59 protein-coding genes, 2 tRNA genes and 2 rRNA genes (1 of these 63 only partly in view) are annotated in these 57,671 nt (G+C 43.2%); 1 reads left to right on the top strand and 62 read right to left on the bottom strand.

Annotation, left to right across the window (positions count from 1 at the left end; genetic code table 11):
- From P3L57_RS00490 to metG, 49 genes are all read right to left on the bottom strand, one after another.
- Positions 1-860, bottom strand: a 23S ribosomal RNA gene (locus P3L57_RS00490); it reaches 2,068 nt to the left of the window's first position.
- Between the two features lie 169 nt (positions 861-1,029).
- A 16S ribosomal RNA gene (locus P3L57_RS00485) occupies positions 1,030-2,579 on the bottom strand.
- The 16S and 23S rRNA genes sit together here, the layout of an rRNA operon.
- 312 nt (positions 2,580-2,891) lie before the next feature.
- Positions 2,892-4,391, bottom strand: coding sequence for a lysine--tRNA ligase (gene lysS, locus P3L57_RS00480; protein ID WP_044153457.1), 1,500 nt, complete (start codon positions 4,389-4,391; stop codon positions 2,892-2,894).
- Positions 4,392-4,482: 91 nt separating this feature from the next.
- A complete protein-coding gene (gene dusB, locus P3L57_RS00475) occupies positions 4,483-5,484 on the bottom strand; it encodes a tRNA dihydrouridine synthase DusB (protein ID WP_024123646.1) in 1,002 nt (333 codons plus the stop codon).
- Between the two features lie 13 nt (positions 5,485-5,497).
- A complete protein-coding gene (locus P3L57_RS00470; protein WP_024123645.1) occupies positions 5,498-5,716 on the bottom strand; it encodes a helix-turn-helix domain-containing protein in 219 nt (72 codons plus the stop codon).
- The gene (folK, locus tag P3L57_RS00465; protein WP_059334687.1) at positions 5,668-6,171 is read right to left on the bottom strand and encodes a 2-amino-4-hydroxy-6-hydroxymethyldihydropteridine diphosphokinase; all 504 of its coding nucleotides are present in this window, start codon (positions 6,169-6,171) and stop codon (positions 5,668-5,670) included. Before folK ends, P3L57_RS00470 begins: the two co-directional genes overlap by 49 nt.
- Positions 6,168-6,530: a dihydroneopterin aldolase gene (gene folB, locus P3L57_RS00460; RefSeq protein ID WP_044153461.1), complete on the bottom strand. Its 363-nt coding sequence runs from the start codon at positions 6,528-6,530 to the stop codon at positions 6,168-6,170. Before folB ends, folK begins: the two co-directional genes overlap by 4 nt.
- Positions 6,523-7,380 carry a dihydropteroate synthase gene (gene folP, locus P3L57_RS00455; RefSeq protein ID WP_044153463.1) on the bottom strand — a complete coding sequence of 286 codons (858 nt, stop codon included), beginning with the start codon at positions 7,378-7,380 and terminating at the stop codon, positions 6,523-6,525. Before folP ends, folB begins: the two co-directional genes overlap by 8 nt.
- A gap of 14 nt (positions 7,381-7,394) precedes the next feature.
- Complete coding sequence (gene pabC / locus P3L57_RS00450; RefSeq protein ID WP_044153466.1) at positions 7,395-8,243, bottom strand: aminodeoxychorismate lyase; 849 nt, start codon at positions 8,241-8,243, stop codon at positions 7,395-7,397.
- Entirely contained in the window at positions 8,243-8,827 is a 585-nt protein-coding gene (pabA, locus tag P3L57_RS00445) for an aminodeoxychorismate/anthranilate synthase component II (RefSeq protein ID WP_069487709.1), read from the bottom strand. The genes pabC and pabA overlap by 1 nt, the downstream gene beginning before the upstream one ends.
- A gap of 13 nt (positions 8,828-8,840) precedes the next feature.
- Positions 8,841-10,250, bottom strand: a complete 1,410-nt coding sequence (locus P3L57_RS00440; protein WP_059334683.1) for an anthranilate synthase component I family protein — start codon at positions 10,248-10,250, stop codon at positions 8,841-8,843.
- Between the two features lie 163 nt (positions 10,251-10,413).
- Complete coding sequence (gene cysK / locus P3L57_RS00435; protein WP_010332721.1) at positions 10,414-11,340, bottom strand: cysteine synthase A; 927 nt, start codon at positions 11,338-11,340, stop codon at positions 10,414-10,416.
- A gap of 58 nt (positions 11,341-11,398) precedes the next feature.
- Positions 11,399-12,310, bottom strand: coding sequence for a peptidyl-prolyl cis-trans isomerase (locus tag P3L57_RS00430; RefSeq protein ID WP_069487708.1), 912 nt, complete (start codon positions 12,308-12,310; stop codon positions 11,399-11,401).
- A 48-nt stretch (positions 12,311-12,358) separates the two neighbouring features.
- On the bottom strand, positions 12,359-13,234 hold the full coding sequence (gene hslO, locus P3L57_RS00425) for a redox-regulated molecular chaperone HslO (protein WP_069487707.1): 876 nt from the start codon (positions 13,232-13,234) through the stop codon (positions 12,359-12,361).
- 11 nt (positions 13,235-13,245) lie between these two features.
- Positions 13,246-14,022 carry a type III pantothenate kinase gene (locus P3L57_RS00420; RefSeq protein ID WP_044153475.1) on the bottom strand — a complete coding sequence of 259 codons (777 nt, stop codon included), beginning with the start codon at positions 14,020-14,022 and terminating at the stop codon, positions 13,246-13,248.
- A 188-nt stretch (positions 14,023-14,210) separates the two neighbouring features.
- A complete protein-coding gene (ftsH, locus tag P3L57_RS00415) occupies positions 14,211-16,127 on the bottom strand; it encodes an ATP-dependent zinc metalloprotease FtsH (protein ID WP_044153477.1) in 1,917 nt (638 codons plus the stop codon).
- Positions 16,128-16,224: 97 nt separating this feature from the next.
- The gene (gene hpt / locus P3L57_RS00410) at positions 16,225-16,767 is read right to left on the bottom strand and encodes a hypoxanthine phosphoribosyltransferase (RefSeq protein WP_038954341.1); all 543 of its coding nucleotides are present in this window, start codon (positions 16,765-16,767) and stop codon (positions 16,225-16,227) included.
- A 2-nt stretch (positions 16,768-16,769) separates the two neighbouring features.
- On the bottom strand, positions 16,770-18,182 hold the full coding sequence (gene tilS, locus P3L57_RS00405) for a tRNA lysidine(34) synthetase TilS (RefSeq protein WP_069487706.1): 1,413 nt from the start codon (positions 18,180-18,182) through the stop codon (positions 16,770-16,772).
- 103 nt (positions 18,183-18,285) lie between these two features.
- Positions 18,286-19,308, bottom strand: a complete 1,023-nt coding sequence (locus tag P3L57_RS00400; RefSeq protein WP_069487705.1) for a protein kinase domain-containing protein — start codon at positions 19,306-19,308, stop codon at positions 18,286-18,288.
- Positions 19,274-20,011 (bottom strand): vWA domain-containing protein, encoded by a 738-nt coding sequence (locus P3L57_RS00395; RefSeq protein WP_024123631.1) that lies wholly within the window; start codon positions 20,009-20,011, stop codon positions 19,274-19,276. Before P3L57_RS00395 ends, P3L57_RS00400 begins: the two co-directional genes overlap by 35 nt.
- Before the next feature lie 84 nt (positions 20,012-20,095).
- Positions 20,096-22,579 (bottom strand): stage II sporulation protein E, encoded by a 2,484-nt coding sequence (spoIIE, locus tag P3L57_RS00390; RefSeq protein WP_069487704.1) that lies wholly within the window; start codon positions 22,577-22,579, stop codon positions 20,096-20,098.
- Positions 22,580-22,778: 199 nt separating this feature from the next.
- Positions 22,779-22,850, bottom strand: a tRNA-Glu gene (locus P3L57_RS00385).
- A 9-nt stretch (positions 22,851-22,859) separates the two neighbouring features.
- A tRNA-Met gene (locus tag P3L57_RS00380) sits at positions 22,860-22,936 on the bottom strand.
- Between the two features lie 169 nt (positions 22,937-23,105).
- Positions 23,106-23,492, bottom strand: a complete 387-nt coding sequence (locus P3L57_RS00375; protein ID WP_003218379.1) for a S1 domain-containing RNA-binding protein — start codon at positions 23,490-23,492, stop codon at positions 23,106-23,108.
- Between the two features lie 80 nt (positions 23,493-23,572).
- A complete protein-coding gene (divIC, locus tag P3L57_RS00370) occupies positions 23,573-23,950 on the bottom strand; it encodes a cell division protein DivIC (protein WP_010332711.1) in 378 nt (125 codons plus the stop codon).
- 17 nt (positions 23,951-23,967) lie between these two features.
- Positions 23,968-24,603, bottom strand: a complete 636-nt coding sequence (yabQ, locus tag P3L57_RS00365) for a spore cortex biosynthesis protein YabQ (RefSeq protein ID WP_024123629.1) — start codon at positions 24,601-24,603, stop codon at positions 23,968-23,970.
- Positions 24,600-24,902 (bottom strand): sporulation protein YabP, encoded by a 303-nt coding sequence (gene yabP / locus P3L57_RS00360; RefSeq protein ID WP_024123628.1) that lies wholly within the window; start codon positions 24,900-24,902, stop codon positions 24,600-24,602. Before yabP ends, yabQ begins: the two co-directional genes overlap by 4 nt.
- 78 nt (positions 24,903-24,980) lie before the next feature.
- A complete protein-coding gene (locus P3L57_RS00355) occupies positions 24,981-25,241 on the bottom strand; it encodes an RNA-binding S4 domain-containing protein (protein ID WP_024123627.1) in 261 nt (86 codons plus the stop codon).
- A gap of 1 nt (position 25,242) precedes the next feature.
- Complete coding sequence (gene yabN / locus P3L57_RS00350) at positions 25,243-26,712, bottom strand: bifunctional methyltransferase/pyrophosphohydrolase YabN (RefSeq protein WP_264798234.1); 1,470 nt, start codon at positions 26,710-26,712, stop codon at positions 25,243-25,245.
- Positions 26,702-28,300: a putative polysaccharide biosynthesis protein gene (locus tag P3L57_RS00345; protein ID WP_059334667.1), complete on the bottom strand. Its 1,599-nt coding sequence runs from the start codon at positions 28,298-28,300 to the stop codon at positions 26,702-26,704. Before P3L57_RS00345 ends, yabN begins: the two co-directional genes overlap by 11 nt.
- Before the next feature lie 181 nt (positions 28,301-28,481).
- On the bottom strand, positions 28,482-29,018 hold the full coding sequence (spoVT, locus tag P3L57_RS00340; RefSeq protein ID WP_024123624.1) for a stage V sporulation protein T: 537 nt from the start codon (positions 29,016-29,018) through the stop codon (positions 28,482-28,484).
- Positions 29,019-29,153: 135 nt separating this feature from the next.
- Positions 29,154-32,687, bottom strand: coding sequence for a transcription-repair coupling factor (mfd, locus tag P3L57_RS00335; protein ID WP_264798233.1), 3,534 nt, complete (start codon positions 32,685-32,687; stop codon positions 29,154-29,156).
- Positions 32,688-32,756: 69 nt separating this feature from the next.
- Positions 32,757-32,987 carry an anti-sigma-F factor Fin gene (fin, locus tag P3L57_RS00330; RefSeq protein ID WP_024123622.1) on the bottom strand — a complete coding sequence of 77 codons (231 nt, stop codon included), beginning with the start codon at positions 32,985-32,987 and terminating at the stop codon, positions 32,757-32,759.
- A 60-nt stretch (positions 32,988-33,047) separates the two neighbouring features.
- Complete coding sequence (gene pth, locus P3L57_RS00325) at positions 33,048-33,614, bottom strand: aminoacyl-tRNA hydrolase (RefSeq protein ID WP_044153493.1); 567 nt, start codon at positions 33,612-33,614, stop codon at positions 33,048-33,050.
- A gap of 105 nt (positions 33,615-33,719) precedes the next feature.
- The gene (locus P3L57_RS00320) at positions 33,720-34,337 is read right to left on the bottom strand and encodes a 50S ribosomal protein L25/general stress protein Ctc (protein WP_044153494.1); all 618 of its coding nucleotides are present in this window, start codon (positions 34,335-34,337) and stop codon (positions 33,720-33,722) included.
- Positions 34,338-34,421: 84 nt separating this feature from the next.
- Positions 34,422-35,375, bottom strand: a complete 954-nt coding sequence (locus P3L57_RS00315; RefSeq protein ID WP_003218353.1) for a ribose-phosphate diphosphokinase — start codon at positions 35,373-35,375, stop codon at positions 34,422-34,424.
- Between the two features lie 22 nt (positions 35,376-35,397).
- Positions 35,398-36,768 carry a bifunctional UDP-N-acetylglucosamine diphosphorylase/glucosamine-1-phosphate N-acetyltransferase GlmU gene (gene glmU, locus P3L57_RS00310; RefSeq protein ID WP_024123619.1) on the bottom strand — a complete coding sequence of 457 codons (1,371 nt, stop codon included), beginning with the start codon at positions 36,766-36,768 and terminating at the stop codon, positions 35,398-35,400.
- A 191-nt stretch (positions 36,769-36,959) separates the two neighbouring features.
- Positions 36,960-37,253, bottom strand: a complete 294-nt coding sequence (gene spoVG, locus P3L57_RS00305) for a septation regulator SpoVG (protein WP_003218346.1) — start codon at positions 37,251-37,253, stop codon at positions 36,960-36,962.
- A 194-nt stretch (positions 37,254-37,447) separates the two neighbouring features.
- On the bottom strand, positions 37,448-37,825 hold the full coding sequence (gene ridA / locus P3L57_RS00300; RefSeq protein WP_003226738.1) for a 2-iminobutanoate/2-iminopropanoate deaminase: 378 nt from the start codon (positions 37,823-37,825) through the stop codon (positions 37,448-37,450).
- Positions 37,822-38,679 carry a pur operon repressor gene (gene purR, locus P3L57_RS00295; protein ID WP_024123618.1) on the bottom strand — a complete coding sequence of 286 codons (858 nt, stop codon included), beginning with the start codon at positions 38,677-38,679 and terminating at the stop codon, positions 37,822-37,824. Before purR ends, ridA begins: the two co-directional genes overlap by 4 nt.
- Positions 38,680-38,734: 55 nt before the next feature.
- Positions 38,735-39,604 carry a 4-(cytidine 5'-diphospho)-2-C-methyl-D-erythritol kinase gene (gene ispE / locus P3L57_RS00290; RefSeq protein WP_024123617.1) on the bottom strand — a complete coding sequence of 290 codons (870 nt, stop codon included), beginning with the start codon at positions 39,602-39,604 and terminating at the stop codon, positions 38,735-38,737.
- 147 nt (positions 39,605-39,751) lie between these two features.
- Positions 39,752-39,937, bottom strand: a complete 186-nt coding sequence (locus P3L57_RS00285; protein ID WP_010332697.1) for a small, acid-soluble spore protein, alpha/beta type — start codon at positions 39,935-39,937, stop codon at positions 39,752-39,754.
- 161 nt (positions 39,938-40,098) lie between these two features.
- Positions 40,099-40,359: a biofilm formation stimulator Veg gene (gene veg / locus P3L57_RS00280; protein ID WP_024123616.1), complete on the bottom strand. Its 261-nt coding sequence runs from the start codon at positions 40,357-40,359 to the stop codon at positions 40,099-40,101.
- Positions 40,360-40,560: 201 nt separating this feature from the next.
- Positions 40,561-41,433: a sporulation-specific protease PrtG gene (gene prtG / locus P3L57_RS00275; protein WP_024123615.1), complete on the bottom strand. Its 873-nt coding sequence runs from the start codon at positions 41,431-41,433 to the stop codon at positions 40,561-40,563.
- A 161-nt stretch (positions 41,434-41,594) separates the two neighbouring features.
- Complete coding sequence (gene rsmA, locus P3L57_RS00270; RefSeq protein ID WP_024123614.1) at positions 41,595-42,473, bottom strand: 16S rRNA (adenine(1518)-N(6)/adenine(1519)-N(6))-dimethyltransferase RsmA; 879 nt, start codon at positions 42,471-42,473, stop codon at positions 41,595-41,597.
- On the bottom strand, positions 42,466-43,026 hold the full coding sequence (rnmV, locus tag P3L57_RS00265; protein ID WP_044153503.1) for a ribonuclease M5: 561 nt from the start codon (positions 43,024-43,026) through the stop codon (positions 42,466-42,468). The genes rsmA and rnmV overlap by 8 nt, the downstream gene beginning before the upstream one ends.
- A gap of 144 nt (positions 43,027-43,170) precedes the next feature.
- On the bottom strand, positions 43,171-44,394 hold the full coding sequence (locus P3L57_RS00260) for a G5 and 3D domain-containing protein (RefSeq protein ID WP_254665063.1): 1,224 nt from the start codon (positions 44,392-44,394) through the stop codon (positions 43,171-43,173).
- Positions 44,395-44,639: 245 nt separating this feature from the next.
- Entirely contained in the window at positions 44,640-45,407 is a 768-nt protein-coding gene (locus P3L57_RS00255) for a TatD family hydrolase (protein WP_069487699.1), read from the bottom strand.
- 78 nt (positions 45,408-45,485) lie between these two features.
- On the bottom strand, positions 45,486-47,480 hold the full coding sequence (gene metG / locus P3L57_RS00250) for a methionine--tRNA ligase (RefSeq protein WP_069487698.1): 1,995 nt from the start codon (positions 47,478-47,480) through the stop codon (positions 45,486-45,488).
- 496 nt (positions 47,481-47,976) lie between these two features.
- Here metG and abrB point away from each other — a divergent pair, with 496 nt between their 5' ends.
- The gene (gene abrB / locus P3L57_RS00245) at positions 47,977-48,267 is read left to right on the top strand and encodes a transition state genes transcriptional regulator AbrB (RefSeq protein ID WP_003226760.1); all 291 of its coding nucleotides are present in this window, start codon (positions 47,977-47,979) and stop codon (positions 48,265-48,267) included.
- 49 nt (positions 48,268-48,316) lie between these two features.
- On the opposite strand, the gene rsmI is transcribed toward abrB, so the two are convergent.
- From rsmI to P3L57_RS00180, 13 genes are all read right to left on the bottom strand, one after another.
- Positions 48,317-49,195 carry a 16S rRNA (cytidine(1402)-2'-O)-methyltransferase gene (gene rsmI / locus P3L57_RS00240; protein ID WP_059334656.1) on the bottom strand — a complete coding sequence of 293 codons (879 nt, stop codon included), beginning with the start codon at positions 49,193-49,195 and terminating at the stop codon, positions 48,317-48,319.
- A complete protein-coding gene (locus P3L57_RS00235; protein ID WP_010332689.1) occupies positions 49,170-49,469 on the bottom strand; it encodes a GIY-YIG nuclease family protein in 300 nt (99 codons plus the stop codon). Before P3L57_RS00235 ends, rsmI begins: the two co-directional genes overlap by 26 nt.
- On the bottom strand, positions 49,456-50,199 hold the full coding sequence (locus P3L57_RS00230; protein ID WP_069487697.1) for a tRNA1(Val) (adenine(37)-N6)-methyltransferase: 744 nt from the start codon (positions 50,197-50,199) through the stop codon (positions 49,456-49,458). Before P3L57_RS00230 ends, P3L57_RS00235 begins: the two co-directional genes overlap by 14 nt.
- 60 nt (positions 50,200-50,259) lie before the next feature.
- Entirely contained in the window at positions 50,260-50,619 is a 360-nt protein-coding gene (gene yabA, locus P3L57_RS00225) for a replication initiation-control protein YabA (RefSeq protein ID WP_010332687.1), read from the bottom strand.
- Between the two features lie 14 nt (positions 50,620-50,633).
- Complete coding sequence (gene ricT / locus P3L57_RS00220) at positions 50,634-51,461, bottom strand: competence/sporulation regulator complex protein RicT (RefSeq protein ID WP_010332686.1); 828 nt, start codon at positions 51,459-51,461, stop codon at positions 50,634-50,636.
- A gap of 2 nt (positions 51,462-51,463) precedes the next feature.
- Positions 51,464-52,453 carry a DNA polymerase III subunit delta' gene (gene holB, locus P3L57_RS00215; RefSeq protein ID WP_044153513.1) on the bottom strand — a complete coding sequence of 330 codons (990 nt, stop codon included), beginning with the start codon at positions 52,451-52,453 and terminating at the stop codon, positions 51,464-51,466.
- Between the two features lie 11 nt (positions 52,454-52,464).
- Entirely contained in the window at positions 52,465-52,905 is a 441-nt protein-coding gene (locus P3L57_RS00210) for a YaaR family protein (RefSeq protein ID WP_069487696.1), read from the bottom strand.
- A gap of 12 nt (positions 52,906-52,917) precedes the next feature.
- Positions 52,918-53,247, bottom strand: coding sequence for a cyclic di-AMP receptor DarA (gene darA, locus P3L57_RS00205; protein ID WP_003218295.1), 330 nt, complete (start codon positions 53,245-53,247; stop codon positions 52,918-52,920).
- Positions 53,248-53,321: 74 nt separating this feature from the next.
- Positions 53,322-53,960 carry a dTMP kinase gene (gene tmk, locus P3L57_RS00200; RefSeq protein ID WP_069487695.1) on the bottom strand — a complete coding sequence of 213 codons (639 nt, stop codon included), beginning with the start codon at positions 53,958-53,960 and terminating at the stop codon, positions 53,322-53,324.
- Positions 53,957-55,396: an aminotransferase class I/II-fold pyridoxal phosphate-dependent enzyme gene (locus P3L57_RS00195; protein WP_069487694.1), complete on the bottom strand. Its 1,440-nt coding sequence runs from the start codon at positions 55,394-55,396 to the stop codon at positions 53,957-53,959. The genes tmk and P3L57_RS00195 overlap by 4 nt, the downstream gene beginning before the upstream one ends.
- 83 nt (positions 55,397-55,479) lie before the next feature.
- Complete coding sequence (locus tag P3L57_RS00190; protein ID WP_069487693.1) at positions 55,480-56,637, bottom strand: toxic anion resistance protein; 1,158 nt, start codon at positions 56,635-56,637, stop codon at positions 55,480-55,482.
- A 17-nt stretch (positions 56,638-56,654) separates the two neighbouring features.
- Complete coding sequence (locus P3L57_RS00185; protein ID WP_069487692.1) at positions 56,655-57,269, bottom strand: 5-bromo-4-chloroindolyl phosphate hydrolysis family protein; 615 nt, start codon at positions 57,267-57,269, stop codon at positions 56,655-56,657.
- Positions 57,270-57,412: 143 nt separating this feature from the next.
- A complete protein-coding gene (locus P3L57_RS00180; protein WP_024123601.1) occupies positions 57,413-57,607 on the bottom strand; it encodes a sigma factor G inhibitor Gin in 195 nt (64 codons plus the stop codon).
- Between the last annotated feature and the right edge of the window lie 64 nt (positions 57,608-57,671).

Below are 57,671 nucleotides of genomic sequence, written 5' to 3'. Positions count from 1 at the left end.
AGAACCAGCTATCTCCAGGTTCGATTGGCATTTCACCCCTACCCACACCTCATCCCCGCACTTTTCAACGTGCGTGGGTTCGGGCCTCCATTCAGTGTTACCTGAACTTCACCCTGGACATGGGTAGATCACCTGGTTTCGGGTCTACGACCACGTACTCATGCGCCCTATTCAGACTCGCTTTCGCTGCGGCTCCGCATCTTCTGCTTAACCTTGCACGGGATCGTAACTCGCCGGTTCATTCTACAAAAGGCACGCCATCACCCGTTAACGGGCTCTGACTACTTGTAGGCACACGGTTTCAGGATCTCTTTCACTCCCCTTCCGGGGTGCTTTTCACCTTTCCCTCACGGTACTGGTTCACTATCGGTCACTAGGGAGTATTTAGCCTTGGGAGATGGTCCTCCCGGATTCCGACGGAATTTCACGTGTTCCGCCGTACTCAGGATCCACTCTGGAGAGAACGAAGTTTTGACTACAGGGCTGTTACCTCCTATGGCGGGCCTTTCCAGACCTCTTCATCTACCTCGTTCCTTTGTAACTCCGTACAGAGTGTCCTACAACCCCAAGAGGCAAGCCTCTTGGTTTGGGCTAATCCCGTTTCGCTCGCCGCTACTCAGGGAATCGCATTTGCTTTCTCTTCCTCCGGGTACTTAGATGTTTCAGTTCCCCGGGTCTGCCTTCTCATATCCTATGAATTCAGATATGGATACCACTCCATTACGAGTGGTGGGTTTCCCCATTCGGAAATCTCCGGATCAAAGCTTGCTTACAGCTCCCCGAAGCATATCGGTGTTCGTCCCGTCCTTCATCGGCTCCTAGTGCCAAGGCATCCACCGTGCGCCCTTTCTAACTTAACCGTTAAAAAGAATCACTATGTGATATCTTGTGTTACTAATTGAATGTGATGTCTACTGTTATCTAGTTTTCAAAGAACACGTTTCGAAGGAATGATCCTTCAAAACTAAACAAGACAGGGAACGTTCTGTTTATAAGACCCAAGGTCTTATATTCCGTAAATATCCTTAGAAAGGAGGTGATCCAGCCGCACCTTCCGATACGGCTACCTTGTTACGACTTCACCCCAATCATCTGTCCCACCTTCGGCGGCTGGCTCCATAAAGGTTACCTCACCGACTTCGGGTGTTACAAACTCTCGTGGTGTGACGGGCGGTGTGTACAAGGCCCGGGAACGTATTCACCGCGGCATGCTGATCCGCGATTACTAGCGATTCCAGCTTCACGCAGTCGAGTTGCAGACTGCGATCCGAACTGAGAACAGATTTGTGGGATTGGCTTAACCTCGCGGTTTCGCTGCCCTTTGTTCTGTCCATTGTAGCACGTGTGTAGCCCAGGTCATAAGGGGCATGATGATTTGACGTCATCCCCACCTTCCTCCGGTTTGTCACCGGCAGTCACCTTAGAGTGCCCAACTGAATGCTGGCAACTAAGATCAAGGGTTGCGCTCGTTGCGGGACTTAACCCAACATCTCACGACACGAGCTGACGACAACCATGCACCACCTGTCACTCTGCCCCCGAAGGGGACGTCCTATCTCTAGGATTGTCAGAGGATGTCAAGACCTGGTAAGGTTCTTCGCGTTGCTTCGAATTAAACCACATGCTCCACCGCTTGTGCGGGCCCCCGTCAATTCCTTTGAGTTTCAGTCTTGCGACCGTACTCCCCAGGCGGAGTGCTTAATGCGTTAGCTGCAGCACTAAGGGGCGGAAACCCCCTAACACTTAGCACTCATCGTTTACGGCGTGGACTACCAGGGTATCTAATCCTGTTCGCTCCCCACGCTTTCGCTCCTCAGCGTCAGTTACAGACCAGAGAGTCGCCTTCGCCACTGGTGTTCCTCCACATCTCTACGCATTTCACCGCTACACGTGGAATTCCACTCTCCTCTTCTGCACTCAAGTTCCCCAGTTTCCAATGACCCTCCCCGGTTGAGCCGGGGGCTTTCACATCAGACTTAAGGAACCGCCTGCGAGCCCTTTACGCCCAATAATTCCGGACAACGCTTGCCACCTACGTATTACCGCGGCTGCTGGCACGTAGTTAGCCGTGGCTTTCTGGTTAGGTACCGTCAAGGTACCGCCCTATTCGAACGGTACTTGTTCTTCCCTAACAACAGAGCTTTACGATCCGAAAACCTTCATCACTCACGCGGCGTTGCTCCGTCAGACTTTCGTCCATTGCGGAAGATTCCCTACTGCTGCCTCCCGTAGGAGTCTGGGCCGTGTCTCAGTCCCAGTGTGGCCGATCACCCTCTCAGGTCGGCTACGCATCGTTGCCTTGGTGAGCCATTACCTCACCAACTAGCTAATGCGCCGCGGGTCCATCTGTAAGTGGTAGCCGAAGCCACCTTTTATGTTTGAACCATGCGGTTCAAACAAGCATCCGGTATTAGCCCCGGTTTCCCGGAGTTATCCCAGTCTTACAGGCAGGTTACCCACGTGTTACTCACCCGTCCGCCGCTAACATCAGGGAGCAAGCTCCCATCTGTCCGCTCGACTTGCATGTATTAGGCACGCCGCCAGCGTTCGTCCTGAGCCAGGATCAAACTCTCCGATAAAGTAGTTTGACTGACTACGCACATCACTGTGCGATTTTATAATAAAACTTGAATTAACAGGTACGTTTTGTCTTGTTTAGTTTTCAAAGATCATTTCGTCACTTCGTTTAAGCGACTTTATTATTATAACTCGTTGAATCATTGAAGTCAATAACTTTTTTTGAAGTTATTTTTTTGTCATCGCCTTGTTTAGCGGCAACGAATAATAATATACCACCTTGTAAATAATAGTGCAATAGTTTTTTGAAGAAAAACCTAAGGAATTATAAAAGAGCGTCATCCTTCTATTAGAAAGGTTGACGCTCTTTTAAATTAGCGCTGTCTCATTTGCGGGAATAACAGTACATCTCGGATCGAAGGAGCATTCGTCAGCAGCATGACCAGGCGATCGATCCCGATGCCTAAGCCTCCTGTTGGCGGCATGCCATACTCCAGGGCTTCAACGAAGTCTTCATCCATTAAATGAGCTTCATCATTACCCTCTTCTCGTTCTTTTAATTGGGCTTCAAAGCGTTCTCTTTGATCAATAGGATCATTTAGCTCTGTGAATGCATTTGCGTGCTCACGGCCTACGATAAACAGTTCAAAACGGTCTGTGAAGCGCGGATCCTCTGGATTTTTCTTAGCAAGAGGAGAAATTTCTACTGGATGTCCATAAATAAACGTTGGCTGGATAAGCGTTTCCTCAATTTTTTGTTCGAAGAATTCGTTTATAATGTGGCCCACTGTCATAGAGTCTTTAATCTCTACACCATGCTCTTTTGCAAATTCACGGGCTTGCTCAACAGTTACCTCTTCCCAGAAGTCAACGCCTGTCGCTTCTTTGACTGCGTCAACCATATGGATTCTTTTCCACTCAGGTTTCAGTTCGATTTGTTCTTCCCCGTATTGGATTGTCGTCGTGCCAAGCACTTCTTGCGCGATATGAGCGACAAGGTTTTCAGTTAAGCTCATGATATCTTTATAGTCAGCATACGCTTCATATAATTCAATCATTGTAAATTCAGGGTTATGGCGTGTAGAGACGCCTTCATTACGGAAAACACGGCCGATTTCATATACTTTTTCTAAACCGCCGACAATCAAGCGTTTCAGATGCAGTTCAATCGCAATACGCATGTAGAGCGGAATATCTAAAGCATTATGATGGGTAATGAACGGACGCGCGGAGGCTCCCCCTGGAATGCTGTGCATAGTTGGTGTTTCTACTTCTAAGTATCCATGATCATCAAGGTATCTTCTCATCGCTTGAATGATCTTGCTGCGTGTGATGAACGTATGTTTGCTGTCTGGATTTACGATAAGATCCAAGTAGCGTTGACGGTAGCGCTGCTCAACGTCTTTTAAACCATGGTATTTATCCGGCAGCGGACGAAGCGCTTTTGTCAGCAAATCAAATGATGTTGCTTTTACAGACAGTTCGCCTACATTTGTTTTGAACACTTTTCCGGTTACGCCGATAAGGTCGCCAAGGTCGGAAGATTTGAAGATTTCATATTGGTCGTCACCGACACTGTCTTTCCTTACGTAGATTTGAATTTGACCTTCTAAATCCTGCAGGTGCGCGAAGCCGGCTTTTCCTTTGCCGCGTTTTGTCATCATACGGCCTGCGATTGTGACTTCAATCGCTTTTTCCTCTAACTCTTCTTTCGTTAGATTTTGATATGCCGCAATAATTTGCTCAGATTGATGAGTTCTTTCAAAACGTGCGCCGAATGGATCTATACCGTTTTCTCTCATCTGATTCATTTTGTCGCGTCTGACTTGCAGCTGGTCGTTCAATTCTTCATGATTATGCTCTTCTTGACTCATTGTTATCACTCCATTACAGATATTGTTTCATGAAAAAAGCAGAAAAACTGCCAGCGTAAAACTGGCAGTGAGCAGCAAATAGAGGTGAGTGTTATCCTACTTTTGCGTCTTGAAGCTCTTTTGCCTCAACTTCAACAGTAAATGCATCTAAAAGCTGTACAAGCTCTTCTCTTGTCTCGCAATGATTGATTCCATTACGAACCTCCGCATTGCCTCTTATGCCTTTCAGATACCATGCAGCGTGTTTTCTCATTTCTCTTACCGCTACATTTTCACCCTTTAAGTTAATCAAGCGGTCAAGATGCAGTTTGCATACCGCCATTTTTTCGCGTACTTGCGGCTCTTCTTTTAATTCACCTGTTTCAAGGTATTGAACCGTACGGTAAATCATCCACGGATTGCCTAATGCGGCACGGCCGATCATGACCCCGTCTACTCCTGTTTCATCAAGCATACGCTTAGCATCCTGCGGCGTCTTGACATCGCCGTTCCCGATAACCGGAATCGATACAGATTGTTTTACTTCTTTGATAATATCCCAGTTTGCAGTTCCTTCGTACATCTGCACTCTTGTACGGCCGTGAAGTGCAACTGCTTTTCCGCCCGCACGCTCGACAGCCTGTGCGTTTTTCACCGCGAAAATGTGGTCTTCATCCCAGCCCATTCTCATTTTCACTGTGACTGGTTTATCGACGGCATCTACTACTGCAGAAACCATTTCATAAATCTTATCGGGATCGAGAAGCCATTTTGCTCCCGCATCACATTTTGTAATCTTTGGCACTGGACATCCCATGTTAATATCAATGATATCAGCAGTTGTGTTCTGGTCTACAAACTTCGCCGCTTCCACAAGGGTTTCCTTTTTTCCTCCGAAGATTTGAAGGCTGAGCGGTTTTTCACGTTCATCAATGTAAAGCATACCCATTGTTTTGGCATTGTTGTAAAGGATCGCTTTGTCACTGATCATTTCAGCGCAGACCAATCCGGCTCCGAATTCCTTTACAGTCAATCTGAATGCTGAGTTGCAGACACCGGCCATAGGGGCCAGCACAACCCGGTTTTTTAATTGAATATCACCGATTTTAAACATTTTTCCCCTCCTTTCATTTGTTATTATTTTCTGGCGGCGCTAATTCGTCCGCGCTTATATTTAAAACATCTGCTGCGCTTTGAATGATGGCAGCTGACGGCAATCGGTTTCCGCGTTCAATTTCGCCGAGAATAGAAACTGATATACCTAACGCTTTCGCAAATCCTTCTTGAGTATAACCTTTCAGCTTTCTGAATGCACGAATTCGTCTACCCCAGATTTCTGCTTCCATACTCTTACACCTTCTTGGTCGGTTTCCGCGCTTTTTGCCTCTTTTTCAACCCGCGTGCATATTTCCGCAAGCGGTGCGAGGACAAATAAACGCTCATACATTCTCGGATGCGGAACAATTAGTTGCTCTGTTTCAATATTTTCACGATTAAACAGTAAAATGTCAAGGTCTGCCGTCCGCGGACCCCATCTGACTTCTCTCGTCCTGCCCAATTCATTTTCTATATGCTGCGTGAGCTCAAGGAGCTGAAGCGGATTCAGCGCCGTCTCGATTTCAACTGCCATATTTAAAAATTCATCTTGAGCTTCGTATCCGACTGGGTCTGTTTCGTAAATAGAAGACACTTTTGTGACTGTCACTGCCTCATGTTGATGCAGCATCGCCACCGCTCGCCGTAAATACGTTTCTCTATCTCCAATATTAGATCCAAGGGCTATATAAGCTGTATTGTTCATGATTTTTTTCTCGTGATTTCTATTGCTACTGATTTATAGTGGCCGGGAATTGGCGGATCTGGCTTAATCACTTTTACAGTACATTGCTGCACCTGATGAAATTTCTTCAGGACAGTGTCCGCAATACGTTCTGCCAGTGTTTCCACTAGTTTCACAGGCTCACCTTCAACGATATCTTTACATACGTGGTAAAGCTCGGCATAGTTAATGGTTTGGTCAAGGTCGTCTGTTTGTCCCGCTTTGCTTAAATCCAATTCTGCGGTTAAATCGACTTTAAAACGCTGTCCGAGCTTGTTCTCCTCTTTTAACACACCATGGTAGCCGTAAAACTCCATGCCTTCTACGTAGATTTTATCCATGATGCATCCCTCCCTTGTTCAGCATTGCATCCATCATTTTCGCCATTCTGGCTATTTGTTTTACATCATGGACCCTCACAATATCACAGCCTTTTTGAATGCCTAGACACACGGTTGCGCCTGTGCCCTCAGCCCGCTCCTCAGGCGGAAGATCCAGGACACGGCCGATAAATCTTTTCCGGGAGGTTGCAAGAAGAACCGGATAGCCAAGTCCGCTGAAAACTTCAAGTTTGTTCATGACTGCCAGATTATCGTGATAGTCCTTCGCAAAACCTATGCCGGGATCGAGGATAATGTTCTTTTCCTCTACACCTGCTTCAACAGCAATCTTTACACTTTCCATTAAGTCCGACAGCATATCCGGTATTAAATCGTTGTAGTTTCTCTCTTTGCGGTTATGCATGAGAACGATCGGAACATTGTGTTCAGCTGCAACAGAAGCCATTTTCGGGTCATACTTCGCTCCCCAAATATCATTGATGATCGAAGCGCCGGCTTTAACAGCTTCATCTGCGACAGAAGCCTTATACGTATCTACAGAGATCGGCACTGCGAGCTCTTTTGTAATCCGCTCAATCACAGGAATTACTCTGGACATTTCTTCGTCCTCGGACACATATTCGGCGCCGGGTCTTGTCGACTCGCCTCCGATATCAATGATATGCGCACCGTCATCAATCATCTCTTTCGCGTGCAACAGGGCATTGTCCAGGCTGTCATATTTTCCGCCATCCGAGAAAGAGTCAGGCGTTACGTTTAAAATCCCCATCACCAGCGTCTTTTCTCGATATGATAATGCGCTGGGTTTGGTATGGATTACTTGTGTTTGGTCTATCGTTTGCTGGGCCATTCTCTTCCTCCCTGTCATGAATTCATGTTCTTTATTTCTTGGTGGTATAGCGTTTGTAAAGCGGAAGTTATTTCTCCGTTTCGGCCCGGATAGTTCACTTCTTCTATTTTAGAAAACGGAATGATCTCAAGAACCGAGTTGGTCATCCATGCTTCATCTGCCGTCAAAAGGGCTTCAAGCTGGTACCGGCCTGTTTTGACATCCATCCCTATTTTCTTTGCGTTCTCCATGACAAAACGTCTCGTGACGCCGTCAAGAATTCCGGTATCAAGTGATGGTGTAAAGATAGTGCTGCCTTTTCTCCAGAAGACATTTGAAATGATGCCCTCTGCTACAGCGCAATCCTCCGTTAAAAAGATCCCTTCAAACCGCGGATCATTTCCGATCTCCCGTTTCGCATACATATTATTTAAATAGTGATGTGATTTTAACCGGAACGGCCCCTCCGGTGTGTTTCTCCGTATCGATAACACCTTTCCTTCCTTTTGCAAAGGAAGACTTTCTGGTTTTAGCTGGTTAACAAAACATAAAACAGTCGGGTTATCGTAAGTTTGAGCAGCGAAGCCTTTATCGCTGATGCCGGCTGATATGTTCAGCCTGACGCGGGCATTGCCGTCTTTGATATCATTCAGCCCGAGCAGCTTGTCCAGCATTTCAATCATCTCTTGCTTTGTCACAGTGTATTCGATTTGCAGATCCTTAAGTGCGCGTTCAAGCCGTTCTATATGCCAATCAAGCAGGAACGGCCGGCCTTCATAAAGCCTGAAGGTCTCAAACACACCGATCCCATATAAAAAACCATGGTCAAAAGGAGAAAGAACTGCATCTTTCTCCTCTATAAACCGGCCGTTTACATATATCATCACGCAATGACATCCTTGCGGTACATTTCAATAAAATTTCTGAGCATTTCTTTTCCAAAGGAAGTCATAATAGACTCTGGATGAAATTGAACGCCTTCTATCGGAAGATCATTGTGCCGAATAGCCATGATTTCTCCTTCTTTCGTTTGTGCGGTTACTGTGAAACAGTTTGGCAGCGTATCAGGTTTTACGATCAGCGAGTGGTATCGTGTCGCCACAAGCGGGTTTGGCAAACCTTTAAAGATCGTCTTGCCGTCATGCTCGATTTCTGAGGTTTTTCCATGCATCAGCCGCTCTGCTCTGACCACGTCTCCGCCAAACACCTGTGCGATAGACTGATGTCCGAGACACACGCCAAAAACGGGAATTTTGCCTGCGAAGTATTTAATTGCTTCAAGGCTGATTCCAGCTTCATCAGGACTGCACGGTCCGGGTGAAATCATTAAGAAATCCGGTGACAGCTCTTCAATTTGCTCTATTGTGATATCGTCATTGCGTTTTACAATCAGCTCTTCTCCAAGCTCGCCCAAATACTGTACTAAGTTGTACGTGAAAGAATCATAGTTATCAATCATTAAAATCATTTCTCCGCTCACCTCATCTAATTTTTGTCTCTACTTCGCTCAGCTCTAACGCCTTTTGCATCGCAAAAGCTTTTTTGAATGATTCTCTGTATTCATGCTTAGGAACAGAATCAATCACAACTCCTGCCCCGGATTGCATAAACGCCTGCCCTCCGGCTGCATAAATGGTTCGGATCACGATATTAAATTGAAGATCCTGATTATACCCAAACCACCCTATAGATCCAGTATAAAGCCCACGGCGTGTCGGCTCAAGTTCTTCTATAATTTCCATTGTCCTTACTTTAGGAGCACCTGTAATCGTTCCTCCTGGAAATACAGCATGAATAATATCTACAGCGTCGTATCCATCCTGCAGTTCACCTTGGACATTAGACACAATGTGCATGACGTGGGAGTATTTTTCAATTGCCATGAATTCATTAACCCGCACTGATCCGTAACGGGAAACTCTGCCCAGATCATTTCGTTCTAGATCAACTAGCATGACATGCTCAGCGCGTTCTTTTTCATTATGGATTAATTCATTTGCGAGCGTTTCGTCTTCCTCATCCGTTTTTCCTCTGGAACGAGTGCCAGCAATCGGTCTAGTCTCTAATAGTTTGCCCTTTTTGCTGACAAGAAGTTCAGGAGATCCGCAAATAATTTGGAAATCTGGTGTTTCTAAATATGCCATATATGGAGAAGGATTCACTTCTCTCAGCTTTTTGTAGATCTCATACGGGTGAGCAGACAGCGACTGCGACTGCCTGATCGATAGATTGACTTGAAAAACATCTCCGCTGGCAATGTATTGCTTGATTTTCTCTACAGCCTGAGAAAAGCCTTCTTCAGTAAAAGGCGCTGCAAAGGAACCGTCAGCTGTATATGTCATCTCTTGTAACGGCTCACCGGGAAGCTCAGACAGCCACATATGTTCGAGCTGGGACAGCTTTTCGTCCGCTGATTCGTTCTCATCATTCACATGAGTGACCAGCCAAAGAGCCTGTTCTTCATGGTCATAGACGGCTATATCATCAAAGACAAGAAAATAGATATCAGGTGTCTCCAGGTCATCTAATGAGAGCATTTTAAAATTTTCAATGTAGCGTGCGTAATCATAGCTAAGAAAGCCGATTGCTCCCCCTTGAAAATCAGGCAGTTCTTCATCCGTTTCTGTTTCCAGCGTTTTAAACCAACTGTGGAAAGCGCGTAATGGGTCACCCTCTTTAAACAGTGTCTCATCCCCATGCTTAATGGTTGTAATTCCGTCTTTTCCCTTGACAGCCGCAATTGGATCAAGACCGGCTATACTGTATCTGCCGCCTCTTGCACTTTCAAGAAGCACGTGCTGTTTTCTGGATTGTGAAAGTTTCTCATATTGTTGCAAGAATGAATCTTTTTGAAAAGGTACTTTTCTGCCTGCCGGTCTGCGTTGTGCCATTTATATCATTCCTCTGTTTTCTTTTTCTGCTTTTTTTATTGTAAAGCAATATCATGAGTGAAAAAAGTGAATTTCTCTTCCAAGGATAAGATTCGTCGCGCACACGGCATATTTGATGCTCAAATAAAAAAACTCCCGGGCACCGGGAGTTTTTTCGAGCTTTTTAATCGAATTGATACAGCGGCGTACTCAAATAACGTTCGCCGTTACTCGGAATGATAGCTAATACTTTTTTGCCCTTTCCGAGTTTTTTCGCTACTTGAATAGCAGCATAAATGGCCGCACCTGATGAGATGCCTCCGAGAATTCCTTCTTCACGTGCAGCTCTGCGTGCATATTCAAATGCTTCTTCATTCTTCACAGGGAAAATTTCATCGTATACTTCAGTGTTTAAGATGTCGGGCACAAAGCCAGCTCCGATTCCCTGAATTTTGTGAGGGCCTGGTTTTCCTCCTGAAAGCACTGGGGAATCTGACGGTTCAACAGCGTAGATTTTGACGGAAGGATATGCTTCCTTCAGGACTTCACCCGCTCCTGTAATCGTTCCGCCTGTTCCGATTCCGGCTACAAATGCATCAAGCTGGTCATCACCGAATTGCTCAACGATTTCTTTACCTGTTGTTTGGCGATGGATTTCAGGGTTCGATGGATTGTTAAACTGCTGCGGCACGAAGTATCCGTGTTTTTCAGCAAGCTCTTCCGCTTTCTTAATGGCGCCTTTCATGCCTTCCGCACCCGGAGTCAGCACAAGCTCAGCACCATATGCGCGAAGAAGGTTGCGGCGCTCCATGCTCATTGTGTCAGGCATAACCAAAATCGCTTTTAAACCTTTAGCTGCAGCAACCATTGCAAGCCCGATTCCTGTATTTCCGCTTGTCGGTTCAATGATTGTATCGCCAGCTTTTAATTTCCCTTCTTTTTCAGCCGCTTCAATCATCGCTAAACCGATACGGTCTTTTACACTGCTTCCAGGGTTCATGTATTCAAGCTTCAAATATACATCCGCACTGTTTTCATCAACAAGGCGATTTAATTTAACGATTGGCGTATTCCCAATTAATTCAGTAATGGAGTTTGCTACACGTACCATTCTCGACACCTCAATTTCCGACTATTTGTATTGGTATTATGTATATAATCTATCAATTTCAAAATTTTTTGTCAATCATTTTAGTACTTTTTTCCCCATAGAACCAAGACACGTCAGCTTCTTTCCAAAGTGATTTTACAGTTGCTTTATCACCTAACTGATCCATTGCGATCTGGCGTTTAATCTGATTCTTCACTTCATCATATGAGAACGTTCTCGCATTTAACTTTTCTTTCAGTTGTATAATTGCATAACCGTTGTTTACCTTTATCGGTTCGTTTGACCATTCATCTTGTTTTAGTGTCTTTGCTTCTTCAATGTATGATGACGGAATGTTGTCTGATGCCTCGGTGACAAACCCTAAATCTCCCCCGTACGGTGACGTATACCTGTCTGTGGACCGTTCCGCCGCAACAGCTTCAAAGCTCGAGCCGCCTTCAAGCTCTTTTAAAACTTGTTTGGCTTCCTCTTCATCCTTTACAACAATATGCCGAATACGATACGAATCATCAAACTGATACAGTTCTTTATTTTGATTATAAAATGATTTCATTTCTGTCTTTGAAATATCAATATCCTTTGTTAATAATTCCTCAAGAAGAATATTATAGCGAATTTGGTCTTTCCACTCTTTTTCAGTTGTATGCTCGTCTTCGTAAAATGAATTATTCACCGCCTTAATCAGCAGAAATTCCCGATCAATTTCGCTTTTAGATACTTTGAGATTGTTCTTTTTGGCAAGCTGCTCTACCACTCGAACATTGATCATATCTTCAAGTGTTGATTTTCCGTATTCATCTTCCATTTCCTTCAGCCATTCTTCTCTTGTGACGCTTTTGCCTCCAATAGTAGCAATGGACTCGTTGGACGGAGAAGCACTGGCTTGAGATTTCGTCAGTGTATATGCCACTGCGATACAGCATACCAGCAGCGCGCCCCAAATGATTGTCCAGATTGTTCTTGATTTCAAATTTACTGTCAGCCCCTTTTCTTAAATTCAAAAAACCCGCTAAAGAGCTTAGCGGGTCGTTTGGTCTCGAAGCTCTTTCAGCTCTTCTTTTGTAAATAAGTACTTTTCATTACAAAAATGGCATACTGCTTCGGCTTGTCCATCTTCTTCTATCATATCTTGAATTTCTTTTTTGCCTAGTCCTAAAACGGCTGTTTCAAAACGCTCTTTTGAACAAGGGCAATGGAATTTAACAGGCATGGTTTCCAAAATCTCAGGCTTTTCTCCTAAGACTTCTTCTAAAATCTCTTCCGGTGTAAGCCCTTTTTGAATCAGTTTAGAAATAGGTTCTACTACAGATAAACGCTGTTCAATTTTTGTAATGGTTTCATCATCTGTTCCCGGAAGGAGCTGAAGAATGAAACCTCCTGCCGCCAAAATGGTGTTGTCTGGGTTAACAAGCACACCGACACCTACAGAAGAAGGAACCTGCTCCGATGATACAAGATAGTACGTAAAATCTTCCCCCAGTTCTCCGGAAACGATTTCTACTTGCCCTGTGAAGAACTCGCGCAGCCCTAAATCTTTTACAACACTTAATGTTCCATCTGTTCCAACAGCTCGTCTGACATCCAGCTTGCCGTGTTCATTCAAGTCAAAATGAACATGCGGGTTTGAGACATATGCCCTGACTTCCCCTTTAGCATTCGCATCAGCTACAATCGCGCCGATTGGCCCGCCGCCTTCCACTTTCACTGTCAGCTTATCATCACCTTTCAGCATAGAACCAAGCATTAGTGAAGCTGTCATTGTACGGCCTAGTGCAGCGGATGCTGTCGGCCATGTATCATGCCGTCTCTGTCCTTCATTCACCATATCAGTCGTTTTTGCAGCATATGCGCGAACTTTTCCGTCATACGCCAGCGCTTTTACTAAATAATCCATTGCAAAACCTCCTATACACTTCCCACGCGGTTTCGTTCATAAATCAATTCCAGCCCTTTCAGGGTTAAGAATGGATCAACGATGTCTATACAATCTGATTCGTTTGCGATTAATGGCGCAAGACCGCCTGTCGCAATGACTTTCGGTTCTTGTTTTGCCTGCCATTTCATGCGTTTTACGATTCCTTCCACTTGGCCGACATAGCCAAATAAAATTCCTGATTGCATCGCGCTTACAGTGCTTTTTCCGATAATATTGTCAGGCCGGGCGATTTCAATACGCGGAAGCTTTGCCGCACGCGAGTACAGCGCCTCAGTCGAAATTGTAATTCCAGGCGCAATCGCTCCGCCCATATATTGTTTGTTTTCATCGATATAACAGTACGTTGTGGCTGTACCAAAATCAACAACAATCAAAGGATTGCCGTACAAGTGAATGGCCGCAACAGCATTTACGATTCTGTCAGCGCCTACTTCTTTCGGATTGTCGTACTTTATATTTAAACCGGTTTTCATACCGGGACCGACAATTTGCGGTTCGATATGAAAGTATTTTGTGCACATTCTCTCTAACGCAAACATGATTGGCGGCACAACTGAAGAAATAATAATGCCTTCTATTTGTTCAAACATGAGACCTGAATGATCAAATAAAGAGCGCAGAATCATCCCAAACTCATCTTCTGTTTTATGCCTGCTTGTTTCTATACGCCAGTGATATTCTAATTCACCATCATGATATACACCAAGTACTGTATTGGTGTTCCCCACATCAATAACAAGTAACAACCTCTATCACCACTTTTGAATAGTTTCTCTATCATTACTTTTACAAACATTCTACAATACCATACACGATCGGCGGCTCATTTGTAAACAAATCGATACCATAATTGGATGATTGAAAAGGCGGCAGCAGAGGCGGGATTCACATAAAAAAACTGCCAGCGTCAGCCGGCAGTTTTTATCAGAAAGCGTTACTCTTTCGTATCGTCTTTCTTTTCGTCTTCTGTTTTTGACAGAATGTTTACTTTGACATCATCGTTCTTCTCATCATCAGAGAACTTACGCTCAGGCAATGTTCCGTGATCGACAAGGTGTTTGATTTGTTCAGCATCCAGTGTTTCAACTTCCAGAAGCGTCTGAGCAATCAATTCAAGCTTGTCACGATTTTCTGTCAGGATTGTTTTCGCACGCTCGTAACACTCTTTGATAATGCGCTGAATTTCCTGATCAATTTCGTAGGCAATTTGATCACTGTAGTTTTGTTCGTTGTTGAAATCACGGCCTAAGAATACCTGGCCACCCTGAGACTGTCCAAATTGCAGCGGTCCCAGTTTTTCTGACATACCGAATTCTGTAACCATTCGTCTTGCAATATTTGTCGCACGCTGGAAGTCATTGTGCGCTCCTGTGCTGACTTCACCAAAGATAATTTCTTCAGCAACACGTCCGCCCAAGAGACCGACAATTTTATCAAGCAGCTCCGGCTTTGTCTGGAAGTAACGGTCTTCTCTTGGAAGCATAACTGCATAACCGCCAGCCTGGCCCCGAGGAACAATTGTTACTTTATGAACCATATCAGCCTCATCTAAAACGAGTCCGATAACGGTGTGTCCGCCTTCGTGATATGCCACGATATTGCGTTCTTTCTTGGAGATGACGCGGCTTTTCTTAGCTGGTCCGGCAATAACTCGGTCCGTAGCTTCATCAATGTCGCGAGCATCGATTTTTTTCTTGTTTTGACGAGCCGCCACAAGAGCAGCTTCATTCAATAGGTTTTCTAAGTCAGCGCCTGAGAAACCAGGTGTTCTCATGGCAATCGATTTCAGGTTTACCGTTTCATCCAGCGGTTTGTTTCTCGCATGGACTTTCAATACAGCTTCACGTCCAATTACATCTGGGCGGTCCACTGTGATTTGACGGTCAAAACGTCCCGGACGAAGTAAGGCTGGGTCCAAGATGTCCGCACGGTTCGTTGCGGCAATGATGATAATTCCTTCATTGGCACTGAATCCGTCCATTTCAACAAGCAATTGGTTGAGCGTCTGTTCACGTTCATCGTGTCCTCCGCCGAGACCCGCTCCACGCTGGCGTCCGACTGCGTCAATTTCATCAATGAAGATCAAACACGGCGCATTCTTTTTCGCGTTTTCGAACAAGTCACGCACACGGGAAGCACCGACACCTACAAACATTTCAACGAAATCAGATCCGCTGATGCTGAAGAAAGGTACACCGGCTTCACCGGCTGATGCTCTTGCAAGAAGTGTTTTACCGGTACCCGGAGGTCCGACTAAAAGCACACCTTTAGGGATTCTTGCGCCAAGCTCGGCAAACTTGCGGGGATCTTTCAGAAATTCAACAACTTCCACAAGTTCTTGTTTCTCCTCGTCTGCCCCTGCAACGTCTTTAAATTTGACGCGTTTCTTTTCCTCTGTATATAGCTTCGCCTTACTCTTACCAAAGTTCATGACACGGCTGCCGCCGCCTTGAGCTTGATTGAGCAGGAAGAAGAACAGAATAAAGATAATGACAAATGGGATGATGGTCGTCAGGAACGTCACCCATCCGCTTGTTTCTTGAGCGGGATCAACCTTTACATCTGTCTTTTTTATAGCATTAAAGATCTGGTCTGCTCCCTTTCCTTCAGGAACATGAGTCAAAAAGTATTGATCCTTGTCGTAATTTTTCAGCTGTCCTTTTACCTCATAAACACCTCTGACAGGCTGAACCGACACGCTATCAACTTTCCCGTCATCCAGGTTTTTGATGAACGTGCTGTACGACATATTTTCTGTTTTCGGATTTGAGGTCTGGAAGTAGCTCACAACCCCGATTACTACTAATAAAATAAGTAAATAAAAAATGGTATTACGGAAGACCCGATTCATTCCTTACCTCCTCCCACAGTAAGCACAACTATGTTCAATAGTACCATAGAAAATCATTCCAATACAACCAATAACCATCTCGGAAGCAGGCTGCCGATCAGCTTTCATAAACTGCCGGTTTTAACACTCCGATATAAGGCAGATTGCGATAGCGCTCAGCATAATCAAGTCCGTAGCCCACTACAAACGCGTCAGGAACTTTAAAGCCGACGAAGTCTGCTTTAATGTCCGCTTTTCTTCCGCTTGGTTTATCCAAAAGGGTAACAATCTTAATTGATTTTGCTTTACGGTATCGGAAGAGCTCTACTAGATAACTTAAGGTTAACCCACTGTCGATGATATCTTCAATAATTAAGATGTCCCGGCCCTCTACAGATGTATCCAAATCTTTAATGATTTTTACTTCTCCAGATGAAACCGTAGATTTTCCGTAGCTTGATACATCCATGAAATCCATTTCCAAATATGTATCAATATGCTTGATAAGATCCGCCATAAAAGGAAGAGCTCCTTTTAACACACCGATTGCCAACGGAAATTTATCTTGATACTCACTTGTTAAGTCTGCACCTAACTCTTTTACTTTCTCTTGTATCTCTTCCTCTGAGATCAGAACTGTTTCAATATCATGTTTCATCATGATTATGCTTGCCCCCTACACTTTTCATGCTGTCTATATTGTAATACAATGCGGTCACTGTTTGGAATCACAAGATCTTCAAAAATGGATTTTTTCAAGCCCGGTATCCAGATAATTTCACCGCTTGCATCCGTCACAACCGGCCAGTTGTCTCTTTCTTGCAGAGGCAATTTCTTATCAATAAATATATCCTTTACCTTTTTCGAGCCATTCATCCCTTTTAGTTTTATCCGATCGCCGGCTTTTCTTGTCCGGATCGTCAAGGGAAATCTCACCTTATCTTGACTTGTAATAAAAACAGAATTCCCATGTCCTTCAAGAGGTTCCGCGTTATGCTTTGCCTCTATCAGAAATCCGTTTGGGAGCACTGCCGTCTCATCGGCAGCTCCGCTTATTTGATATTCAAAGGGAACCTTTTTGCACTGCCATTGTTCAAATGTAAACAAACATGTCTGATATGATTTGACCACCTTCAGTCCTTTCGGAAAGTCCAGTACTCCTGAAGGACCGCCCTTATCCGCCCAGTCCAAAAACTGCTGAATATGATGAGCTGAAAAGGATGATGGAACGTTTTCATAAAGATAGTTTAATATTAGTTGAACTCCTCTTCTTTGTAAAGGCATCGGGAGGGCAAGCAATTGAGAGGAATTGATTTCAACTGATATTTTAGACTGGCTTGTGATTACTTTATTCATTTCTTCTTTCGTTAATGACTGTAAGAATTGCTCATCTTCAGTCAGTGCTTCGCTTACTTTCTGAAACCTTTTATGCACATCCGGTGATTCCTGTTTCAAAAAAGGGAGCACTGCTTTTCTGAATCTGTTTCTAGTGTAATCATCTTTGGCGTTGCTTTCGTCCGTCCGGTAGCTCAAAGCGTTCTCATGGCAATAATGAAGAATCTCTTCTTTTGTAATGGCTAGAAATGGTCTGATCATCTGTCCCGTTTCAAACCGTCTTACCGGCTGCATTCCGGCAAGTCCAGCTCCGAGTGTGCCTTTGGCCAGTCTCATAAGCATTGTTTCAACCTGATCATCTCCATGATGAGCAAGTGCAAGATAATCCGCTTGATGCTTGGACATCACTTCCTTAAAAAACTGATATCGGCAATCACGGGCAGCTGCCTGTTTGTTGAGACCGTTTTTCTCAGCATACGCAGTTACATTGATTTGAGCCGTTTCACATTTGATGTGTTCAGCCTCACAATACGCTTGGACAAAACGCATGTCTTCCTCAGATTGCGCCCCTCTGAACCGGTGGTCTACGTGAGCCGCAATCACATTGGCTGAACGGCCGTATAACGCATGAAGCGCGTGAAGGAGAGCCATCGAATCCGGACCGCCGGAAACGCCTACAATAATTGTCGCCCCTTTTAACGTAAGATTGTGTTTGATAAAAAAATCTTTGACACTGTTCACAATGTCCTCCTCACAATGAGCAGGTATTTTAAAGATATTCATATCCTATCACTTTCAATCCTTCCAAGCAAAGAAGAAGCATGGGTATTGCAGATTGCGGCTGTCAAATAAGGAAAAAGATAATGTAAGCGAAATAAAGCGCCAAAACACTGATTACGATAAGAGCGGTTTCGAATAACCCTCCGGACTTAGCGCCCTTCTTTTTAGGTGCATATCTCGTCTGTGTTACTTTACCCTGGCGCATGTTTTGCTGTCTTTGTCTTGAGATAGATTGCGCCGAAGTTGGCGTTTTTCCAGCCTGTTTTCTTTGCGCTGCCTTTTGCCCTGCTGCGAGCATCTCTCTTTTCATCTCGTCAGCGGAATCATAATGGCCATTTAAAGCAGAAATAAGCATTTTTTTATACTTTTGCAGCACCGGACTGCCCTCGATTAAAGATCGCAGCTGTTCCTTTGGCTGGCTTGTTTTTTTGAATTCCTTTTTATGTACACAGTTGATCATAATCATAGCAACCGCAAACAAGTCGTAAGAGGGCTCTGCTTTTCTTGTCCCATACCCCCAATATCCTCTATCGTAAAACTCGGTATACTCTTTTATCGCTCGGCCCTCCTTGGTTGTTCCGCCTACATCTATGCAGCGGATTCTGGCCGGCGGGCCGGTGACAATCAGATTATCCGGCTTAAGGTCGCCGAATATCCACCCTTGCTGATGAAGCACGGATAAGCTGGTTAACAGCTGAATCATCAAGACCGGAATCCATTCTGCTCCTTTGTCACTGACGAACTGTAAAAGCAGCGGGCCTTTTATGTATTCCATTGCATAAAATGAAACCTTTGTATTAGCACTGGGAATAAAGGCATCATCAGTGTCAAAAAAAGAAGGCCCCATCGTTACGGACTGGGCCTTTGAAAAAGATTTTAAGACATTCACTTCAGAAGTAATAGACAGGCTGTCATCACTTACCTTTAAGGCAACATGTCCATCTGATGCTTCTGCCAAATACACAATTCCATTGGCCCCTTTTCCAAGCTGTTTACGCAGTGTGTAAGTATTTCCATTCCACTTGCCCTTTACTCTCGTTCCCGGCTTGAGGCTACATGCCAAACTCGTCAAAGTGTCGTTCATCATCTGCCAGCATGCTCCTTCTTGAGCGGATTTTTTCGAATTGCTGTGTCGCTTCACGAATCGCCGGACCTGTCGGCGTGATGCCGCCTGTCGATAGCTTCGCAAAGAGTGTGGAAAGAGACTGCAGCTTCGGTGTCCAATTCAGCACAAGCTCGACCTCTTGTTTTTTCCCGGGAAATATACACATCGCAAATTCGTTATTCCCTATTCGGGAGTTAAGACTCACGGACAAGTCAATCAGTGCTTCTTTCACTGTAGGCAGCTTTGGCGCCATACTAGCGCTTGTATCAACGAGAACCAAAACCTGAAGATGCACCGTTTCTCCCAGTTCATCTACTACTTCCATGACTTCGCCGCGTTTTTCCGGAGAAAGCTCCTCCATTTCCACATTCTTTCCCAGGATTTGCTTCAGTTCTTGATTCACCACCCCTTGCAGGGTTTGCGTCATTGCTTTTTTCGTTACCATTTGAACCGTTTGCGAAAGCTGTGATGCGTAAACGACCTGATGCACGCCGCCTCCAGCAAGCGCAATCCCTTCGACTTCTTTCATAGCCTCGTGGTCAATTTTGTTTTCTTCCATTATACCTATGACATTTACTGTAATCCCTTGCTCTTTAGCAAAAGCAGCCATAGCAAGCGGGTCTTCACCATGATTTGAGCAGCCATCCGTTATCAGCAGAATTTGATTCAAACGTCCGTTGTTCACATTCATTCCTCCTGGAGAATACGATGATTCTCAGATTCATATAGTTCCATCTTCGCCAGAAGAAAATTGATTTATACGGAAGCGTTATGAAATTTCTTGTTTGCTTTGAAAGATAGCCGGAACGGGAATAGACGCCCACTTTGGTGTATTGTGATCAATTCGGACGACAACAACCGTCATATCATCATCAATTTGGCCTGATCTTGTGCGAATCACTTCCTCCATAAGTAAGTCAGCAATTTCCTGCGGATCATCTGTTTTTAACCCTTTCATTTTGCGCTTCATCCATAAATCATGATTTTCCACGTGTTTAGGGCCTTCGAAAATACCGTCACTCATCATGATCAGGAGGTCTCCCGCCTTCAGCTGCTCACTCACAACCTCAACGTCGAATTCGTTAATAATGCCGATTGGCAGATTGCTCGCTTGGACTTTCATCACCTGCTCACCCCGTTTGATAAAGCTCGGTGTTGATCCAACCTTTAAAAACTTACAGCTCGCATCCTGAAGGTCGATAATAGAAAGATCGAGCGTGGAATATATTTCATCGGTTGTCCGCAGAGACAGTATGCTGTTGATCGTTTTGATCGCTATTTTTTCATCAATTCCTGATTCAAGGATCTTTTCAAGAAGTTTTATCGTTTCATTGCTTTCAAAGTGAGCCCTCGCGCCATTGCCCATGCCGTCGCTGATAGCAGCTGCATATTTTCTTGCGCCTAGCTCCATCATGCTGTAGCTGTCGCCGGAGACAAGGCCGCCGCCCTTCGCCGCATGAGCCGCACCCGTAGACACTCTGTACGATTTTGTTGATCCAAACGCGACATGGCTGTATCCATTTGGATGCGGAGAATGCTGCTCGGCTTTCACAAGAACTTGCTCTTCCAAAATGTCAGAAAGCATAGGCGCTATGATTTTTTCACTTTCTCCATGCCCGCTGAATGGGATTGTCATTTCAATATCAATGTTTCCCTGTTCAAGGCTGTAAATCTCCACCTGCTGAATCTCTATTCCAAAATGCTGAAGAGCCTCAATAATTTGTTCTTCTTGGATAAAGTGCTGCTCCCTCTCCCTTTTTATTTCCCGAGAAAAGTCTGCCATGACCTCTGAAACACCCAAGAGCTGTTCAGCTACAAGCCGCCTGCTGTCCTGCACTTTTTTCTTAAGGGTTAAATGCGCATGATGATAGGCAAGTTCATCCTCTATCAACTCTTCAACCTGACGCGATTTAGAGCAATACTGGTGAAACTCTTTTTTCAGCCTTCTGTTTGAAGAATACTCTTTTTCCTCTGTTTCAAGCATAACTTGTTTCATTAAATCATATGTTTTATCAAAGTTCTGAACCCAGCACCTGTTTTTCTTGTAGCACGTTTGACAGGAATGCTCTGTAATTTTGCTTAAAAACAGATCGACCTCGCTGTCATCTGTTTGTTCGTCAGACGCTTGATAAAAGGTTGCAAAGCTTTCTGACAATGCATGAAATACATTGGAGAACTGATCCACCTTTTGAGCAGTGACATCTCTGATTTTTCTCGCGTATTGCTGCTGCTCCTGAAGATGTTCCACAGTGCCCGGAATATATCTCGCCACTTTTCTTGTAATGGACTGAGGCGTGAGCAGAAACAGGCCGACTGCTATCAATGACTCATAGAGCGTTGTCATCAGACCGGCAGAGCCTTCTCCATATAAAGAAATAAGAAGCGAGCCGATAATCAGCCCGATTGCCGCACCCGCTTTTTTTCCTTCTTTCAGCAAACCGCCTAATAAGCCCGAAAAAGCGAGCAGACTCATTTGATAGAGATTTCCGATATTGGCTAAGCCGAGAATCAGGCCTGTCACGACACCCACTGTACAGCCGATGCTTGCACCGCCGATGAAGGAAAAGCTTAATACAACATAACGGGCCAGGATATGTTCTGCCTGCATCCCTTGATAGGACAAGCCTGCAAGTCCAGTCAGCACCGAAGCAATCAGAATCATAAAGCAAATGATTTCTTCTATTTTTAAGGATTGTTTTACTTTCTTCACTGTAAAAATCGGAAGGCTTTGGAGGAAAATCAGCGTTAAAATAAAGGACAGCCCCGCTTCTACAACAGCCATCACATAATCATAGGTTGTAAACGCGCCATTCTGAGCGTAAACAAAACCCGCTCTTGCCGCCGCCATGGAGAGGAACACGACAACCGGAAGGGCTTTCACACGATCATCTGTGATGAAGGATGCTACTTTAGAAAACACGAAGAATGCAAGCAACGCCGCTAATATGAGTAATGAGTGCTTTGGAGAAATTGTCATTGCACCTGCAAGCACAGCCAGCACTGCATACAGCGCCTTGTCTCTTCTGATCAGAAGCATTGCCCCAAAGAAAGGAAGGGCGAAAGGAAGGACCTCGGATAATATGAAAGCTCGTCCAAGCAAAAACCCGATGACGACATAAATGAATCCTTTATAGAAAAACAGTGAATGCAAATGATGAGTCACCAGCTTCGCTCCCCTGTTAAAAAACGATTGGAGTTTTTCAAAAGCTTGTCCCGCCATTGGCCCGTTCACTCTTCTTTCTGCTTTTTCCATTTCTCTCATCTCCCACCTGTTATATTCGTTGCCTGTCATTATAGCGAAAGCACAGATAGGATTTTGTCAAAAGAAGGTAAGTATACCAAAGAAGTCTTCGACGGTTTCTGCCCTGAAATTCGTTTATGCGGAGAATTTCCAGAAAGATGTCTAAAAATGAAAAAAATCGGCTTCTGTAACAGAAACCGATTTTTCAGTATGACCCGTACGGGATTCGAACCCGTGTTACCGCCGTGAAAGGGCGGTGTCTTAACCGCTTGACCAACGGGCCTAACAAATATGGTAGCGGCGGAGGGGATCGAACCCCCGACCTCACGGGTATGAACCGTACGCTCTAGCCAGCTGAGCTACACCGCCATATTGTTTTGTGCTTCTAAGCACAAGTTATATAATACAAAGGTTTGTCCTTTTCGTCAACAGAAACTTTAATGTTATAATTTTCTGACTCTTACCTTGAGAGGGAGCATATAAAAAAAGCACCCGTTGGGACGAACGGATGCTTCATTTATTTATAGAAAGCAGCAAGTTATCCTCTTCTTGCTCCGCGCCCTCCACGTTTTGATTCCGTATTGCGTTTTAAAGATGACAAGCGATCTTCGCTATCTTTTAAAAACTTGTTCATTTTCTGTTCAAAAGATTCTTTCGGACGGAAATCATTTCTAGGTCTGGCTTGCGGACGGTCTTTAGCTTTTTTAATAGATAAACCAATTTTCCCGTCTTTTTCAACGTTGATGACTTTCACTTCAACTTGGTCGCCGACTTTTAAGTGATCATTAATGTCTTTAACATAATTATCGGCTACCTCACTGATATGAACGAGACCGGTTGAGCCTCCAGGCAATTCAACAAATGCTCCAAAATTTGTAATACCTGTAATTTTCCCTTGCAACTTGCTGCCCACTTCAATCGACATAAAAAAAGTGCTCCTCCTTAGGCTTATAAAAAGATCGTTTGCTTAATTATACCTAAATAAAAATTTAAGTGTCAACAAGGCTACTTGTTCTTCTTCTCCACATTAAAGATTATTTCACCGTCTCCAGACATGAATAAGTCTCTTCTGGCAAGCTCTGTGACGTAATCTTCATCTTTTAATTTGGATATTTCTTCTTTTAAATCCGTTTGCTTTGTCTTTAAATTCTTCAGTTCTTTTTCAAGCTGTTCTTTCTTTTCTTCTTTTGCGCTAAGGGAAGATGTTTGGCTCCATACAGAGCTTGCCAGTACAATTGCCGTCAGAAATACGAGGGCGCCGAATACAGTCAACCGTCTGTACAGCCCTTTTCTTCTTCTTTTCTTCAGCTGATTTTGCCGCTCTACTTTTTCTTTATAGTCGTTTTGTATTTCAGTTATCGTTCGTTCCCTGGAAAAATTCAAATCAGACGGTCCTCCTTTCATCTCTTCAAAAAACGTGTAATGGTCGTTCTTATGGTTACCAATAGTTTCTTCTTCTTTTTTAGAAATCCTGCACCTTTTTGAAAATATCGTCTGAAAGTTAGACGCAGTTTTTCAGGAAGAAGTTTCATACATTGTTTAACGATAAAGCGGATCGGAAAACACAGAACCATGACTATTTTATAAAGACATAACATGAGAAAACCGATCAGGCGGTATGTTCTCTGAAAGAGAAACGTGACCAGCCAGATGATGACTCCGCATGTCCACACAATAGGACGAAATAACACGTGCTGAATGAGCTTTTTTAAGAATTGATAAACAGAAACAACAAGATAAATGACGAATTTCAGTATTTTTATATAGATTCGTTTGCAAAGGCTTTGATACGTCGCAACGCCCAGCAGAACCGCCAAAAAAATGTACAGCCTGAATTCTCCCTCATTTACATGAAGCAAGACATAAAAGAAGAGCAGCCCCTGCAAAATCCAGAAAAGAATATCATGAATAAATAAAAGCCACCTGGCTGTTCTGGCACGAATGACAAAGAGCCTGTACGTATCAAGCGACGCGCCAAGCCAGAGGCCCATACCGGACATCGCCAGCATTGTATAGAATTGTGTCGTCAGCGTCATTTAAACAACTTGCTAAAAAACCCTTTAGCTTTATCCCCTTGTTGCTCGTCTAAATACACTAAATCAAATACCCTGCCTTTGATCGAAACAATCCCTTTTTCTACATCAAGATTTTTCATTTGAAGGTTTTCGCCTCTGACTGAGAGCATTCCCATCACTGTTTCCAGCAGGAATTCTTCGTTATCAAAGCTTTCAACTTGCTTAACCCCAGAAATATCTAAATGTTTCCGGCCTTTCATTGTCACATCGTGCTGTTCCGGAACAGAAGAAGAACCTTTTTGTTCATAATATGAATTCATCTATTCAGCCCCCATATCCTCGATACTTTTAGCATTATTACTGCATTGTATGAGGGCGGGGATTCTTTTAGAACAAGCCTATTCGCCGAGTTTTTCTTCCTTTAGCACCGTATACATGTTTGCGGCTTCTTCTTTTTTCGTCGTGTCTTTGAGCTCATTCACTTGTACCGTTACAAGCTTTTGGCCGAAGCGGACCGTTAATTCATCTCCAGGTTTTACGTCTGAGCTTGCTTTAGCCTGATTTCCGTTAATGGAGATTCTGCCTTGATCAGCTACTTCCTTCGCTAGTGTACGTCGTTTAATCAGCCGTGATACTTTTAAAAATTTATCTAATCTCATATTATGATCTCCTCTCAATTTCTTTTGCTTCATTCCACAGGTTGTCCATGTCCTCAAGAGACATAGTAGCCAGCTCAATTCCCTTTTCCTTCGCTGTTTGCTCAATATAAGAGAAACGTCTCCGGAATTTATCGTTTGTCATCGCCAATGCTTCCTCCGGTTCTATTTTGTAGAAGCGGGCTACATTTACCAAGGCGAAGAGAACGTCGCCAAATTCGGCCTTGAGATTGTGTTCATGAGGGTCTTCAGAAACCTCCGAAGAAAATTCCTCCATCTCCTCATTCACCTTTTCCCAAATATCACTCACATCTTCCCAGTCAAAACCGACTTTTGCCGCTTTTTTCTGAAGTTTAGCAGCTTTAGAAAGAGCAGGAAGGGTTTTCGGGACGTTGTCTAACAAGGATTCTTCAGATGTATGTTTTTCGGCTTTTTTAATATCTTCCCAATTTGCCAAAACATCGTTTTCATCCTGAACCTTAACATCTTTAAACACATGGGGATGTCTTCGGACCATTTTTTCACTGATCCCTTTAATCACATCATCTATTGTGAAATAACCATCATCTTCACCGATTTGCGCGTGAAGCAGGACCTGAAGCAAAACGTCGCCAAGCTCTTCGATCATATGGTCTGTGTCTTCTTCGTCAATTGCTTCGAGAAGTTCATAACACTCTTCAATCATGTATTGTTTTAATGACTGATGAGTCTGCTTTTTATCCCACGGACAGCCGTTAGGCCCGCGAAGCTCTCTGATGATGCGCCGAAACGCGGAGAACTCCCGGTACAGCAGCTTCTCTTCTTTAATCGGCGGAATATACACACTTGTTAAGTTATTCATGGCGACATTACGGTCCAATTCAAATAAAGGCACTCTCCGGATATCCTCATCGCGGCTTCCGGCTGCCGTCACAATTACAACTTCATAATCATCCGGCAGCTTCTCCATTAATGTCAGCTTCACTTCGGATGCAGTCATTTGGTCGTAAACCTGACAAATGATCAGGTGATGTCTGAGCTCAAGCTCATCCGCGCTCAATGTGCCGGCATCCACAAATTGAAAGCCTTCAATGGGATCAATTTGCAAGGCATTAAAAGTGGCATCAAGAAAACTTTGTCCTCCCGCGACTTTCACCTGAATGTTTTTTTCTTCCTGCCGCTCCGTCAGCAGCTGTACTGTTTTTTCCGCTACAAATGGATGCCCCGGAACCGCATAAACAACGTCCTGATGCTTCGCTTCTCCAAAGAGAATGTCAGCAATTTCTTCGTATACCGCATCAAACTGGTCGTGCTTCTCATATATATCATCAAAATAACGAATGTTCTTCGCTTCGCTTTCTAGCTCCTGAATTAAAGGGTGGTCTTTTGTTCTGACAAACAGAGTGTCCGCCTTTGTCAGCAGCTTATGTATGCCAATTGTCAACTGGTCCATGTCTCCGGCGCCAAGCCCGACGACTGTAATGTTACCTGCCATTTTGTTCTCTCCTTCTTGTGAGTTTGCTTAACTTGCTGCCAAAAGGCACACTGTTGAGCTCTTCATCCGTAAATATTCCCAATTTCATCATACAATAAATAAACACCGCGCCTCCAATGGCGACAGCAGAAACACTTTCAACCGCCGCATATCCTCTTCCTTCCGCATCAAACAGAAAAGACCAAAGGCGTAAATAAGCAAGCAAGACAGCCGACATCAATAAAGCGGACCCAATAATCGGAAGCATAACGCCTCTCAGCTTGTCCAGCCATTCTTTTTGCCGCAAGCGATATAAATTAAGGCCGGCGACAGCCGCAAAGGTAGCCGCTGTCGCAAATGAAGCCCCTTCAATTCCATAACGCGGAACCAAAAAGGTATTTAACACCCATTTCACAGCCACGCCTGCGCCTACCGCTATTGCAGGAAACACCGTGTTTCCCGTTCCCTGTAAGACAGCAGCAGCCGTGACCGCCAAGGACGCAAACAAAATGGAGCAGCTAAATATCTGTAACGCAGCTGTTCCTTCACCATTTTGAAACAGCATAATGTTGACCGGCTTGAGGATGCAGATGAGACCGGCAGACGCCGCAACGCCAATCGCAAGACACAGCTTTAAGGAAGACGTCACTCTTTGTTTCATCACCAGCATCTGATTGTCCTTTACCGCCTTTGAAATCAACGGTACGAGTGAGGTCCCGATGCCCATTGCGAAAACAGAACCGAGCTGCAAAAGAGGCTGCCCCCGGTCATAAATTCCTTTCAGCCGCTTTGCTTCTTCACTCACCTCACCGCCAGACAGCAAAGAATATAAATTCAGCGCATCGACAAGCTGAATAAACAAAAGCAGCAGGCTGCTGACACAGATCGTGACCGAATATAAAAGCAGTTTCTTAATTAATTGATTTGTTGTAATGTGATTTTCTTTTTCTATTTCCGCTTTTTCAGGCTTTTTCGTTTTGAACCAAAAAAAGACGAGGATGATTAGCGCAATCAAACTTCCGGCAAGAGAACCAGAAGCAGCTGCCGCTCCCGCAGTATAAAGCGAGGCACCCTTTTTGATGAGCCAAAAAGATAATCCTAAAAGCACCGCTACCCGCAGAAACTGTTCCATGATTTGCGATAAAGCGGACGGAAGCATATTGTGCCTCCCTTGAAAAACGCCTCTGAGCAGCGCGACAAATGGAAACAGAAGAAACGCATAGGCAGTTACTTGTATTAACTGGGCGAGATGCGAATCACCCATAAACAGAGCGATCGGAACAGCTCCCATATATAAACACAGAAATAAAAAAACACCTATTACCGATAAAACCAGCGCTGAAATTTTCATTATGGTGTTATGGCTTTTTTCACTATAATCATTCATCAGTTTAGAAATAATCACCGGAAATCCTGATGTTGAAAGCATGACGGCAATACCGAGAAAAGGGTATACCTGCTGATATATATAAAATCCAACATCGCCGACAATGTTTTGAAATGGGACTCTGTAAACGGCGCTTAGTATTTTTGAAATAACGCCTGCCAGAATTAAAACAAATGCCCCCTGCCACATCCAATGCCGTTTGACGCGTATTGAATCATCCATCCAAAAGCTCCTTCCCAACGTCAGGGGCCATGCAGAGTGTGCAATGACCTTGGTACAAATAAAAACGAGGTTATTATACCATATCCCAACCCTTGGAATCCTTTTTCGGCCTGCACAAAAAAGAACAGCGTCCCAAGGAGAGCTGTTCTTTCTATACCTATTTTGATAATTGTAATAAGACCTACTGTTCCATTTGACGAGCCAAAAACCCAGCTGCTGTTTCAACGGCTTTATGCTCTACTTCGCCCATCGTCTGATCCTTTGAAAAAATCACGACCGCACCTATCGGGTCGCCATTCGCCACAATCGGACCGACCGTATACGAACTCATATCTTCATCTATGCCATTCACAAGCTGCACGGATTTTGCATCACTCTCAAGCACGGAACTTCTCTGATCCATTGTTTTTTCCAGCATTTCGCTGATCGGCTTGTTTAAGTAGTCTTTTTTGGAACTTCCGGAGACGGCAATGTAGACATCACGGTCACAGATAAGCACTGAGTGGCCAAGACTGTCATAAAGCGCGTCTGCATACTCCTTTGCGAAGTCTCCAAGTTCACTTATCGGAGAGTATTTTTTCAAAATAACTTCTCCGTCACGATCTACAAAAATCTCAAGCGGATCGCCTTCCCTGATTCTCAGCGTTCTGCGAATTTCTTTAGGAATCACGACCCGTCCTAAGTCATCAATACGACGTACGATACCGGTTGCTTTCATCTCTGGTGCCTCTCTTTCATTTGATGGTTATACAATGTGGGAAAGACCTAAAGCAGTTACTTTATGTACCTTCCGCCTCGCTTGAAATTAGTATCCGTCACATCAAATGTAATATACACCAGAGAGTAACAAAATTTACGTTGATGAAATGGTTTGTTTTTTCACATCTTTAAGGCCCTTCAGCATGCCCAGCACGGTTTCGAGCCATTCATCCGCAGCCTTGCCTTTCGTTTGAACGGAAATTTTGAGTTTTTTCCCTTCCATTCCCAGTCCGATTTGTCTGCCGTATTTGTTGCCAAGCTCAAACAGTTTCTGGCCGTCAATATCAGCACTAGCCTCTTCAGAAATGGTCAGCCTGACTGCATCTTTATCTTGCTTAATCAATTCGACCCGTTCATTTTTCGCATAAACCTTCATTTCAGCTACGGTAAACAAGTATTCAACTTCTTTTGGATAATTTCCAAACCTGTCAATCATCTCATCTTGAAGTTCATTTTTCTCTTCAATTGAAGCCACGGATCTGAAGCGTTTATACATATCAATTTTCTGTTTGCCGTCTTGAATGTAAGTTTCCGGAATGTACGCATCAAGCTCAAGATCAATTTCTGTTTCAAAATGCTCCGTTTTCGCTGTATCGCCTTTTCGCTCTTCTATGGCCTCTTTGAGCATTTGCGAATAGAGGTCAAATCCGACCGAATCGATAAAGCCGTGCTGCTGAGCGCCAAGAAGGTTTCCGGCTCCGCGAATCGTTAAGTCGCGCATGGCGATTTTAAAACCAGATCCCAGCTCTGTAAATTCTTTAATCGCCTGCAGTCTTTTTTCAGCTACTTCAGTAAGCACTTTATCCCGGCGATACGTGAAATACGCATACGCTACACGGTTAGAACGGCCGACACGTCCACGCAGCTGATAAAGCTGGGAAAGACCCATCTTATCGGCGTCAAACACGATCAGCGTATTCACGTTTGGAATATCTACACCCGTTTCAATGATTGTTGTGCTGACAAGAACGTCTGATTCCCCTTCCAGGAAACTCAGCATGACAGCTTCTAATTCATTTTCTGTCATTTTCCCGTGGGCATACGCAACCTTCGCGTCAGGGACAAGCATTGAAATCTCATCTGCTTTCCGTTCGATATCCTCTACCCTGTTGTATAAGAAATAGACTTGGCCACCGCGCGCAAGCTCGCGCTCAATCGCCTCTCTGACTAGGGCACCATTGTATTCCACAACATACGTCTGTACAGGGAAGCGGTTTTCCGGCGGCGTCTCGATCACCGAGAGATCCCTTACGCCAAGCATAGACATATGCAGCGTACGCGGAATCGGTGTCGCTGTTAATGTTAATACATCCACATTGGCTTTAATCTGTTTGATCTTTTCTTTATGGGTGACACCAAAACGCTGCTCCTCATCAATGATGAGCAGCCCTAAGTCTTTATAAACAACATCTTTTGATAACAGTCGGTGTGTCCCAATGACGATATCAACCGTTCCGTTTTTCAATCCTTTGATCGTTTCGTTTGCTTCTTTTCTTGTTCTGAATCGGCTAAGCAGTCCGATATTCATCGGGTAGTCCTGAAAGCGCTCTGTAATGGTCTCATAGTGCTGCTGAGCCAAAATGGTTGTCGGGACAAGCAGTGCGACCTGTTTTCCATCAGCGATTGCCTTAAACGCCGCACGGATGGCAACCTCTGTTTTCCCGTACCCTACGTCTCCGCAAAGCAGGCGATCCATCGGCCGCTCTCTTTCCATGTCTTTTTTGATTTCGTGAATAGAGCGGAGCTGATCTTCCGTCTCTTGATAAGGGAACGCCGATTCAAATTCACGCTGCATTTCATGATCAGGAGAAAACGCGTAGCCCTTGCTCGCTTCCCTTTCGGCATACAGTTTAATTAAGTCATCAGCGATGTCTTGAACGGATGTTTCTACTTTTTTCTTAACCCGCTTCCATTCACTGCCGCCTAACTTATACAGCTTCGGTTCTTTTCCTTCAGAGCCGACATACTTCTGTACCTGGTCAATTTGTTCAACCGGCACATAAAGCTTGTCGCTTCCCTGATAGTGAATGTTCAAATAGTCTTTGTGAATTCCATTGATCTCAAGGGTTTCGATCCCTAAATACTTTCCGATCCCGTGATTAATATGAACGACATAATCACCAATTTGAAGCTCGGAATAGCTCTTGATGCGCTCTGCATTCGTAAGCTTCTGTTTTCGAGGCTTCTTTTTCACGCGGTTTTTAAACAATTCTTCTTCAGTAATGACAGCAAGCTTCATTAACGGCAGCTCAAATCCTGATTGAAGCTCGCCTTCCATGATATAAACCTGTCCCTGAACAAGCGCCTTTTTGCTGTCAGTCATCGCCGCTTCGATTTCATAATCGGCCAAAACAGAAGACAGTCTTTGTGTACGTTCCTTATTTGCTCCCAAAAACACAACGGTGAAGTTTGATTTTTTAAACCGCTCCATTTCACCGGCAAGTACATTCATTTGCCCGTGGAAGCTCTGCATTTGTCTGCTGGATACATTTACGATATTTTGCGGGCTCGTATGCTGAACATGGCGTAAAAACAAAGAATAGTACAGCAAAGGCCGTCTTTGTTCAGCCACTATTTTTTGGAAGCTGAATGACAGACTGATGTCATGCAAAATCTTCCCTTCCACCAGAAGATTTGTGACAAAGTCCGCTTCTTCCTTTTGAAGCTGCTCTTCCATTTCATGAATCCGGCTGACTTCGTCCAAAATAAGAAGCGTGTTATCAGGTGTATAATCTAGCAAACTAGCAGGTTTTTCATAAAAATATGAAAGGTACTTCACCAGTTCCTGATCTGTCTGGCCTTCAGATAAACGCTCTTTATCATGAGAAATATTCATATGCAGGATTTCTTTTTGCTTGTCGAGCTTTAATTTTTTCAAGCTGTCGGCAAGGCCTTTATCCATCTTCTCTATAGCACGTGCTTTTTCTTCAGCTCTGATAATCAGTTCCTTTGCCGGACCGATACTGATGGAGGTCAAGGTTTCAATTGACCGCTGATCATCGGAGTTAAAGCTGCGGATGGAATCAACCTCGGTGTCGAATAATTCGATTCTGACCGGATGCTCAGAGGTCAGCGGATAAATGTCGATAATTCCGCCGCGAATACTGAATTCACCGGGTGCAGAAACCATATCAGACCGCTCGTATCCCACCTCTACCAGTCGGGATGCCAGCTGATCCGGTTCGATATCATGACCCACCTGAATGAGCATTTGGCTGTTTTTCCATACCTCTACCGGCGGCAGCATTCTTCTGACAGCCGCTACTGGAGCAACAACTATAGGCGTTTCTCCGTTTGTTAATCTATTAATGACATCTAAGCGCTGCGCCCGCAGTTCAGGGCTAGCCACCGCGATTTCTGATGATATGAGTTCATTGACGGGGTACAGAAGGACAGACCGATCCCCAAGAAGTGAAGTCAGATCATCCGTTACTTTCTGAGCTTGGTATAAATTATGGGTGATTAGAAAGATAGGCTTATTCGTTTCATTAGCCAGAGCAGCAGTAAAAACAGAACGCGCGGAACCTGAAAGACCCGCGAGCAGTTGTTCCTTCAGCCCCTCGTTTAAACCGTTGACGATGGATTTGAAGTCATCGCTTTCTTTAATAAAGGTTTGAATGTTGTCCATATGGCCCCTCCTCTCTGTTTTCTGTAAGAACAGAAAAACGCTTTGGTCTAGTGTCTACACCAAAGCTTTTTATTGAATAAATGTGTGATGTTCGTGGTAATGCGGATTTCGTTCGAGCGCCTCTTGGCAATCTTCACATATTGTAAGAACATGGACATCTCCATTGTCTTTATATGAAATCATATCGTTTCTTTCCTCGTTTGTTAAGTGCTCAAATCCAAGTGAGTTTGTCGATACCATGGAAGATTCCAGACTTCCAACTTTTACTCCGCAATGACGACAATAATAATGCAAAGCCATACAAGGGACCCTCCTGATGAAAAAGTCATTTTGGTGTAGTATGGACTTTGATTATGTATTTTATACCTTCGCGTTGAATTCGTTCATAACCTCTAAAAATGGTTTGCTGAGAGAAGCCTCACAAGCCTTAACGGACTTTCCAATCGCTTCATCAATTGCTGGTGTTTCATCCTTTGTAAAAGCACCTAAAACATAATCAACCACCTTCATCCCGTTCACTGGCCGTCCGATTCCGATGCGGATGCGATCAAACTCAGGTGTTCCGAGATGCTGAATCAGTGATTTGATGCCATTATGCCCGCCGGCACTGCCTTTCGTTCTTAGACGAATCTTGCCAGTCGGCAGATCAAGGTCATCGTAAATGACTTTTAAATCTTCGTTGTCTACATCATAATAATCCATTAAAGGCCGCAAACATTCTCCTGATAAATTCATATATGTAAGCGGTTTAACAAGTAGAACCTTTTTGCCGGAAACAAATCCGGTTCCGTATAATCCGTTAAATTTGCTCTGGTTCAGCTCAATGTTCCATTCCTTCGAAAGCTGGTCTATTGCCATAAATCCGACATTATGCCTTGTATTTTCATAGTTCTTTCCCGGGTTTCCGAGGCCAGCAATTACAAGCATGGCAAATCCTCCCTTAGTCACATAAGCTCCCGCTCTAACACGGGCTATAATTCTTCTCATTCTAGCACAAAAGACGTAACCGCGGGAGGGTTACGCCTTAAGCTATTATTGATTTTCGTTTTCACCTTCAGGCTGAGCATCGGCAGTTTCCTCAGCGTCTGTTTCTGCAGCATCCTGCTGCTGCGGAGGAAGAATAGAAGCCACAACTTCATCTGATTCGTGATTATAGGAGTAGTCACCGCCGGCAGGCAAGTCCTCAATCGTGAGTACATCATTTACATCAAGACCAGAAATGTCTGCCTCGATCGATTGCGGAATTGCTTTTGGCTTCGCCTTCACAGTAAGAGCGTAAAGCGGCTGTTGCAATACGCCTCCATTTTTCACTCCAATTGCTTCTCCGGTCAGATGAATCGGCACTTCCACTTCAATTTCTTCACTCATATTGACTACTTGGAAGTCGGCATGAGTGACCTCATTTTTCAGCGGGTCCGTTTGCAGCTCTGTTACCATGACAGCGTGCTTCTCTCCGTTGACGTCGAGTGTAATGACTGTATTCTTGCCTTCATCCCTCAGTGTTTTGATAAGTTCCACACTGTCTAAGGATACCGGTTTGTTTGCCGTGTCTTTTCCATAAATGATACCTGGAACATGTCCTGAAGTACGGATATCCCGAAGAGACGAACGGGTGAAACCTGTTCTTTCTTTTGCCGTTAACGTTGCCATATTCAGCACCATCCTATTATCGTTTTATTGTCCTATTAGAAACAATACCCAAAACGATAAAGGTTTAAACCTTTCAAAATCGGTTTAGCTGAAAAGGTAGCTGACAGATTGCTGCTCATGAACGCGAATAATCGCTTCAGCCAGAAGCGGTCCGACTGAAAGCTGCTTAAACCGTTCAATTTTCTTTTCTTCAGGAAGCTTGATGCTGTTTGTCACAACAAGCTCTTTAATTGTTGAGTTATTAATCCGTTCAACAGCAGGTCCTGATAGTACCGGATGTGTACAGCATGCATAAACTTCTTTTGCTCCGTTTTCAACAAGCGCATTAGCTGCAAGTGTAATGGTGCCGGCAGTATCGATGATATCATCGATAAGGATAGCGGTCTTCCCTTCGATATTACCTACAATATTCATGACTTCTGCCACATTCGGTCTCGGACGGCGCTTATCAATGATCGCAATCGGCGCTTTTAGTCTGTCAGCCAGTTTGCGGGCACGTGTCACACCGCCGTGGTCCGGTGAAACAATGACGATATCTTCAAGGTTTTTGCCTTCAAAATATTCTCCTAAAATCGGAACACCCATTAAGTGGTCAATCGGTATATCAAAGAATCCTTGAATTTGCGGTGCGTGCAGATCAAGCGCAATGACACGAGTCGCACCGGCAGTTTCAAGCAGGTTTGCGAAAAGCTTTGCTGTGATTGGCTCACGGGATCTAGCTTTTCTGTCTTGACGCGCATAACCGTAATAAGGAATAACAATGTTAATGGTTTTTGCAGAAGCGCGTTTCAACGCATCTACCATAATCAACAGTTCCATAATATGCTCGTTAACGGGGTCACTTGTAGACTGGATGATGTAACAGTCACATCCGCGAATACTTTCTTCGATATTAATTTGGACTTCCCCGTCACTAAATCTTGTGACAGAACACTTCCCTAATTGAACTCCAACTATATCTGCGATTTCTTTTGCAAGCTCTGGATTAGAATTCAAAGAAAAAATCTTTAAATTCTTATCTCCGTATTGATTAGACATGGATAAACCTCCGAATTTAGGATTATTTTTTATGAATATTTTTCACATAATCGTCTTTATTTACTTGTCTCGCTCTGGCAATAGCAAGTGCTTTTCCAGGTACATCTTCCGTAACAGTTGAGCCTGCCGCTACATAAGCGCCTTCTCCGACTGTAACAGGGGCAACCAAATTGGAGTTGCAGCCGATAAATGCGCCGTCTTCAATTTTCGTCAAATATTTATTCTTTCCATCATAATTCACAGTAATTGAACCGCAGCCCAAGTTGACGTCTGTGCCTACTTCGGCATCCCCGACATAGCTTAAATGAGAAGCCTTGCTTCGGTCTCCGAATTGCGTCTTTTTGATTTCAACAAAATTCCCGATCTTCACTTCATTCCCGATGACAGAATCAGGCCTGATGTGAGCAAAAGGTCCTATGTTTACATCATTCCCCACTTTACTGTTATTGACTACCGATTGTTTAATCACAGTACGGCTGCCAATTGAACTATTCATAATCTCAGTATGAGGGCCGATAATCGTATCTTCTCCGATTTGCACCTCACCTTTAATCACAGTTCCAGGATAAATCACAGTATCGCTTCCGATGACAGCTTCAGGAGAAATATACGTATTCATCGGGTCAATCAGCGTAACGCCATTTTGCATATGCCGTTTATTAATCCGCTCTTTCATAAACAATTCAGCCTGAGAAAGAGCAACTCTATCATTAACTCCGAGCGTTTCTTGGAAGTTACCAGTCTGGTAAGCGGCAACAGTTTCGCCTTCATTTTTGAGGATCTCTATCACATCCGGCAAATAATACTCGCCTTGAACATTATCGTTCGATACTTGGTCAATGGCCCGGAATAGAGCTTCATTATCAAAACAATACGTTCCAGTATTGATTTCAGTCACAAGACGTTCTTCCTCTGAAGCGTCCTTGTGCTCCACGATTTTTTGAACCGCTCCGCTCTCACCGCGAATGATTCGGCCGTATCCAGTCGGATCTTCTGCAACTGCAGTCAATATCGTAGCTTTTGCTTCTTTTTGTGTATGTTCTTTCAGCATCGCTTCCATTGTCTCCGCTGTTAAAAGCGGCGTATCTCCGCAAATGACAATCGTTACACCTTTTTCGTCAGCAAGAAATGGCTGTGCCTGTTTTACAGCATGAGCAGTGCCAAGCTGTTCTGCTTGAAGCGCATACTCGCTTTTATCACCAAGCTGCTTTTTCACTTCTTCCGCACCATGTCCGACAATCGTGACAAGCTTCGTTAAAGATAACTTTAAGGCTTCGTCTACGACGTGCTCTACCATAGGCTTACCGCAAACTGGATGAAGGACTTTGTAAAGCTTTGATTTCATTCTCGTTCCTTGTCCAGCCGCTAAAACAACTGCAAACCGCTTATCCATTTAATGGCCTCCAATATCCCTTTTATCCATAGAAAAATATATCCTAAATATCAGTTGATTTCAAGGAGACTTCATGAAGTGCAAGAATTTTCTATGGGTGCATTTTAGTTTGAAAAATCAGAATTAAAAAAGGACTGCCGGAAAAAGGCTTGTCTCAGCCCTATCAGCAGTCCTTGCTTTTTGGTTATTTTTTAAGAAGCTCCAGCTTCTTCGAATTCTAATGCTTCAGTGTCACCCAGACGATGATACTCATTTAACACGGCATCTTGAATCTTTCCTCGCGTGCTTGAATTAATAGGATGAGCAATATCGCGGAACTCTCCATCAGGGGTGCGTTTACTCGGCATCGCAACGAAAAGACCATTGTTTCCATCAATCACACGAATATCATGAACAACAAATTCGTGATCCAGCGTGATGGATGCAATCGCTCTCATGCGACCATCGGTATTCACGCGGCGTAATCTTACGTCAGTAACTTCCACAGTAGTTCACCACCTTTTCCCTATATAAAAGCATTAGTTTATCAATTCCACGATTTTTTCTGAATTCCTGCTGTTTTTGAAAATATTTTTTGAAAAAATAGGATATAAATACACAATTAGGTCATAACGCTTTTATTTCGGGCATAAGGTAAATAAAAAAGTGATTCCGAGTTTACCCAGAATCACTTTTCTTATTATTTTACTAACGCAATCACTTCGATTTCGACTAATGCATCCTTTGGAAGTCTCGCAACTTCAACGCAAGATCTCGCCGGTTTGTGCGTGTCAAAATATTGTCCGTACACTTCGTTCACTTCCGCAAACTGTTCCATGTCCGCGATAAATACAGTTGCCTTTACAACTGTTTCAAAAGAAGCGCCCGCTTCTTCCAACACCGCTTTTAAGTTGCTGAATACTTGATGCGTCTGCTCCTTAATATCACCGTTTACCATCTCGCCTGAAGGCGTCAAAGGAATTTGGCCTGAGCTGTAAAACATATTATTGACGATAATCCCTTGTGAGTAAGGCCCAATTGCCGCTGGGGCATGTTTTGTGTGGACTGCTTTTGTCATGATTCCGTCTCTCCATTCTTCAAAAGATTGTCTTTAAAAAAACGCAGAAAATTGCCATTCTGAATTTCAATGGACTTATCTTTCATGTTGATCGTTGAAAGAGTTAGAAGTGACATATATTCATCAACAAGACGTTCATCTACTCCTTCGGCTTCGACCAAGACGCCGATCCCCGCGACATTCGCATTAAACTCATCCAACAGGTTAATCATACCATTAATTGTGCCGCCTGCTTTCATAAAGTCATCAATAATGAGTACGTTTGAACCCGTTTTCATGCTTCTTTTTGCAAGTGACATCGTTTGAATGCGGTTTGAGGAGCCTGACACGTAATTAATGCTTACCGTGGAGCCCTCCGTTACCTTGTTATCCTTGCGCACAATGACGACAGGCACATTCAGATAACTCGCAGCTGCATACGCAAGAGGGATGCCTTTCGTGGCAACGGTCATGACAACGTCAATTTCGCGGTCCGCAAATACAGAAGCAAACAGCTTTCCAACCTTGGAGAGAACAGATGGCTTTCCTAAGATATCCGTTAAATACACATAACCGCCCGGAAGGATACGCTCAGGATTTGCCAATGACTGTCCAAGTGTCTGAACGAACTCTTCAGCTTCAGCCTGCTTCATTTTCGGAATATATTTGACACCTCCGGCAGCACCGGGAACAGTAAGCAAGGTACCAATCCCCTGCTGCTCAAAGGTTTGCTTTATAATTGTTAAATCTTCACTGATCGATGATTTTGCAGATTCATACCGCTCAGAAAAAAAGGTTAACGGTATTAACTCGTGCGGATGGGTTAACAAATAATTTGTTAAGTCCACCAATCTGCCGCTGCGACGAAACTTCATGAACTTACCCCCAAAATCCGAATATTTTAAGATCAATATAACTTAACATACGGATTTAATCAAGAGCGTTCTGTTCGCCGATCATTCTCACCGCATATACCTGATCGCAGAAGCCTCTTAACCCGTTATAAATCCTCTGTACCTTAGACTCATACTGAACCAGTCCAAACACAGTCGGACCGCTTCCGCTCATTAACACAGCATCTGCACCAAAGCGTTTCATCTGGTTTTTGATCATCGCGACTTCAGGATGCATATCAAGCGTTACAGACTCAAGCACATTGCCTAAACGGCTGCACATCTTTTGAAAGCTCTTTTCCTCAATCGCGTCAATCATGCCGTTTACATCCGGGTGTTCCACCTCATCAAGCTTCAGCTGTCTGTAGACCTCGGCCGTGGAAACGCCGATTGTCGGCTTCGCCAAAATGACCCAGCAATGCGGAGGCGGGCTGATGTGTTTGATCTTTTCACCGCGTCCGGTAGCAAGCGCAGTTCCGCCATAGACGCAAAACGAGACGTCTGAGCCAATTTCCGCTCCCAGCTCCGCCAGCGTTTCTGCAGAAAGATTTAAATTCCACAGTCTGTTCAGTCCTCTGAGTGTTGCCGCCGCATCACTGCTACCGCCAGCAAGGCCGGCAGCCACCGGGATCACCTTAGTGATCATAATGGAAACTCCCTTTTTCACGTTGTATCTGTCTTTGACGAGCTTGGCAGCCTGATAAGCTAAGTTTCTTTGGTCATCGGGCACAAAGCGGTTGTGGGATGAAACCCTCACTACATCTTCTGCCAGCTCCGTCAATTCAATCCGATCTGCTAAATCAATTGTCGTCATAATCATTTCGACTTCATGATAACCATCCGGGCGCTTTCGGGTAACGTCGAGTGACAGATTGATCTTGGCTGGCGCTTTTTCTAAAATACGCATAGCTTTCACCTACTTCTCCATCTAAACATAAGTATGAACATTGTATCACATTTGAAGTACGGGATGAACATATCCATATTGGAGCTATTATGTATTTACATCCAAAATCAAAAACCGGGGAACCATACGTCCCCCGGGTCACATTCCTTATCGGTTATTCTGATTCTGAGCCATCTGCTGTTCGGCGATTTCAATTGCCCGTTTTACCATGTTTCCGGCATCGCGGGCACGAATGCCCCCCCAACCTTCATTTTTTACAGTGTCGTAAAAACCAAGGTCCTTAGCCAGCTCATATTTAAACTCATCTGACATAACTCCACGACGTCTGCCCAAACGAAACAACCCCTTTTTTAGAGATGATAACGATTCGTGCACGTCACGATAAAATGTGACCGTTTTTATCTTTTGTTTAATAACGGTGAAAATATCGAGAGAATTAATGGAAACCAAAAAAAGGCAAAACAAAAAGCAGTAAACAAAAAGTTCACTGCCCGTTAAAATGCTACTGAGCTTGCCGCGTCATCATTAAATGTCAACTCAACAGTCTCAGTCAAAATATCAGCATAACTGTATGAAACTCTTTCAAACGAGTTCTCGTCTTGATCTAGTTGTATCACAAAAACAGCAGGGTACGTCTCAGCTAAAATGCCCGAGCGCTCAATCGTTTTTCGGCGGCCACCGTTTGCTTTTAACGTCAGCCTTTTACCTAAATTTCCATCAAGCGACCTTTTAATATCGGACAACGTCTTCGCCATTGCATCCACCTCACTACATTTATTGTACAACACGAGCCCATTTTTGTCAAATAAAATTTAAATTATATCAACGTTAATAAGACGTTGTCAACAAAATTATTTTGACAAAATTCTATGATTCCTCAAATATTTTCCGCAAGTTTCGGTAAATTATGTATCATTATGCAAAATAAAAACCCCGAATAAATCATCTATCCGGGGTTAATTGGACTTATAAGGCATTCCGACCCTCAGTACTCCTCTTGTTTCAATGCCTCCAAGTCCTTTCTCTCTTGTCAGTGTATTCCGAAGCACTTCCCATACATTGATTCGTTCCATAAAAGGCGTAAAGCTGATTTTCGCTACGATATATACAGGATCAAGAGCGTGAATGTTTACTCTTGAAGGAGAACTCGCGAAATTCGCCCCCGCTCTTATTAGTGATTCAAAGTGGGATTGGCAAGCCCCCGCAAAAATAACAAGCTGATCTAAGTGAGGGATTTTTTTTCGTGCTTTATGAACTGTTTCGACAAAGTGTTTTGAATGTCTGTATGCGCTCAAATCATCAATGCCGCCCTTTTGCTTGGAGTATGCATCATGCCCGGTAATCACCAGGATGTCAGGTCGATATTTGTCGAGCAATTCTTCTATAGAAGCAGACATTTTCTTTTCGTGGCAATGAATGCCGTAAACCGGCACACCGATTTTTTTATAGACACTCAGGCATTTTTTTAAATACGCCTCATCACCGTCCATATGAAGCACCTTGCCCGGCATATGAAAATAGTGCTCCTGATGCTGATACTGGCTTGTTGCATAGTACTCCTGTTTTTCTCTCAGCAGTTTATAATCCTGACGGAGCAACTCAAGTGATTCATTCATTCTGCTTTCATCTTTCTTTTTTCGCATCAGCTGCTCATCTTTTTGCACGGCCACCAAATCAGAAAAATACGCATCAGCAATCAGCCTGACTTCGTCACCATGCAAAATGGCGATTGAATTTCCTGTACTTGTTTGCTCTATCCCTATAATGCGAAACAAAACATCCATTTGATAGGATTTTCTGGCTACCATATCCCCTATTTGAAATTGCACGTTCCTCACTCCACACATAGACTAAGCCTCATCATGAAAGAAAGAGCCTTGAGAAAAGCGCCTTTTTTCGCTGAGTGCAAGTTTTTCTAATCATTGGATTTTAAGGTCCTTCTCTAGCCTATGTAGCGTCAGTCCATGTGGTGCGAAAACAAAAAGCCCTTTTAAAAAAGGGCTTTGTACAATCCGTTAGACAGCGCAGCGAACTCCTCAATAGACAAGGATTCACCTCGGCGCTTGCCGTCAATATTCGTTTCTTCCAGCACTTGCTCGATCGTTGGTTTTTTCGCTTTTCCATCAGGCAGATTGTTCACTAAGTTATTAAGCAATGTTTTACGGCGCTGAGCAAAACTCGCCTTAATTAATTGAAAGAAAAAGGCTTCGTTTTCTACATCCACTGCCGGGCCGTCGCGGCGAATCAGCCGAATGACTGCTGAATCTACATTAGGCTGAGGAACAAATACCGTTTTCGGAACGATCATCACCGTTTTGGCCTCTGTATAAAATTGCACAGCAATAGAAAGTGAACCGTATTCCTTAGATGAAGGATCAGCTGCCATACGTTCGGCCACTTCCTTTTGCAGCATAACGACAATCCCCTTCAGCGGAAGGTTTTCTTCAAGCAGCTTCATGATAATCGGCGTTGTCACATAATAAGGAAGGTTGGCTACAACCATCACCTCGTCACAGTCCTTAAATTGCTCTTCAATGACCGATTTGACGTCAGCCTTAAGCACATCTTGATGAATGACAGTGACATTGTCATAAGGCGAGAGCGTGTCTTTAAGGATCGGCAATAAACGCTGATCAATTTCAAATGCAACGACCTTTTTCGCCCGCTTGGCAAGCTGTTCAGTCAAAGCCCCGATTCCCGGGCCGATTTCAATGACACCGGTTTTCTCTGTCACTTCGGCGTGGTCGACAATTCTGTCTAAAATGTTCGTATCGATTAAGAAATTCTGTCCCAAACTCTTTTTAAAAGAAAAACCGTATTTCTTCAGTATCTCTTTCGTTCTTATCGGTGTCGCAATATCTTTATTCATTCTGTTCCTCCCGCATGACGGTATCGAGCGCACTCATAAAATCACTTTTTTTAATTTGAAACATTTGCAGCCGTTTTTGAAGCTGTTTGCCATTTGTATATCCGATTTTCAGCAAATCACCAAGACGTTCACGGCGGCGTTTTGCTTCAGATCCGCCAATCAGCCCGGCGTGAATCAGGTCTTCCGCAGAAATTTCACTCGGCTGTGCTTCCATTTCTTCGTGCACGTTTTCTAAACATGCCCTGATGCTTTCAATCGATGCGTGTTCTACGCCAATTCCCCGTTTGTTCTTAGGTTTCGCAAGGTGCTTTGGCAAAAATGCATGCTTACAGCCGGGTACAGCCTCGGAAATGGTTTTTCGTATTTTCTCTCCCGGGAAATCCGGATCCGTTAAGATAATGACTCCTCTGGTTTCCTGAGCCAAACGGATTTGTTCAATCACATGATCACCGATGGCTGAACCATTTGTTTCAATTGTGTCTGCATCAACAGCCAATTTGATGCGGGCCGTATCGTCACGCCCCTCGACAACAATGATCTCTTTAATTTTCATTATTTCCTCCAAGACAAAATAAAAACTTTTGTATATTGATGAAACTTTTTCATATTTCGAGCGTCTAATAAGCAGAAAATACACTTCGTCTATTATAACGAAAAAAACAGAGGGCGCAAAACCCTCTGTACAGATAAGTATATATTAATTCAAGATTTTAATTTTAACTGTTTTATTTCCCCATCGGTAAGCCGATGATTTCTCAGGGAAAAAGACATCTATTTTATTCCCTTTAATCGCTGAGCCCGTATCAGCAGCAACAGCGTATCCATATCCTTCAACGTGGACTTTTGAGCCTAGCGGAATGACATTTGGATCTACTGCGATGACTTTTGCATTAGGATTATTTTTCAGATTAACGCCTGTAGCCGTATGTCCTGAACATCCGCTGCAGCTTGCCGTATAAGCCGTAGATGATACTGTCATGACTTTACCGGTTGATTCATTGCTCCGCGACACAACTGGTTTTGAATCGCCAGAAGCACTGATCTTTTCAATCTTCGGACTGCTTTGCTTTGTGCCGATCGCAACCACTTTATCTTTGCTTTGCTCGGCTGTTTCTTCTTTTACAAGCTCTCTGGAAACTTCTTCGCCGTTTTCCTTTACGACTTCATAATGTTTTTTGAGCTTGCCTTCTTTTCCTTTTTGAACGACCTTTTCTTGCCCTTTTTCAAGAGATGCGTCTTCTTGTTTTTTCACATCAAACGCTATTTTCTCTTCAACTACATCGGTGACCTTTTCGATACGAGTTATTGTAATATCAGCCTTTCCTTTCGTTAGCTTTTCGTCTAACGCAGGCTTGATTTTATCTTCGTCTTTTATGTTCATCTTTTGCTGTTTTAAAAAGTCAGCGACCGTAGTCGAAGTCGTCCAGATCTTCTTTTCTTTCCCCGCATCGTTCATAGTGACTTGGAACGCAGGTTCTATGTTAATTTTCATGTCTTTCGAAACTTCTGTATCTATTGCAGGATCAATTTGATCGTGTTCTTTCAAATCAACATCTTGTTCGTCCAGTAATGCACCGACCGTTTTTGCTGTTGACCATAATGTCTTTTCTTCCCCGTTTAAAGTAAGCTTCACAGGTTTTGCAGCCTCATACACAACATTCATATCTGCTGTTATTTGTGTCTTTTTAGCAGGTGTGATCTTATCCTCGTCTCTTGTCTTTATATCGAGTGTTTCTAAAAGATCACCGACTGTTTTTGCATGTGTGCGTATATGTTTCTTTTTGCCGTTGATAGAAACTGAGACTGATTGTTTCGTCAGCTCATGAGCTGCGTACGCAGTCCCGCTTCCCGCCAGCAGCAAACAAGCAGCAACCAGAATGACTTTGCTTTTGCTAAGCTTTACGGAAAACAGCTTTTTCATTTTTTGTGTGATGAAAAACGCCTCCTTCTCCTCGGAGAGATTATATAGAGTATCTAAAAGGCTGTCAACCCTCCCTTCTCCTTCTCCTAAAAGCTCAGTGTCTTCTTCATTATCCTGAAACACACCGAGAAACGGAAGAAAGACTTGTCGACAAACCTATCCTATGAGGAGAAGAAAGCATGTAGAACTTTTATGGAAAAACGCCGGAACGGACAAGCTCTTACAAAACCCGCTAGCGTTTGTTGTCAGTTTATACGGAAAAGTCTTTTTGCATTTTCAGTCGTGATTGATGCAATTTCTTCAAAGGTTGTTCCTCTTAATTCAGCAATCTGCTCCGCCACATATTTTACATAGCTTGGCTCATTTCTTTTCCCTCGAAAAGGAGTTGGTGTAAGAAACGGACAGTCAGTTTCAATCAGCAGCCTATCATTCGGAATTTCCTTTACAACTTCCTTCGGTTTCTTCGCATTTTTGAAGGTGACAGGACCGCCAAATGACAAATAAAAATTCATTTTCATACATTCTCTTGCAACTTCGATACTGCCCGTAAAGCAATGCATGATGCCGCCGACTTCGTCTGCGCCTTCCTCTTTCAAAATGGCAACAACATCCTCTGTCGCATCACGGTTGTGAATAATAATAGGAAGATTGACCTCTTTCGCCAAGGCAATTTGTTTTCTGAATACTTCTTTTTGAACATCTTTAGGAGATTTATCCCAATGATAATCCAGGCCCATTTCTCCTATCGCTACCACTTTTTCATGAGCAGAAAGCTCTTTAATCCAAGCCAAATCTTCCTCTGTCATGTCAATGGCGTCAACTGGGTGCCAGCCGATAGCAGCATAAATAAAATCATATTCCTCAATCATTTCCATCGCCCGGGTAATGGTCGGCCGGTCAAAACCGACAACTACAATACGGTCCACTTTTTCAGCTTTCGCCCGCTCAATAACCTCTTCTAGATCTGTATTGTATTGTTCTGCATTTAAATGCGCATGTGTGTCAAATAACATAAATGAAAAACTCCTTTCTTGTCGAAACACAAAAGGTGTTCGACGAATTGTTACACGTGAAACACCTTTTGTTTATCATTATTTAATTCTTGTACCTTTCGGTAAGGACTGATCAATGGATACGGCTTTTAATACGCCGTCTGCTTCTCCTGCAAGGATCATTCCTTGAGAAAGCTCTCCTCTCAGCTTAACCGGTTTTAGATTTGTTACACATACGAGTTTTGTTCCAATAAGCTGCTCAGGCTTATAATGTTTTGCAATGCCGGATACGACTTGGCGTTTCTCAAAGCCCAGATCAAGCTGTAGCTTCAGTAAGCGGTCTGCTTTTTTCACCGGCTCCGCTTCAATGACCTCTGCCACACGAAGTTCGACATTCATGAACTGATCGATCGTAATTTCAGGTAAACGATCTACCTCTTGCGGCTCTTCTTCTTTTTTCTCTTCTTTAGCTGGAGCTGAGCCCTGCATTTTCCCTTTGATGTACGCAATTTCTTCTTCTGCCTCTAAACGCGGGAATAACGGTTCGCCTTTTTGCACTTTTGTATCTTTAAGCTGGCCGAAAGCAGTAATGCTGTCCCAGGCTTTTAATGCATCATCCGAGATGCCCAGCTGCTCAAACATTTTTACCGGTGTTTTTGTCAGGAACGGCTGAAGCAGTACGGCTGAAATACGCAATGATTCAGCAAGGTGATACATAACCGACTGCAGTTCTTTTTCTTTTTCAGGATCTTTGGCAAGAACCCATGGAGCCGTTTCGTCAATGTATTTATTTGTACGGCTGATCAACTGCCATAACGTTGAAAGAGCCACCGAGAATTCCATATTTTCCATTGCTTTTTCATATGATTTCACTGTTTCCTCAGCCACGGAAGAAAGCGTCTGGTCAAATTCCGTTACGGCACCTTTATAAGAACCGATTTGCCCGTCAAAATATTTATTGATCATAGCAACAGTACGATTCAAAAGGTTACCTAAATCATTCGCTAAGTCATAGTTAATCCGTTCAACAAAACCTTCCGGCGTGAAGACACCGTCAGATCCAAATGGAACTTCGCGAAGCAGATAATAACGAAGCTCATCTAAACCGTAGCGTTCGATGAGTGTGACTGGATCAACAACATTGCCTTTGGATTTCGACATTTTTCCATCTTTCATCAAAAGCCAGCCATGTGCAAATACTTGCTTCGGCAGCGGAAGATCCAGAGCCATCAGCATAATCGGCCAATAAATGGTATGGAATCGCACAATTTCCTTACCAACTAAATGAACATCGGCAGGCCAATATTTTTGATATAGCTCATCATTTTCTGTATCATAACCGAGTGCTGTTAAATAGTTGAATAGTGCGTCGATCCAAACATACACAACATGTTTTGGATTTTCCGGCACCTTCACACCCCAGTCAAATGTCGTGCGTGAAACAGCTAAATCCTCAAGGCCGGGTTTGATGAAGTTGTTAATCATCTCATTTTTACGTGACTCCGGCTGAATGAAGGTTGGGTTTTCTTCATAGAATTTTAAAAGACGGTCAGCATATTTCCCCATACGGAAGAAATAGGATTCCTCTTTGATCAATTCGACAGGGTGCCCGCTGTCAGGGCTTTTCCCGCCAATAACCTCACCCTTTTCATTTCGTTCAATATCCACAAGCTGAGTTTCCGTATAGAATGTTTCATCAGGGATACTGTACCAGCCCTCGTATTCATCAAGATAGATGTCCCCGTTATCAAGAAGCTTTTGAAACACCTTTTCTATGACGACTTTATGCCGTTTTTCAGTTGTGCGGATAAAGTCATCGTTTGAGATTTCAAGCTGTTTCCACAGTTTCTGAATATCTGCCGCTGCGCGATCCACATACTCCTGAGGCGTAATGTTTTCCTGTTCAGCTTTTTGCTGGATCTTCTGCCCATGCTCGTCCGTTCCCGTTAAATAGCGAACATCAAAGCCTTTTAATCGTTTGTAGCGAGCCATTGCGTCACCCGCGACTGTTGTATACGCATGGCCGATATGTAATTTTCCGCTCGGATAATAAATCGGTGTTGTAATGTAAAATGTATTGTTTTCTTGCGGCATCTTGAAACCTCCCAATCAGAATGTCAAAAAGCTCCCGCCCAAAGGACGAGAGCGGCGATAAGTGCAAATCCTATATGATTACCTATTTTTATATTTATCCTTTATCTATGATACCATCTTAGCCTTTAAGATCAAGGATATATACGTATGCCCCTAAAAAGAATAATTAAAATTAAAAATGTTTATTGAAAGTAAAAAAAGTCTGTTCATGTCGAATTTTGTCGTATATAATCTTACGGTATAAAAAACCTTGGTTCGAAAGTCTTGATTTAAAAGGATTTTTCATAGGATAATAGCTTTATTAGAAAATTATAAAATGCTGTTATTCCGGTATTTTCAAAGCCATTACTGACTATAAGAACTAAATCTTACAATCAATAGTAAACAAAAGGATTGACGATTATTGGAAACCTTGTTATGCTATGAAGGTAAGGATTTTGTCGAATAATGACGAAGAAAAATATAATTTAAACAATAATTATCTCTTGGGAGGAGAATGTTTATGAAATCTACTGGTATTGTACGTAAAGTTGATGAATTAGGACGTGTAGTGATTCCTATCGAATTGCGTCGTACTCTTGGAATCGCAGAAAAAGATGCTCTTGAAATTTACGTTGATGATGAAAAAATCATCCTTAAAAAATATAAGCCAAACATGACTTGCCAAGTAACTGGTGAAGTTTCTGACGATAACCTTAAACTTGCTGGCGGCAAATTGGTGCTAAGCAAAGAAGGCGCTGAGCAAATCATCAGCGAAATCCAAAACCAGCTTCAAAACCTTAAATAATCATTTTTTACACAAAAAACGTTCTTGTTATGACACAAGAACGTTTTTTTTATTGCTGAATATGGTATGCATCATACATTTCACGTTTTGGGACGTTACGATCTACAGCCGCTTTTTTAATGGCTTCTTTTGATGTCGCTCCTTTTGAGATGTAATGCTCGACATGTTCTTTTGCAGATAGGTTCTCCCACCAATGTGTTTCTTCATCTGCTTCCTCAGCTTTATTGCCTTCGACTACAAGACAAAACTCACCGCGGATCTGATCCTCATTTGCCCAGTCTATCACTTCGGATATCGTTCCTCTTATAAACTCTTCATATTTCTTAGTAAGTTCACGCGTCACCGCAATGTCCCGATCTCCTAATATGTCTAACATCACAGACAGGGTTTCCTTCAATCGGTGAGGTGCTTCATAAAAAATAATCGTTTCTTGCCGTTTTTTGAGGACATCGAGTTCTTTCTTCTTTTCTTTTTTCTGCCTGTTGAGAAATCCGTAGAAAAAGAAAGGCTGCGGTACAATTCCTGAAGCGATAAGCGCTGTTAATGCGGCATTGGCTCCCGGCAGAGGAACAACATAACCGCCCATTTCCGTAAAGTCCTTGACGATTTCCGCTCCAGGATCAGAAATCGTCGGCAGTCCGGCGTCACTGACCAGCGCTATGTTTTTCCCGGACTTCAGCCATTCAATGATTTTGTGGCCGCTGCTTTCTTTATTGTGTTCGTGATAACTGACAAGCGGTGTTTCAATTTCATATACATGGCAAAGCTTTTTTGTTTGCCTCGTATCTTCTGCAGCAATCGCATCCACTGATTTCAGCGTTTCGATCGCGCGAAATGTCATATCCTCTAAATTTCCGATAGGTGTCGGAACCAAATAAAGAATCCCCATATCCGACTTTCCATTAAAGCTCATCTGGCGCCTTAACATATACAGCCTCCTTGCTGTTCCTTTTTTCCTCTATATAAAGCTCTTTTTTTCTGCGGGTCAGTTTTTTAAAGTAATATTCCGCCTGCATGGCTTCCCGCTTCGTTGCAAATGCCTCAGCAAAAATTAAATCAACCGGGCGTCTTGCTTTTGTATACTTTGCGCCCTTTCCATCGTTGTGAGTTTTCAGCCGTTTCTGCAGATCGTTGGTATACCCTGCATACCAGCTGTTGTCTTTGCACTGTACAACATAAAAGAAATGGTTATTTGTCTCCATATAAAATGGTCCTGATTTCTTTTGTATATTCATTTTGTTCGTTATACACGAACAGCGGAGGAAGTATTTTCAAATCTGGACGCCCGCCTTTTATGCCTTCAACCAAAATGGTATTGGCTTCCTTCCCTTGTTTCGGATAGACAAACTGAACACGCTTCGGCTCAATTTGATAAGCCTTCATCAATTCAAAAATTTCGAGAAGCCGGCCCGGCCGGTGAACGAGCGCTGCCTTTCCTCCTTGCTTTAGCAATTTACTGCTGACTGAAATGACATCTTCCAATGTACAGTGAATTTCATGTCTTGCGATACGGAGATGTTCATTCAAATTTTGTTCGGCCTGTTTGGGTGTTTTAAAATAAGGCGGGTTGCAGGTAACAACATCATATCTATTATGCCCCAGCTTTTCAGGCATGTTTTTCAGATCATCATGTATGATTTGAATTTGATCCTCCAGTTTGTTATATTCCACACTGCGGACAGCCATATCATGCAATCTTTCCTGAATTTCAACACCAAGGATATCTGCTTTTGACCTTGTACTCAACAGCAGCGGCACAATGCCGTTTCCGGTGCACAAATCAACAATTTTTCCTTTTTGAATCGGAACATAAGCAAATTTGGAGAGAAGCACAGCGTCCAATGAAAAAGCAAACACCGTTGGACTTTGTATAATCTTCATATCCTCTGCCAGCAAATAATCTAATCTTTCATCGTCATGTAATGAAACCATTTTCTTATCCTTTCCAGCACCTTTGAAAAAGGCTTCCGTCTGATGCGGAAGCCTTTTTCCTTATTTTTTATTTAAGAATGACAGACAGAAAAGACAATCTTCTTTTCTGACGCTTCCATAGTGGACGTTACAGATATGGAATCCTTCCTGATACAGACGTGCCAGATTATCATATCCTTCCCCTATATCAGCTTGCTCTGTCTTCTGTGTTTTTGATTCTTTTTTATCAGCTTTAAACTTTTCAATCTGCTGCGTCGTATCGTCCAGCCGTTTACGCAAATGCTTATTTTCAAGCTGTAAATGATGATTTTCTTCAATCATCTCACCGATATGCTGCTTTAAATCCCCCAGCTGCCGGTAAAGCGAGCCGATTTGTTCTTCTAAGTTAATGACGGTATCAAATAACTCTTTTTTATCCAAGGTTCCACACCTCGTTAATCTGTGGTTTGTGCGGATACGACGCCCTCTTCCAAGAGCTCTTCCCAAGTATATTCTATCACTTTTTCACGGTTCATCAGTTCCACCTGAAGCACCCGTTCCAGAATATTCAGCCCGACGACTTTTGCAGGCCCGTTTGCTGTCGTAATCATTTCCCCTATATCCGGAAGCTGTTCCTTTGCAGTCTCATACTCATCGTTTTCGTATTTCAGACAGCACATCAGACGTCCGCAAAGACCAGAAATCTTTGTTGGATTTAAGGATAGGTTCTGATCCTTCGCCATCTTAATGGACACAGGTTCAAAATCTCCGAGGAATGTTGAACAGCAAAGCATTCTGCCGCAAGGGCCGATTCCTCCGAGCATTTTTGCCTCATCTCTTACCCCAATCTGGCGAAGCTCAATCCTTGTTTTAAAGATGGAGGCTAAATCCTTTACAAGTTCTCTGAAATCTACTCTGCCGTCAGCAGTGAAGTAAAAAATCACTTTATTACGGTCGAACGTAAACTCCACATCGACCAGCTTCATATCCAAGCCGTGATCTATCACTTTCTTTTGGCATATTTCAAATGCTGATAAAGCTTCTTGTTTATTTTCTTCTACAATGAGAAGATCGCGCTCGTCAGCCACGCGTATCACTTTACGGAGCGGAAGCACAACATCATGCTCATCCACCTGTTTATTCGCGACAACAACCTGACCGTACTCAACACCTCTGACAGTTTCTACAATTACGCAGCTGTCTTGTTCTATATGAAATCCATTCGGATCGAAATAATATATTTTACCCGCTTTTTTAAAGCGGACGCCAATTACATTGTACAAGCTTATCCCTCCTGCAACATTAACACCAAGTGCTCCATTAATCCCTGCACATTCACATTGGAATGAAGCCGTTTCTTTGCTTCTAAAACAGCAAGTATCTGGTTCGTAACGCTTTGTTGTGTTGATTGTAGCGCATGCTGTTTTATTGATTGGAATAAGTCTTGATAAATCAATTTATCTTCATTTCCTATTTGGATGGACAACACATCGCGATATATCAATAAGAGCATATCAAGACCCATTTCTTGATGGGTTTTTTCTTTGAAAAAGGGCATCCATTGATCTTGAATAAAGAAAAAGGCATGTCCTTTCCGCTGGTGTAAGACTTCATACAATTTTATCACTTTCGCTCTAGACTCTGCAAACTCATCATTTCGACTTAATTCGACTGCTTCTGCTACATTGTTGGTCATGTTCGCCAGGAGCCTCGCCATATGAGGCGAGACGTCCTGTTCTATCAGTCTGTCTTCAATTGCTTTGGGCTGCAAAGGCTGAAAAGGAAGGGTTTGGCATCTTGAAATGATGGTATCCAATAACCTTTGAGGCTGCTCAGTAATAAGGATGGCCATTGTGTCTCTGTTCGGTTCCTCTAAAAACTTCAGCAGGCTGTTTGCCGCATTAGCCGTCATTTGATCTGCATGGGATATGATGTACAGCTTTTTATGCGATTCAAGCCCTGTTTTAGAAAACTCTTCTTGCAGCGCTTGAATTTGCGCCTTTTTAATCGATAACCCATCAGGCTGGACCAGATGGAGATCAGGGTGGTTTCCCGACTCAATCCGCTTACAATTTCTGCAGTTCTCACAAGGCTCTGCTCCGTCTTCCAGACAAAAAAAGCTTTTCGCAAGAAGCATTGCGGCCTCCAGCTTGCCTGTTCCTTTTTTGCCCTCAAATAAATAAGCGTGTGATAGTCTGTCCTTCTCAATACTATTATATAAAAGCTTCATTACTCTGGGCTGAAGCTCGGTCATTTCCTTCCAGGATATTGCCATTGTATCACTCTCTATGTGTAAAGGTTAATCAATAAACCTTCTATTTCGCCAATACGCTCCAGCAAATCAATTGCCGGCTTTTCCTGATCCATCATCTCTTCAGTAAGCTTTATCAATTTCTCGTCTATTTCTTTCACAAGTCCCAGCGTTCTGCTGTTTCCGTAAAGATCAAAGCTTTTCGACGTTTCATGTGAAAGGCCGCTGTCAACAGCTTCTTTGACAAAACGTTTCACAAGCCCTTTAAATCTTGCCAAGTCTTTAAAATTCCGTGATTTCGTCAGTCTTTTCCCAAATGCTTCTATGTCCGTTAACATCCTGGTCAGCTGATCAAACTTCAATTTGCTGCTTTGGTTCTCCATAGATGTTTTAAAAGATGCTGAAATCTCAGCTGTTTTCATAGAAGGAAGCTGCTTATTATCTATAAATGTGCGTATATCTTTATTAATTTTCACAGTTTCAAATCCTTAAAATTGATGAAATTCATCGACTGGAAGGACAAACACTGTCGCTCCGCCAACTTCAACTTCGACTGGATAAGGGACATATGAATCAGCATTTCCGCCCATTGGAGATACAGGAGCAATCATCTGATCCCGTTTCTGTCCGTTTTCTTTAATGAGGCTCAATGCTTTATCGACGCGTATATCCTCGACACCAATCATAAACGTTGTATTGCCTGATTTAAGAAATCCTCCCGTCGTCGCAAGCTTTGTGACTCTAAAGTTGTGATCTGTTAAAGTTTTCAAAAGTCTGTTGCTGTCCTGATCTTGTACAACTGCCACTATTAATTTCATCTGTAAAGGCCTCCTTTAGATTGGAAACAACAATGATCTCGTTTACATTATTATATCAACTAATGAGAAACAGGTCACAATTGAATTTTTTTCAACGCTTCATTGATAACCTTTAGAACGTCCTGAACAACGAGGTCTTTCGATTGTGCTGCCTCAACTGAATGAAATCTTTCTGGAAAACGTTTCATCAGCTCCCGATAACCTTCCTGAACCTTTGTATGGAAGCTCAACTTTTCCAGATCGAGCCGGTTTTTCTCCCGAGAGCCGTTCGCATCAATACGCTTCAGGCCTTCTTCCGGATCAATTGAAAAATAAATTGTGACATGAGGCATCATATCTCCAATGGCGAATTGGTTAATCGAAAGAACCTCATCAATCCCAAGGCCTCTTGCATATCCTTGGTATGCGAGTGAACTGTCTATGAATCTGTCACAAAGTACAATATGCCCCTGCTCTAAAGCAGGTGTTACTTTTTCAACTAAATGCTGACGTCTTGCAGCTGCATATAAGAGAGCTTCTGTTTTCGGATCCATTAACGTGTTGTTCTCGTTTAGAATAACTTCTCGAATTTGTTCTGCGATATCTATGCCGCCTGGTTCCCGTGTTGCTGTAACCTGAAGGCCTTCTGCTATCAGTATCTTTTTTATTTCCTGCAATACAGTCGTTTTTCCCGCGCCTTCAGGACCTTCAAATGTAATAAATAAACCGCTCATGATTTCTCCTCTTCTATATAAACAAGTAATTGCTTCTCATTGATTTTCATATTCCCTTGAACATGCGTTTTCATGCTGATCAAGCGGCTGAGCTTTTGCACGCTTTCCCTTGTGATTCTTTCGCCTGCCATAATCATCGGAATTCCCGGCGGATAAGGTATAACATCCTCTGCATTCAGCCGGCCTGCCGCTTTATCAAAACCCACATATTCTTTCTGTAACGTGTTTAAAACCTTTTTCGGATAAGGCATTACAGTAATAGGCTGTGCTTCCCATTCTGGAGAAACATTCATCTCGTCAGATGGAGTCTTTTCGATCTCTTGATCAATTTTCTTAATTGTTTCAGAATCGATTCTCTGTTTTCCTCCCAAAGGGAGAACAAGCAAAACCTGATTTTCATCGGCAAGCTCTGTGAATATGTTGACACGCTCTAATATTTTTTGCAGTGTAAAACCTGAATGGCCACATTTGGAACGAATGGTGAGTTTCAGCGGATCCGTTGTAATCCGTTGATTGGCCGGTTCAACCGCTTCAGCATATGCAAGTGAATCAAACGTTTGTTTAATCAATTGAATATGCTGCAGAACGTCAGGAAGCTTTTGTTCCTCTATCATATGCTGCAGATAAGCGCGGGCAAGATCCAATGAAGCCATTATCGGATAAGACGGGCTGCTGCTTTGTAAACGATTCAAGTAATCCGCTACCCGGTTCCGTTCAATTTTGTTGCTATTGAGGTGCAAATAAGACCCCATCGTCATGGCAGGCAGCGTTTTGTGCGCCGACTGAACAACAATATCTGCTCCCATTTGCAATGCTGAAGCCGGGAAAGGCTCCCCTAAAACAAAGTGTGCGCCATGCGCTTCATCCACCAGCACAGGAATCCCGTATTGATGCGCCTCTGAAATGATTTCAGTCAAATCCGCGCTATGTCCATAGTATGTGGGATTGGTCAGCACCAACCCCTTCGCATTTGGATATGCCTTTAAAGCTTCTTTTATCGTACCAAGCGGAACATGCGTAGGCACATGCATTATTTCATCAATGTCAGGTGCGAGATAAACCGGCTCAGCTCCAGCCAAATCAACAGCATGAAAGACAGATTTATGGCAGTTTCTTTGGATCAGGATCGTATCTCCAGGATCACAAACTGATAAAATCATCGCTAAGTTTCCGACAGTCGTGCCGTTCACAAGAAAAAAACTTTCTGCCGATCCATACAATTGGCTGACAAGATCTTGGGCTTCCTTAATCACACCTGAAGGATGATGCAAATCATCAAGCCCCGATAGTTCAGTCAGGTCAATTGTAAGAAGCGGGTTGTATATGGTCTTAGCCTCATCAAAAAAGACATCTCCATTGTGATGTCCCGGAACGTGAAATGAATGAGAATTTCTTCTCGCATGTTGAATCAGTGCATGATATAAAGGTGTGTTCATTAAAACAATCCCTTGAATGTGTATTCTTACTCTTTATTATATCGTTCCTATGACAGAACTTAAAGCTAAGACTTACTGGTAAACTATCTTTCCTTTATCGCGAGCAGCTTTTGCTTCAAATCGCCTTCCATCATCATGAGCTCTTCTTCAGCCTGTCGGCGTTTAAGCCGCCCTTCTTCTTGAATCGTCAGCGTTTCTTCAAGCGTACTGATTAAGCTTTCCTGCACCTTCTTTAACGTATCAATATCAACAAGCCCTCGTTCATTTGCTTTCACTGTTTCAATTGTATTGGTTTTTAAAAGCTCCGCGTTTTTTAGCAAAAGCTCATTTGTTGTATCGGATACTTTTTGCTGTGCATCCACAGCGTTTCGCTGCCGTAAAAGTGTCAAAGCAATCGCTACTTGGTTTTTCCAAAGCGGGATTGCGGTTACAATGGATGACTGGATTTTTTCAGCTAATGCCTGATTCGTATTTTGAATTAACCTAATTTGCGGAGCGCTTTGTATGGTAATTTGCCTGCTCAAGAGCAAATCGTGCACTCTTTTATCCAGTCGGTCAGCAAATTGGATCAAATCGTTTACTTCTTGAACGGCCATTTGATTATGTTCACTTGATTCGGCCTGTCGTTTCAGTTCAGGAATTGTTTTCGTTCTTAATCCATCCAGCTTTAATTCCCCAGCAGCAATATAAATATTCAGTGCAGAAAAATATTCTTTGTTTTTATCATATAACTGCTCTAACAGCTTATTATCACTGAGTAATGCATTTTTTGAATGCTCAAGTTTTAAACTGATTCTATCTATCTGCACACTGGTCTTTTGATACTTTGACAGTACCTCCTGAAGAGAATGAGACACTTTCCCAAACATGCGTGCCAAGAAACCTTTTTTCTTAGACTGCAGTTCATCTGGATTTACTTGCTCCAGCTTTTTCATCAGCTCACCAAGGATTTCACCGATTTCACCGACATCCTTCTTTTGAACATGATCAATCATCGTATGAGAAAAATTCAGCAGCTTAGACTGAGCTTGTGAACCATATAAGACAATACTGTTCATATTGTTATGATCAATCTGTTCAGCCAGCTGGTATGCTTTTTCTTTGTTTTCTTCTGGCAGAACATCGACAAGCCGCACTGACTGCTTTTCTGATTCGACAGCCTCCCCCTTTGGTGTTTCGATATCCCCAAAGGGGTCTGCCAACAATCCGTCTATTTGAAGTTCGCTTCGATCCTTATTCACCGTCCTTACCCCTTCCGTTATTTTTTCAAAGAATGCTTCGCTGCATCTAATTCAAATTGCATTTCACCAATTTCGTTGCCCATTAATTGAGTTAAATCTTCTTCTAAACGCTTCGTCAATTCAGCAAGTGTGATACGCACTTCACTCAACGACATCGAAAGCTCTTTGTTTTTTTTCGGATGAGAAGAAAGAAAAGCATATTTCTCTGTCAGTTCCACAACAGAATCTAGAGTCTGATAAAAGAAACGCTCAGCCCGATAAAACCGTTTTGGCTCTTTTTTGGTTAATATATAGATCCTTCTGACAAGTCTCAGCATCTCTGCATTTTGCTTAAACATCTGGATACTTTTTGCCTGAAATAAAGCTTTTCTAAGACGGATTATTTTTTGCCTTGCTTCCTCAAGATTTTTCTTGATGTACGCATATTCTCTTCCCGTCAGTTCATGTTTTTTAAGAAATAACCGTCTCGAATTCCACAAACCCGCTGTGTATACGAGAGCTGCTGATGAAACGCCATATACAAAAGATAAAAAAAATGATTGGTTAAAACCAAAAAAACTCAATAATCCTATGAAAACAAAAGTCGCACTGCTTGTGAAACTCCATATCAAAAATTGAAGAAATCTATGCATCACTTCATCGACTCCTGTGAGTATTTCATATTTAACATTATTATCTACTACGTTTAGTCCCTAAACAAGTTTCATGTTCTTTTATCGTATCCCCACTGCTTTATATAAAGTGAAAAATGGTACAAAAAAAGACCTTCTCAGGTCTAAGAATATAATGGCGGTGTATGAATGCTCTTTAGTTTTTTGACATAAAAGGCATAGTCAGGATCGGAAGTTGCTGTAGAAATTACTTTTCTCTCACAATCTAAGCATATGAATTTTGTATAAAGATGAATCCCTCTGCTTTTCTCTTGTTCGCAAATAATACATGTTTGATGGTGTTTAACCGTTTCGTCCATCGTCCCCACCTCCGTACAATTAGCCTTTCCTGAAACCTGTTATTGTATACATTATTTAGATCTT

It is taken from the genome of Bacillus sp. B28 (genome assembly GCF_029536185.1).
Classification (GTDB): Bacteria; Bacillota; Bacilli; order Bacillales; family Bacillaceae; genus Bacillus; species Bacillus halotolerans.
The sequence above is the reverse complement of the archived record's forward strand: the minus strand, read 5'-3'. Positions and strand labels throughout refer to the sequence as shown.

Bases quoted from the DNA above. Each gene is read 5' to 3' on its own strand.
- P3L57_RS00375 (WP_003218379.1), bottom strand. From the start codon at position 23,492: ATGTCGATTGAAGTGGGCAGCAAGTTGCAAGGGAAAATTACAGGTATT.
- dusB (WP_024123646.1), bottom strand. From the start codon at position 5,484: ATGTTTAAAATCGGTGATATTCAATTAAAAAACCGGGTTGTGCTGGCC.
- mfd (WP_264798233.1), bottom strand. From the start codon at position 32,687: ATGGACAACATTCAAACCTTTATTAAAGAAAGCGATGACTTCAAATCC.
- P3L57_RS00255 (WP_069487699.1), bottom strand. From the start codon at position 45,407: ATGTTATTTGACACACATGCGCATTTAAATGCAGAACAATACAATACA.
- pth (WP_044153493.1), bottom strand. From the start codon at position 33,614: ATGCTTGTAATTGCTGGCCTCGGAAACCCGGGAAAGAACTATGAAAAT.
- P3L57_RS00180 (WP_024123601.1), bottom strand. From the start codon at position 57,607: ATGGACGAAACGGTTAAACACCATCAAACATGTATTATTTGCGAACAA.
- rsmI (WP_059334656.1), bottom strand. From the start codon at position 49,195: ATGTTAAGGCGCCAGATGAGCTTTAATGGAAAGTCGGATATGGGGATT.
- P3L57_RS00230 (WP_069487697.1), bottom strand. From the start codon at position 50,199: ATGGTTTCATTACATGACGATGAAAGATTAGATTATTTGCTGGCAGAG.
- P3L57_RS00320 (WP_044153494.1), bottom strand. From the start codon at position 34,337: ATGGCAACGTTAACGGCAAAAGAAAGAACAGGTTTCACCCGTTCGTCT.
- P3L57_RS00345 (WP_059334667.1), bottom strand. From the start codon at position 28,300: ATGGATGATTCAATACGCGTCAAACGGCATTGGATGTGGCAGGGGGCA.
- P3L57_RS00400 (WP_069487705.1), bottom strand. From the start codon at position 19,308: ATGATGAACGACACTTTGACGAGTTTGGCATGTAGCCTCAAGCCGGGA.
- pabA (WP_069487709.1), bottom strand. From the start codon at position 8,827: ATGATTTTAATGATTGATAACTATGATTCTTTCACGTACAACTTAGTA.
- metG (WP_069487698.1), bottom strand. From the start codon at position 47,480: ATGCCGCAAGAAAACAATACATTTTACATTACAACACCGATTTATTAT.
- veg (WP_024123616.1), bottom strand. From the start codon at position 40,359: ATGGCGAAGACGTTGTCCGATATTAAAAGGTCGCTTGATGGAAATTTA.
- P3L57_RS00185 (WP_069487692.1), bottom strand. From the start codon at position 57,269: ATGCATAGATTTCTTCAATTTTTGATATGGAGTTTCACAAGCAGTGCG.
- yabQ (WP_024123629.1), bottom strand. From the start codon at position 24,603: ATGACGCTGACGACACAATTCTATACAATGCTGGCGATGTCCGGTATG.
- P3L57_RS00440 (WP_059334683.1), bottom strand. From the start codon at position 10,250: ATGGCACAACGCAGACCGGCAGGCAGAAAAGTACCTTTTCAAAAAGAT.
- abrB (WP_003226760.1), top strand. From the start codon at position 47,977: ATGTTTATGAAATCTACTGGTATTGTACGTAAAGTTGATGAATTAGGA.
- ftsH (WP_044153477.1), bottom strand. From the start codon at position 16,127: ATGAATCGGGTCTTCCGTAATACCATTTTTTATTTACTTATTTTATTA.
- yabP (WP_024123628.1), bottom strand. From the start codon at position 24,902: ATGAATTCATATTATGAACAAAAAGGTTCTTCTTCTGTTCCGGAACAG.
- cysK (WP_010332721.1), bottom strand. From the start codon at position 11,340: ATGGTACGTGTAGCAAACTCCATTACTGAATTAATTGGGAATACGCCA.
- folK (WP_059334687.1), bottom strand. From the start codon at position 6,171: ATGAACAATACAGCTTATATAGCCCTTGGATCTAATATTGGAGATAGA.
- ispE (WP_024123617.1), bottom strand. From the start codon at position 39,604: ATGCGTATTTTAGAAAAAGCGCCAGCCAAGATCAATCTGTCACTCGAC.
- hslO (WP_069487707.1), bottom strand. From the start codon at position 13,234: ATGGATTATTTAGTAAAAGCGCTGGCGTATGACGGAAAAGTTCGCGCA.
- ridA (WP_003226738.1), bottom strand. From the start codon at position 37,825: ATGACAAAAGCAGTCCACACAAAACATGCCCCAGCGGCAATTGGGCCT.
- P3L57_RS00470 (WP_024123645.1), bottom strand. From the start codon at position 5,716: ATGGAAGCAGAAATCTGGGGTAGACGAATTCGTGCATTCAGAAAGCTG.
- P3L57_RS00195 (WP_069487694.1), bottom strand. From the start codon at position 55,396: ATGAACACACCTTTATATCATGCACTGATTCAACATGCGAGAAGAAAT.
- holB (WP_044153513.1), bottom strand. From the start codon at position 52,453: ATGGCAATATCCTGGAAGGAAATGACCGAGCTTCAGCCCAGAGTAATG.
- fin (WP_024123622.1), bottom strand. From the start codon at position 32,987: ATGGCTTTGCATTATTATTGTCGTCATTGCGGAGTAAAAGTTGGAAGT.
- P3L57_RS00235 (WP_010332689.1), bottom strand. From the start codon at position 49,469: ATGGAGACAAATAACCATTTCTTTTATGTTGTACAGTGCAAAGACAAC.
- P3L57_RS00315 (WP_003218353.1), bottom strand. From the start codon at position 35,375: ATGTCTAATCAATACGGAGATAAGAATTTAAAGATTTTTTCTTTGAAT.
- tmk (WP_069487695.1), bottom strand. From the start codon at position 53,960: ATGAGCGGTTTATTTATTACATTTGAAGGTCCTGAAGGCGCGGGAAAA.
- yabN (WP_264798234.1), bottom strand. From the start codon at position 26,712: ATGGCAGGTAACATTACAGTCGTCGGGCTTGGCGCCGGAGACATGGAC.
- darA (WP_003218295.1), bottom strand. From the start codon at position 53,247: ATGAAATTAATAGTGGCAGTTGTACAAGATCAGGACAGCAACAGACTT.
- pabC (WP_044153466.1), bottom strand. From the start codon at position 8,243: ATGATATATGTAAACGGCCGGTTTATAGAGGAGAAAGATGCAGTTCTT.
- purR (WP_024123618.1), bottom strand. From the start codon at position 38,679: ATGAAGTTTCGTCGCAGCGGCAGATTGGTGGACTTAACAAATTATTTG.
- rsmA (WP_024123614.1), bottom strand. From the start codon at position 42,473: ATGAATAAAGATATTGCGACACCGATAAGAACGAAAGAGATACTGAAG.
- glmU (WP_024123619.1), bottom strand. From the start codon at position 36,768: ATGGATAAGCGGTTTGCAGTTGTTTTAGCGGCTGGACAAGGAACGAGA.
- hpt (WP_038954341.1), bottom strand. From the start codon at position 16,767: ATGATGAAACATGATATTGAAACAGTTCTGATCTCAGAGGAAGAGATA.
- spoVT (WP_024123624.1), bottom strand. From the start codon at position 29,018: ATGAAAGCAACCGGTATCGTACGTCGTATTGATGACTTAGGACGGGTC.
- rnmV (WP_044153503.1), bottom strand. From the start codon at position 43,026: ATGAAAATTAAAGAGATCATTGTTGTCGAGGGGCGTGACGATACGGCC.
- spoIIE (WP_069487704.1), bottom strand. From the start codon at position 22,579: ATGGAAAAAGCAGAAAGAAGAGTGAACGGGCCAATGGCGGGACAAGCT.
- P3L57_RS00355 (WP_024123627.1), bottom strand. From the start codon at position 25,241: ATGAGATTAGATAAATTTTTAAAAGTATCACGGCTGATTAAACGACGT.
- lysS (WP_044153457.1), bottom strand. From the start codon at position 4,391: ATGAGTCAAGAAGAGCATAATCATGAAGAATTGAACGACCAGCTGCAA.
- P3L57_RS00260 (WP_254665063.1), bottom strand. From the start codon at position 44,394: ATGAAAAAGCTGTTTTCCGTAAAGCTTAGCAAAAGCAAAGTCATTCTG.
- folP (WP_044153463.1), bottom strand. From the start codon at position 7,380: ATGGCCCAGCAAACGATAGACCAAACACAAGTAATCCATACCAAACCC.
- folB (WP_044153461.1), bottom strand. From the start codon at position 6,530: ATGGATAAAATCTACGTAGAAGGCATGGAGTTTTACGGCTACCATGGT.